Genomic DNA, 46,724 nt, shown 5'->3' on the forward strand with positions numbered 1-46,724 from the left:
CTGGTTCTGTATCCACTAGAGTATCGGCATTCCCAGACTTTTGATTGCGGTATTGTTCGCTTAATCTCTCGATCTCGGCTTCTAGGCTATTGGTTTGAGCCTGAGGAATGGGTGTGGGTGCTTTTTCTGGTTCTGTAGCCACTAGGGTATCGGCATTTCCAGACTTTTGATTGCGGTATCTTTGCCTTAATCTCTCGATGTCCGCATGTAAGCCACGGAGACCTTGATGATCTGTTGTGCTGGCCCCTTCCTCAGAGGACTTTTGAGCCTGCTGCGTTTGCTCGGAGATGGTTGGTATAGGTATATCGCCACCTAATCCCTCGGCATTAATACTAGTAAATTCCGTATCTGTATATACTTTTTGCTGCTGATTGGCAATTACTGGTATGGGTATACTCACACTGTCGTTATTGGTATATACTGGTAACTGTGATGAAGCAACAGGTAGACTAGGGTAGATACTGGGGGTGGTGACAGGGGAGTTGGCTGGCTGGGGCGCAGTACTAGAATAGGTCTTATTGGAGTTAAGTACAGTTGGTACCTGAATGGCTCTAAAGCTCTTAATCTCAGAGGCGGGAATAGTCAGCCTTTGGCTAATTTTGAGATCGTGTGGATTGATCAGATTATTTGCCTGGACTAGTTCTGAAATGGAAATATTGTACCTAGTGGCGATCGCTGCTAATGTATCTCCAGGTTTAACTTCGTAATTTCTATCACCCGACAAGGCTGGAATTTGCCGGGGTTTTGTTAACCCTTGCGAGTTCGACTTATTTGTTTCTGGTCTTTGTGTAAACTCGGATAATAAATCTTTGTTATTGTCATTATTGACAGTGGATAACTCTTCTACGTTTGCTATCCCTTTCGGCTGTGTGGAACCTCTGTCAGTTTTTGATAAATTTTTTGTCTCCTCAGACCGCAACTCCGCCAGACTCTTTCTTAAACGGTTCGATTTTTCTTGTAAGCGATTTAGGGCAAATTCTTGCTGCGCCTTGAGTTGATCATTATTTTCATCACTGGTATCTGTGTTTTCCAGTACTTGTAGTTGTGGTTCCCCTGTGAGGTTCGCTGTCTCCGTTGATAATTCCTGTGCTGCTGGGGATTGTGACTTCCAGGATGTAGAAACAGGAACCGGATCAGACATTTCGCTCTCGGTAACTTGCAATCTAGCTTCCAGTTCAGGTAACTGTGAAATCGCTGTTGGTTCGAGGATGATAGAATTTTTGGGGATTCTTGCTGAGACGACTGTTTGGGTCTCCGGCTTTATGGAAGCAAATTTGACCGTGGTGTCAGACGCAGCAGGAATTGTTGAAGTTACTTTTTGGCTACCTACAGAAGCTGCTGCGTGGGCTTCATCGCTTTGTCGAGTCACCAAAAGGCTGGTTGCTCCCATTGAGATGGCCAAACCAATCATGGCCGCTTGTTTACCTACCCGGCGGTTAACCTTGGGATGAACTAAAGTATTTAGGTTTTCTATGTTTTCCACTGGGGTATCATCACTGCTGGGGGTATTTTTCAGCACAGCCTCTTCTCTTTTTTTCAATGCTCGTTTCAAAGACGACCTCCTATGATCACTAGTGCTTAACTGATCTCGATTTTTCAGTCGGATACTAGTCAATGGTTTAGATCACATCGAAATGATAGATCAAGATCAACCTCACCAGAGATACTTACGCAAGATTAACTTGCTTCTCTGATTTAGACAAGTTCACACATGGAACCGAAAACTTTAAAGTTGCTGTGCTCACTTGTCCAGTTTTTTTCTACACACCATAGAACTTTTGCTTTTGACCGTTGTCTTTACTGCTTGTGTGACCCTTGCTAGGAGTTAGTGAAGAATATTTATTATATGTTCACCCTGCCAATTGTGGACTTGAGCAATATAGAGGCTCGGACTTTTGGAAAAGCTATGCCCTATGTTCTAGATATATTCAAGGTTTTTCTACTCGATCCGCCTTATCAATAGGAGACTTTACGTTAATTTGTCCCTAAAAATCAACCGTACACACTTCTAACTACTTTTCTAATCCTCGCAATTACTTATCCCACATAAATGTCTCAAATCAATAAACATAAAGGGTTTGAGCTTCTTTGAGATCCTCCTCATGCTGCCTGTGTCTTCATCAAAATCTATAATATAAGTTCCGTAGACTCGCGAATTCAATATACAAATTTCTTATATAACTATGTTAATTTTGGTGAGTATTTATTACTAAGACTATCCTGAAGAGATTTTTGTATAAAATTTAACTATATTTTTATCTTCCCAGAGTGTGTTTGGCGGGGATAAATTACACTCTGAGATCAAGATTTGCGATCGCATCAGGATTGTCAGAGTAAATAGCCCAACTGACGATGAGCTTCAAACAAACTGACTGCGACACTGACGGAAAGATTCAGGCTGCGAACATGAGGCTCTGACATTGGAATATACAGTTTCGCATCGCAATCTGACAGCACTGTGGATGGTAACCCTGTGGTTTCGCTACCAAAAAGCAACCAATCATCGGCTTGAAATTGAAAGCTGGCATAATTAAAATTACCTCGCACAGTGAAGCCTAAGCATCTGCCTCCACGTTGTCGATGTGTGGATTGAAAGGCTGCTAGGGATTCGTGATAGTGTAGTTTGACATAAGGCCAATAGTCTAAACCAGCTCTTTTGAGGTAGCGATCGCTAATTTCAAACCCTAAAGGAGCCACTAAATGTAATTCCGTACCCGTGGCGGCACAAGTACGGGCAATGTTACCTGTATTTGGTGGTATTTGCGGATAAACTAAAACTATCTGGGGCATTGTCTGTAAACTATTTTTTGTATACCTCTATACTGAAATCCTTATAAGTCTATCATTAGATAGAGTCGATTCATAGGTTTTTCTAATAAATCTTCAGTAACACCTCGATATGAATTTTTTTAAACAAAAAACAAATTCCCTAAAACCCCAGACACCAAGAATCTTGGGGAGAGAAAATAATTCTGGGGTTTCTCTGTCCAAATCTACCTTCAGGATGAAGACGGAACCATTAAGCTACCAGGGGCGAACATAATTTGTTTTCTAATTCAACTTCCCGTTCTTCAGTGGCGACAATAGCTTGAGTCAGGACACGCTGAGAGTCAAAACCCACTGCGTGCAGTTGTAACCATTGTTGGGCTTCGTTCCCGGCGCGGAGAATTTTCTGCACAGGAGATAAGAAACAGCTAAAACCATGTTCTTTAGCCATCCCCCAAACTTCTTGATATAATTGGTTAATCCAGTCTCTGGCAAGGATAGGTCTACCGTCTTGCCAATGGTGTAATTGAGCATCAAGACTAGCACTAGCTGCAGCTGCTTCGTTGCTGGCGGTGATAGTCAGCAATTCTTCGGGGGAAAAACTACTTTGGGTTAACGGGTCGAGTTCGGGGTTTGCCATTAACTGTAACAAACGCGCTTCCAGCAAAGCACTAATGGCTAGCAAAGCAATGGGGTCGGTAACTAAGTCACAAATACGTAATTCCAAACGATTCAAGTCATAAGGACGATCATCGCCATTTGGTCTAACTGATGTCCACAAATGCCGGACATTTTGCATAGTTCCCGCAGCTATTTGTGCTTCCATCCATTCAATATGATGGACATGACTAGTAAATAAGGGCACATGGGCGGGAGTTTGAGGAAACACAGCCCAACGGGTGGAATGATAACCCGTAGCCTTGCCATCCAGGAAGGGGGACGAGGCGCTTAAAGCCAGGAATAAAGGGGCTTCTAAACGAATGAGCCGACAAGCCCGCATTAATACATCAGGGTCACTGATGCCGATATTAATATGAACGCTGGCAGTAACTACTTTTGTCCCGTAGGTATTTTCAATGTATTCATGATATGGGTTATTGGGGTTGGAACGAAAAAAGCGATCGCTGCCGCCCAAGGATAAAGTGCTACCAGGAATTAGAGTATAATTACCCAACTTATGCAGGTAGCGGCGCAAATTGCGGCGGGGGCACAGCAAAGCACACAACAATTTCTCATAATCACTCAATGGCTGGGTGGTGTATTCCACATTACGGCTATCCGGTTCCCGCACAAATCCATCCAAAGAGTCTACAATTTTGTCGGAGAGACCGACTATTTCACCTTGAGGCGTACCAGTATACATCTCAATCTCAAAGCCTTTTAATAAGACCACTTTGTTCTCCTCGCCTCTCCTAATGTAAGAATTGTATCGAATTAGACGAATTTTTGCATCTACATTTAAGTTAACTTATAATTTACAAATATTTAATAATAATCTCAGGAAGCACAAAGACAGCGATTATAAACAATGCAGAGGCTGTTTAATGCCTATTTTCGGGAATTTTTCGACTTAACCCCAGGGCGTGAGACTGATTGTTTCTTCTGATGCGGTAAATTTTGTGGTATAATGAACCTGTCGGGTGAGTCATCCTCCTGAGCAATATTCAGGCGGATAAAATCAGTCCATACTTGATTACTGAGTAAGTTTAAAGCGGTTTCCGGTTGATAATATGCTATGGTCTTGATGGTTTTACACCATCCCTGCTGTAAGGATTCCATAAAGGTTTCCTCCCCAGAAAGCTGATTCAACAGGGAAAGCGCCGAAGCTATAGAATCATTTAGTAAATTCTTTGAATTTAAATCTGTAATTACAATATTTAACCACTCTGGCAGAAGTTCCAACCAGTTGCTTTTTTTTATCTCCCTGAGTGCGATATTTTGCATACCTAGGAAACCCCACACAGACAAAGACTCTACAGCTAATTGCAAATCACGGTTTTCTAAAGCTATACCCCATTGAGTTTGTGCATGATTTTGGCAACGAGCAACCAGAAACTGATATGCTTCCTCAACTTGCTGGGGAGCAGTGACTTTATAAACAGACTCACCCTGTGGTAAATATTCCCCACCACAAGAAACCCAGTCATAAAATCCACAAAAATAAGTTTCTTGATCAACTATAACCTCTTTGACATGGGAATCAGCCAGACAGAAAAGTTTTACAGATGATAAACAGTGAGGTGTTTTGAGAGAGCGTAATTTTTCTAGAACATCTGCTGGTGAAATTCCATATGCGATTAAAACCCGTACTCCATCATTAGTCAACTTTTGCAACAGCGTTACAAATTCGTTATTGATAATATCTTGACTCAAACAAGGAGAATAGATGATAATTTGCCGTTTAGCAGAATTTAAAATTTCCCGAAAAGTGGGAGTAATTTCCCCATCGCCTAAGTTTAAAGCTGTTGGGGTAAGTTTTTCTAATCGAGATTCTATTTGAGTATTTTTATAATTAAGAGTAGCTTCACGCTCCTTAACGGCTTCATCGGATAATTGACATAAAGCAAGATACGGTATTTTACCTTTACCTTGCAATACTTCCATGCGTTGTGATGCTGATGCCGAAATTTGCTTACCGCTTCTAATTTCGATACTGAGTTTTTGTGTGACAGCATCGCAAATTACAAACAGTGATATACTTTTCCAGATAATTTGCGCTGGGGCTAAAACTTTACAGTGAGTAACAATTTTACCTAATTCTGGGACATGAAAATCTAAACCTGATAACTGAATACATTTCTGGATTTTTTCAATGCTTAAAGCAGGTATATCATTAATTTTACGGGCAATTTTGATAAAATCTGCTAAATCAGGTAAATTTAACGAGACATCATCCCAGGGTTCAGTAGAAAATATCAGCTTTCCTTCCAAAGCATCGGAAACAGCATATATTTCTACAGGATATGCAGGTTGTGGTACAGAACCTTGGGAGTAAAAAGTTCGTCCTTGATTTGTAACTGTAATGGGGGATGTTGCGGATAAGGTTTCCAACCTTTGCAAATTGGCTGCGGTACTGCGGACAAATATAGGGTCAAGTCCTAATATGGATGCTAATTCATCTTCTGTGGGTGGAGGTGAAAACTCAATTCCAGCACGGATAATAAATTCTTCGAGTACATTAAATTCCCGGGGTTCCTGGATAGATATTTCTACAGGAGTTTGATGTAAACTATAGCGAAATTCATGGGCTGCTAAAACTGATAAGTGAGGATTTTGGGCGGTAATTTCCTCTACTAAATTTATGAGTTTTTTGTCAATAGGTTTAGCCGCAGCACCTAGAAACATCAACGAAACCTCCTTGACGATTTACAGTACGGGAAATATCTAAATACATATCTCCAACTTTTCCACCTTGACGGGTAAATAAATCATGACAACCTACAATTACTAGTAGTTCTTGGGCGCGAGAAAAAGCTACGTTTACCCGTTCTGGTTTATTCGCAAAACCAACATCACCTTGATGATTATTCCGAACCATACTCACAATGACCACAGGGCGTTCCATTCCCTGAAATCTATCCACTGTCCCTGTGCGAATTTCCAAAGAAGGAAATAGTTCCGGTTGTAAACGTTGCTCAATTTTTTTCAGTTGTGCGCCATAGAATGTAATGACTGCAATTTCCTTCTTGGGTGCACCATTGGCGATTTTAGCAGCCCAAGTATGCTCGAATTGCTGACACAGGCGTTCAATTATATCTACTTCGCGAGGATTAAAATAGGAAGTATTTTCCCGTTCTTCTTGGAATTCCAGATCCCTGGGAATGTTTACCCAGATAAGATGGTGATTTTGGTCGATAATTTCCCCTGTCAAATTATGGGCGCGTTGGCTGTCAGGTGCTAAAAGCCCACATTCTAATTTACCCTGATAAAATTGATTGATGGCTGCCATAATGGAGGGGTGCATTCTATATTGGGTAGTCAACATTTGTTTAATGCTTTTGTCAGCAGCTTCAAACTGAATTTTAAATAATGATTCTTCTAAAAATTGCAGTTCTGATTTTGTGCTCCCCAGTGACTGAGCAACTTCTGCTACTGTGCTAGTATCAAGCATGGGTGGTAATTGGCGATGGTCACCTACCAAGACTAACTTTTTGCCTTTTAAAGCTGGAATGAGTAACTCTGGTGGGGTACATTTACTGACTTCATCGATGATGACCACATCAAAGGCTTTAAATTCTTGGGTAAAGTTGTAATTTGCAGCTTGGACACAAGTGATACCGACGACGTTAGCGTTATCTAAGTAAATGCGTTTTAAGTCGTTGCGATCGCGCTCTGAGGGATTTTTGACTTTAGCAATCCAATCTTGGGTAAAATCTTGGTAGCGGTTGAGATAAGTTTCTTCTTGACTCAGTTGGTTTTGCCAAGCATCAAACTGGGCTGTGATAGTCTGTAAAAATTCCCGATCAAATAAGCCTAAATCAAGATTTTTTGGCTTAAATTTATCAGGTATGGTTTCCCAGAACTGTTTCCACCAATTTCTGGATAAAATTAAATCTTCTGTGGGTTGTATTTCGGGTTGTTGATTTAATTTTTCCAGTTGGCTTTGGGTTTCTTGCAGTTTGTGTTGAGCCTGTGTGTTTTGTTGTTGTATAATTAGCACTTTGTCATCTAAAGATTTTTTAATTACCTCCAAGACTGCAACAGGTTGAATGGAACTGATGACAGTTTCTAAATTGAGGAGATGACCCAACCCAGTATTGACATGAGTAGCAAATTCTTGAGGATGTTGCCAAATTTTTGATGGTGTTGTCAGATATTCTGTCACCAAACCGCGTAATTTATCAGGGACATTTTGCTGTTGGTTGAGTAACTGCAAAATCTTGATCACCTGTTCTACTTTTATTTGAGATGAAGTAGCGGATATTTGCTCTTGGGTGGTTCTCTCCAGTTGAGTTAGTTGCTGTTGGAGATACTCCAGGTGTTTTTCAGTTTCAGTTTTAACTCGTGCGACACATTGACGCGCATTGGTGAGAATATCCGCGAGTAATTCTTCACTAACCCGCTTCAGGGTAGAGTCGAGGTGATTTAATTCCCAAACTGTACCATAGACTGACTGCATTCTCAGCAAAAACAACTGGGTGTTTTCCACCAGTAATTGGCGCTGATGTAGGTTCAGGAGTTGATAGTTACTAAACTCTTCGTATATTTTACGCCATTGAGTGCGATCGCTCCCAGATAGGATGATGGGAATTTGACTAAAACTTTGCTCTACAAAGTAACTAAAACTGTGCCGTTTACCGATTCTATCAACAAAGCCCCCATCCGTTTCATAAATAAAGGCTTTTGCTAAAGCTGACAAATCTGGCAAATTCACCTGATATTTATGAGGTAATATAGGTAACTTTAACTGCTGGGCGAACAGCAACAAACCCAGTGGTAACTGTAGCAATTCCGGCGTTAATATTTGTCCCGACTGCTGGCATTCTTTAATTATTTGATATAATACAATAGGTGCTGTAAACTTCCATTCTTTAACAGCTGCAATTACATAATCAATCTCGCGTTTGCGGTTTTGCCAACCTTGAATTGTCTGCTGTAAATTTTGCTGTTTAGCTAGAAATTCCTGCTCATTAATGGCTGTTGAAGAATATTGGGAAATCGGAGATACTTCTGTGACAACCTCCGACATTGCCACAATTATATCTTGGGCGTAATGGAATGCTGTTTTAAAATCAGCTAATTGAGTAGCTACATTTTCACACAACCAAAATGCTAAACCAAATGCACCATGAGCAGGACGGACTAAACCCAGTTTATCAGTCCACTTGATAGCTTGACCCACATTGGTCAAAAAATCAGCGACCGAACTATTATTTTCTGTATATAAATGAAGCTGTGGTAAATAATTTTTAACTTCTGGTGCTTCCCAATTAATATTTGGCGCATTTTTGAGTACATAATCTAAGCCTAATCCAATGGATTGTAGCTGATTTTTTTCAGATAAACTTTCCTGATAAATGTCTGCTATATTTCTACAGCTTGCTGCTAAAATTTGCTTTTGCTGATTTAATTGATTTTGTTGCTGATTTAGTTCCTCTTCTAACTGTAAATAATCTGTAAATTGTGGTAATGCTAACAACAACTCAGCCAATATTTTCACATTTTCCCGACGTTTAACCAGACTATTTTCACAGTCATTCGCCGTATTTTCCAGCCATGTACCAATAACTTGATCTTCTAAAAATGGCTGTCCTTCTTCCCCCACTTTGTGGGCGCGTCCTTTGCGCACCGCGCGGATAACTGGGTTGTGAACTAATCGACTCAGAGCATTATCCACCGCTAAATTAGCTTGAGAAGCGATAAGAGTACGTCCACCCCGCCGGGCTATTTGATAACAAATTTCTGCAATTACAGTAGTTTTACCAGTACCGGGGGGACCTTGGATGAGAACTAAATCTTCAGCTGCTAAGACCTTCTCTACAGCTGCTTTTTGTCCAGCATTAGCAGAAGATAATAATAAATCATCCCCTTGCAGTCCTACGGTTTTCTTAATACACCTGGACTGGGAAGCATCGAATAAAAAGTTACCCAAGTAAGGATTTTGAGTGTGTCCCTGCTTTAATTGTTCTAAAGCTTCCTTCTTGCGCCTAACTTGTTGAATATCACCAGCAGCATCAAAAAATAAAAATCCCTTCACTGGTATTTGATAACGTTGTGTAGCGATATATTCCGCTACTTCCCGTTCTAATTTGACTTTGATTAAACAATTTTTCACATCAACTTGATCAATTGTACCTAGTTGAGGAATTTTGTAAGTTAGTTTCCCTATAGGAACAGTTTCCGCAAGTTTAACTTCTTGGTTTTTGGAACGTTTTACCCGTTCCCAGAAACTGGAGACATTTAAATAATTTTCTTCAGCACCATCGAGAGTAGCCGAGGTAACATCTACTTCAAAGGTAATATCTCTGCTGTTACGCCCATAATTATTACTGACAAATGCCACACAAAACTGACGGGATTTAGCAATATTTTCCTCAACTTGTAAAAATGCTTTCCAGGCTTGTAACTGTTCTTCTGTGGGTATATGCTCACCGCAAATAGGCATTTTTTCCATGCGTGCTAATGCAAGTTTAGGAATACCTAAACGATGTTGAGCATGAGACAGCAAACGTAAGGTAAAAGCAACAGAGTAACCATCAGCCCGTCCCCGGGAAAGTGGCAAAAACCGAATTGATAAAATTTTTAAACCGCCTATTCCATCCTGGGAAATAGCTGCAATTAAACTTAATGTTTTACCTTGCTTTTCCATCTGTTTAGGTAAGGGAAAATCATCTCTATCAGTGGCAATTGTTAACTGCCAAATTTCCTCATCTTGATGTTTTCCTGCACCTTGACGACGCACATAAAACAGACAAACTTCCTCACCCAGTAAATCAATTATCTCATTTTGAGCCACTGAATTAACACATTTATAGCTCCAGGTTTGGTAATTTTGCTTGTGGGAAAAAGTGGGCATAGATACAGTGGAATTTACTGATGTGTGAGATAATATAGTTTAGCACCTGGGAAAAAACAAAGAACCACTGCGCCAAGGTGGGGAACTAATTTATAGCCTATACTGATGATAAACCTGAGTAGCAGCACGATGTAACAAAGAGTGTCGCCAAACCAGAGACCTCATATCATCGGCGTAACCCCCTCCAATAACACAAGCTACAGGATAACCAGCACCCACGCAGGTACTTAAAACCTGCATTTCCCGGCGGAAAATTCCCGTATCACTCAGGGCTAATTTTCCTAAGCGATCGCCGATATGAATATCTACCCCTGCATCGTATAATACTAAATCAGGGCGAATGTTGGACAGCAAATCTGGTAAATAATTCGCCAAAGTTTGTAAATATTCATCATCTTCCATTCCCACCCTCAGGGGAACATCCAAATCACTGGTTTGTTTAGTACCAGGAAAATTAACTTCACAGTGCATGGAGAAAGTAAACACACTCTCATCTGTTTGGAAAATGACAGCTGTACCATCCCCTTGATGCACATCTAAATCCACAATCAGAACTTTTTGCACAAGTCCGAGTTTTTGTAACACTCGACAAGCGATCGCTAAATCGTTGAAAATACAAAAACCAGAACCATAACTAGGAAAAGCATGATGAGTACCACCAGCTGTATTACAAGCTAAACCCTGACTCAGTGCCATCTGGGCAGTAAGTATTGTACCACCAACCGCGACGCAAGTACGATTTACCAGTGCTGGACTCCAAGGTAACCCAATACGACGCTGTGCTTTCGGTTCTAGTGTTCCCTCGCAGTAAGCTTGAACATATTCTGGAGTATGAACCAACTTAATTAACTCGCGGGGTGGGGGTAATGGTGTGTGAAATTGTGCTGTTTGCGCTACACCGTCAGCTAACAGCAATTCATACAGTTGTCGGAACTTGGACATCGGGAAGCGATGCCCTGGTGGTAATGATGTAATATAATCTGGATGGTAAATAATTGGCAGTTCCATAATCTAAAATTACCAGTAAATCAGGCAAATAGACAAGCTAGAATTTAGCAAAAATATAAAACTCTAAATTAATTATGCAGCAATGGATTGTACCAATAGTATTTATTCTCCTTGGCTGGATGGCTGGGTTGATTGGTGAAAAAGTTTTTTTTAAAAAACTCAGAGAATTTGTTCTTGAAAAGCAGATACCAGGCGGTGAAATCATATTTACAGCTTTACACCGCATGACATTTTTTTGGTTTTTGCTAGCAGGTTTCTCAGGGGCTTTTTTGTATTCTTCCCTGAATATCAACAATGATATTAAAATTATCCTGCAAAAAATAATTACCATTTTATTACTTTACTCAGTCACCTTAGTCTTAGCTAGATTGACTGCTGGTTTTGTAAATTTATTCATACAGAGAACAGCAGGAGTACCTGCATCTTTAATTTCTAATTTAGCTAAGATTGGTGTTTTCATCTTGGGAATACTCATCCTCCTGCAAACTATAGGTGTGCAAATTACACCCATAGTTACAACTTTAGGAGTTGGTGGTTTAGCCGTTGGTTTGGCGCTCCAAGATACATTGGCTAATTTATTTTCTGGTTTTTATCTGATTATCTCTAAGCAAGTGAGAACTGGAGATTATCTGAAATTAGATGATGGATATGAAGGTTATGTTACAGATATCAATTGGCGGAATACAACTATTAAAGAGATTAAAAATAATATTATTGTTGTTCCTAATTCTCGCCTAGCATCAGCGATTTTTACTAACTATCACCTACCAGCTAAGGCAATTACTTTAATCATGGATATCGGTGTCGGTTACGAAAGTGATTTAGAAAAAGTAGAAATAGTGACTGTAGAAGTAGCCAAAGAAGTGATGGCAGAAATTGCCCCAGAGTTAATAGAAAATGAACCTATTATTAGATTTCATACCTTTAATGATTTTAGTATAGATTTTAAATTATCTATGCGGGTAAATGAATATTTTGACCAGCGCATTGCGAGACACTTACTAATTAAGAAATTACATAAACGTTATCAACAAGAAGGAATCCAAATCCCCTTTCCTGTCAGAGAGGTTTATTTCCATAATCAGGGATCTGAAAATTCAAATCTTGATGTAAACTAATTCACCGCCATCAAAAATAATACTTTTTTCGTTGTCGAAAATTAGCTACCGACTGCACTAAACCCAAAGCAATGAAATTCGTCAACATAGCCGAACGTCCGTAACTCATCCAAGGTAGGGGAATTCCTGCTACAGGGGCTAAACCAACAGTCATCCCTATGTTAACAATTAGCTGAAATAATATCATTGACAAAACCCCAATAGCTAACAATGAACCAAAGTTATCTTTAGCAGTTTCAGCTATACGTAATAGGCGAAAGCAGATCAAACAGAAGACGAAAAGCACCACTAAACAACCCACAAAACCCAGTTCTTCCCCCACGGCGGAGAAAATAAAGTCTGTATGTTGTTCGGGAACAAAATTTAGTTGTGTCATCGGACCTTTAAACAAACCCCATCCCCAAACTTCACCAGCACCTATAGCGATGCGAGACTGGTGTTGATGATAGCCAACTCCAAAAATATCGTGTCCAGGTCTGAGAAATACAGTTAGGCGGTTTTTCTGATAATCCCTCAATATATGCTCCCAGACAAAAACTCCCAATTCACCACCTAACAAGTTGAGGGCTGAGGCCCCAATAGCATTGAGGGCAGATTTCCGCCAGGGGAGAGTATACCACCCTACAATACCCATAGCCACTACCCAAACTAACCCTAAAACTCCGAAAGATAATATGTTAAATACATTTACTGGCTCTGACAAAGGCCAATTTATACTAAACAGAATAGCAGAAATTATCGGCGAAATCATCAGCACCAGCCAGCCAGGATGAGCATTTGCCCAGTACAGCATTCCTAAGACGATGGCACCAAACACCAAAGATGTGGCCAAATCTGGCTGTAAAAATACTAATCCCCAAGGAATAGCAGTAATTGCCAAAGTCCGAAATACACTTTCCAGGGTGGAAGCTGTGCGCTTGTGTAATACAGCCGCTAAGGTGATAATCAGCCCGATTTTGGCAAATTCCGAAGGCTGGACGTTAAACCCACCAATGCTAATCCATCGCTGCGCTCCTTTCGCGCTGGTACCAATGATCATGACCGCGATCAGACTGAGATTTGTGAGTGCGTATGTTACCCAATGCCACTGAATCAGATTTTCATAACGGCTACGAGCTAAAAACAAGGCTATCACAACGCCAATGCCTGCTACCAACCAGTGCCAGAACCAGTCGGTCACTGGTTGCGTTAGTTCCGTACTCAATATCATTAAGCCACCAAATGTACTCATGCCAATAGTTAGCCAAAATAGCATCCAATCGATTTGCTGCCAGGAATTCAGCCAATGTTGCCGGCGAATTTGGGGGATAAAACGTTTGAAGATCATGTGTAAATTTATAATATTTAATATTGAATCTGCATTCCTGGGCTATTACCCAGGAATCAAAAAAGAACTACTTGATTATGTCAGAGCGGCAACTGATATTTTACCGGCGATATTTAGAGCGATCGCTTTTAATGCTTGTGCTGAGGCTGAATCTGGATCTGCTATAACTATTGGTACACCACTATCACCACCGACTCTGGTGGAAATCTCCAGAGGAATGCACCCCAGTAAAGGTACTCCCAACTCAGATGCTGTCTTGGAACCCCCACCGGAACCAAAGATGTCATAGTGCTTATCTGGCATATCTGGGGGAATAAAGTAGCTCATATTTTCTACGATTCCTAACACAGGGACATTCATTTGCTGGAACATTCGCAAACCTTTACGTGAGTCTAACAGGGCGACATTTTGCGGTGTAGTAACAATTACAGCCCCTGACATCGGCACTGCCTGGGTTAAAGTTAATTGAGCGTCACCGGTTCCCGGTGGCATATCGACGATTAAATAATCCAGTTGTCCCCATTCCACTTGATAGAGAAACTGGCGAATCACACCATTAAGCATGGGACCGCGCCAAATCACTGGCTGGTCTGGGTCAATCAAAAAGCCCATTGAGACTAATTTGACACCGTGATTAAAAGCAGGTTCGAGAATGTCACCTTTATCTGTGGAACGCACAACAATTTCAGCATCAGCTAGCCCCAGCATAGTTGGGTCATTGGGTCCGTAAATATCGGCATCTAGCAATCCCACTTTTGCCCCTGTTTGTGCTAAAGCTACAGCTACATTCACCGCTACTGTGCTTTTACCAACACCGCCTTTACCGCTGGAAACAGCCAGAATATTTTTCACCCCAGTAATCCCAGTCCTATCTGGTAAGCTTTTTTGTTGGGGTGTTTCTGCAGTAACATCTACACTTACCTCTGTAACACTAGGTAGCTGTTTAATCGCTTTTTTGCAATCTTCAACGATAAATTCACGTAGGGGACAAGCTGGTGTGGTTAACACCAAAGTAAAGCTAACCTTGCCATCCTCAATTTTGACGTTGCGAATCATATTCAGTTCCACCAAACTCTTGCGGAGTTCTGGGTCTTCTACCGGTCGCAAAACTGCTAAAACTGACTCGGAATCAAGAACATCGTACATACTCTTGTAACAAAATTTAAGAAAATTTTATGATCATCTAATATGATCTTAACTTTGTTTGGGAAGTGGTCTGGATTCCCTAAAAATCAAAACAACTATCATGGAGTGATTTTTTCTTCCCTGAGACTGTTGCTAATCCAGCCTTTTCTACGTATTCCACTAAGGAACGTGCTACACGATCTGCATAAGGGCGTGATAATGACCAAATTAGGGGGGACAACCAACCCCGGAGAGTGACTGAATAAGATAAACAAGTACCACAAACTGTAGACTCTACTCGGTAAGTAACTCGTTCTTCGATACCTGGAATCGCCATGACTCGGATACTTAACATTTCATGAGGTTTAACACCCTCGACAAAAATCCGGATGGGAATAGGCGAAAAGCGGGTGATGGCTTGGTAAATTAATCCCGGTTTGGGTACTAATCCATAGGGTACGTTAGTACTTTTGAGCAGGGGATGCCAGGAAACATCTGTTAAATCTACTACTTTTAGCCAGAGATCATCTACGGATGCAGAACTAATCTCTCGATACGTTCGCACCAGAGAAGCGCAAAACTGACGACGTTTGCGGTGGATGCATTTGGATAACCAACTTCGCATTTGCCTCATCCTCCTTCCTATGCAGCTGCTGATGACTCTGGTATGGTGAATCAGATTACCTCAAAGTAGAGATCGCTCATAGGGTCATTCACCAGAGTCTGGTGTTGATACCAGAATGTTTACATCAAGAAGTACAAAAAAAACTCAGTTAATATACAAGCCTATACGCATTTGAGGGAAAATAACTCTAGTCATGCCCATCAATCTTGTAAATGCTGACAAGTAAGACAAAAGCAGATTAGGCAAATTAAGCCGATAAATTGGCTGGATTTGTCCACAAATTTGAGAATTAACAAGTTTGTGGCTTTTTAGAAAATGTAATTTAAGTCTCGGAATCTATGTTGACTAATTCGCAAACGCCAACTGTAGACGCAACACCATCCCAGTCTTTACCTCCAACTGATTCTCAGTCGAGGGTAAGTCAGTTTATGAAACAGTTACAAGATGAAATTACCCAAAAACTGGCAGCAGTAGATGGTGTAGGTAAGTTTCATGAGGATAGTTGGGAACGTCCGGAAGGAGGTGGCGGGCGATCGCGTGTGCTGCGTGATGGTGCAGTATTTGAACAAGCTGGTGTAAATTTCTCTGAAGTTTGGGGTTCTCATCTACCCCCATCAATTTTAGCCCAACGCCCAGAAGCCTCAGGACAGGGTTTTTATGCTACAGGTACTTCACTGGTACTACACCCCCGCAATCCTTATGTGCCCACAGTTCACCTGAATTACCGCTATTTTGAAGCCGGACCAGTGTGGTGGTTCGGTGGCGGTGCTGATTTAACTCCTTATTACCCCTTTGCTGAAGATGCTGCGCATTTTCATAACACACTTAAGCAAGCTTGTGACCAACATCACCCAGACTATTACCCAGTGTTTAAGCGCTGGTGTGATGAATATTTTTACTTGAAACATCGGAACGAAAACCGTGGTGTCGGTGGGATATTTTTGGATTACCAAGATGGCCAGGGTATGTTATATCGCGGTCCTGACCCCAATGGCCAAGCGGCTATTTATAGCCAACAAGTGGGGGCACCATCAACCCGCAATTGGGAAGATTTATTTGCTTTGGTGCAAGATTGTGGCCGGGCATTTTTGCCGGCATACACGCCCATTGTAGAACGGCGACGGGAAATGGAATATGGCGATCGCGAACGGAATTTCCAACTCTATCGTCGCGGTAGGTATGTAGAATTTAACTTGGTTTATGACCGAGGCACTATTTTTGGACTCCAAACCAACGGACGTACAGAATCTATTCTCATGTCTTTACCTCCTTTGGTCCGTTGGGAATACGGTTACCAGCCAGAACCCAATACTCCAGAAGCCGAGTTGTATGAAATTTTCCTCAAACCGCAAGATTGGGTCAACTGGACAACTAAAACTCAATAAAACCACCGCTAATTCCCCATCTAGACTCATGTCAGATGGGGATCAACGTCCAGGGATGGCGAGCAGAGTGTCAAATCAATCCCCCTGTGGTTTTCCTGTATCCGTTTCAAAATCTCAAATCTTTGTAGGATTGTCAAAATATTAGCTGGCTCGCCAAACAAGGGCTAAAGATGTCCATAGACAAACCAAACTCAATACTTACCCAAGGCAATTAAATTTGGACAAAAACTTATAAATGATACGGATCGGAAACCTGAACTTGGCAAAGTCACCTTTAAGCGACAAAATGTAATAACGTCGCTCTTAACATTCTTAACATTTTATTCGTGAATAACGTCCGTACTGTCTCAGATACAAAACGAACTTTTTACTCGCTGCACACCCGACCGATTAACACCATTTATCGTCGGGTAGTTGAAGAGTTGATGGTGGAAATGCATCTGCTATCAGTCAATAGTGGTTTTACCTACAATCCAATTTATGCCTTGGGTGTAGTCACCAGCTTTGACCGCTTTATGCAAGGCTACCAACCAGAACGAGATCAGGAATCGATTTTTAATGCCTTATGTCAGGCTGTGGAACAAGAACCGCAACGTTACCGAGAGGATGCCCAACGGCTGCAAGCTTTAGCCCAAGACCTACTAGTACAGAATTTAATTGCTTGGTTAAGCCAAGCCACTCATTTAGATCGAGATCCTGATTTACAAGGACAACTCCAAGCGATCGCTAACAATTCCCAGTTTAAATACAGCCGCTTATTTGCGGTTGGTTTATTCACATTATTAGAACAGTCGGCTCCTGAGTTAGTCAAGGACGAAAAACAACGAACCGAAGCATTAAAAACCATTGCGGCTGGTTTACATCTATCTGATGAAAAACTTACTAAGGATTTGGAACTATACAGTTCTAATCTAGAAAAGATGGCTCAAGCCCTGGTAGTTATGGCAGATATGGTATCTGCTGATCGCAAGAAACGCGAACAGCGTCAACAACAAACTACGACCCCAGTTGCTCCCCCATCTGTAACCGAATAGCCACTATAATTCGTAATTCGTAGTTCTTGCTCAGGAACAAATTTGATTGTTTCCATTCATAAGTTGAGGATTTGCTACCTCAATTAATTAGGAATTACGAACTACGAATTAATCCTTTTTTCCTAAACACCTAATAATTTGTAAATCAGGCTGTTGATGATACTCAAGGCAAAAGCTCCTAGTACAGCACTCCAGATGCCAAAACGTAAGCGGAACCCCTCTACTAACCAAGCCGCAATACTAAAACACACAACGGCAATCATAAAGGTGAAAATGCCGGATAATAAGTTGAAGGTGAGTAAATCGGGGACTGTAAATATGAGGCTTAAAATAGGTCTCACTACTGCTGTGACAATACCCAGAACTGCGGCGGAAAAAAATGCCTTTTGTGGAGAGTCAATTTCCACTCCCAAAGGGAGCTTACTAATAATCAATAAGCTGATAGATGTTACCAACCAAACAATTAAAAGCGTCACAATATTCATGCCACAACCCTTGAAACGTGAACGGTGATCGGCGCTAAATTACTAAGTCTGACCAGGGATAAATTTTTGAAGCTTAACCAATTATTTATAAATTAACAGATATTTTTATCTAAACATACTTTATTCCAGATATCTTTAGGTTTAACCCCTTCGAGTTGGGCGGAAAATACACCCATCTCCTAAGAGGATGTTTGTCAAGTCATGATTAGTGTATCAAATATTGTTTGACCCCTCCCTAACCCTCCCCTTGTAAGGGGAGGGGACTGGATTTTATTGTTTTTTGTGTGGTCGGTGTGTTCCCCAATCCTTCCCAATCCTTCGGTGTTCGGTGTGTTCGGTGTGTTCGGTGTTAAGCAAGAAGAGGAGTTAGGGGTGAGGTTCCATACTTAATTAAAACCTCACGTTCAGGGGAATTGTATTACCTTTGAGGTGTGGGAGGAGTTTCAGGTGCTATAGGGACTTGGGGCGCTAGTTCATTGGGTAACACTGGGGACTGGACATCAGGATTTACCCCCGGAACTGGTGCCATGGGAAAATTAGGTAGATTAAATGAGTCACTGGTTAATGGGGCAGGTCCTGGTATAATTCCCAAGGAAACGCGATCGCCACCTACTTGCCGCATCAAGTCTAAGATTGAAATTACATCATTATAGGTTGCTGTACGAGATGCATTTAACACCAAAGTTCCACTAGGGTTAGCGGCGAGATATTGCCTTAAGTTTTGTACTAACTGATCTCGTTGTACAGGCTGCTTTTCTATGTAAAGATTACCTATAGCATCAAGAGTGATAATGCGAGTGGCATTCTCTGAGATGAGACCAGTGGCTGTACTTGTACTAGCTTTAGGTAAATCAATATTAATCGCCTGTTGTCGAGTAAATTGCAAAGCCGCCAACAGAAAAAACGTCAGGATGCAAAAAACGACATCAATTAAGGGGAGGATTTGAATTTGTGTTTCTTCAACTGGGCTCTGTAAATTAATTTTCATACCTGGGTTGGGTGTAGAATTTTTAACTATTGCTCAGAATCTAACTACTCAGTTGCATTGGGGGGTTGAGGAGCTTCACCAAAAGGGTTTTTATCTTTCCTGCGGGGAGGAGTATTACTGTCTTGTAAAGACTCGGCAACCATGAGAGAATTAATTTTTTCATAGTCAGGGGGAGACTGGCGATATAACAATTCCATGTCATTACCCGCTTTACGAAAAATTTTCACCTGGTCAACTACAAAACTTTGAAATAGGCGATAAAAGACCAAACTGATAATGGCCACTATTAAGCCAGTAGCGGTACTAATTAAAGATTCACCAATACCAGTAGTGACACCAGCCGTAGATTCGGTTCCTAAATCACCAATGCGAATTGAACGCAAAGATTGGATCAAACCCAAAACCGTACCCAGCAATCCCAACAGAGGAGACAGGGCGATGATAACTTCTAAGAGTTTTTCACCCCGGCGCATCCCGGCTAATTCATCTTCGGCGGTGGACTCCAATGCTAATCGAAAGGTTTCCGGATCACTTTTGTGTAAGCTTAAGGGGGCATAAAGAAAGCGTCCAATGGGTTGATGGCGGGACTTTCTAGCAATATCCGCCGCTACTTCCCAACTATCTTTGGCAGTATTTAATACACGATCCACAATTTGGTTTTCTTGGGTCATAATTCTTAGCCAGAACCACAGACGCTCAAAAATCACAGTTATAGATATAATCGACAGCGCCAGCAAAGGCCACATAGCCGGGCCGCCCTTTTCAAACAAATCTAAAATATCCACTGTTAGGGTTCCCCTTTCGATTTCAACAGCAACTATCCTAAAGCACTTTAATTCTCAAGATTAATGCATAATTACATATTCCTCTACAAAATCTTCCGGCAAATATTTAGCCCAGGAAAATTACTAGCGTCTTCCATACTACCTGGGACGGTTATTCCTACCGGTAATTTATCTGAGAGTTTGTCAAAATTAATTAATAATAACTGGAGGGTAAATACATGAAATTTCCAATCCAATTACTATACGATTGGTATCGTAATTTGCTACGTAATCCTATTTATCGGTGGTGGGTGATTTTAGGGACACTGGTTTATATTCTTAGCCCTATAGATATCTCTCCCGACTTCATACCCATTCTCGGACAAATTGATGACTTTTTACTTCTGTCTATAGTTTTTTCCGAGGTGTCTGGGTTAGTGCTCTCAGGTTGGAAGGCGCGTCAGGGTTCTGAACAACCTAGTACTGAAACTGTTGATGTTGATGCGGTGTCTGTGGATTGAAAAATTTCCACGCCAAGGTACGCAAAGACGGATATTTCTCTGCGACTCCTTGGTGTCAATCTGGATTTAAATATCTTTGACAAATTCTGTTAAGAATCTTAAGGCTTTCAATATATAACTTACACAATCTTGAGGAGAGGTATTATAAAAGCATTGCCAGGCTGAAGCTTTATCTTCATCATAGCGATCGCCTCGTTCGGGATGCTGTTCTAACCATGCTAATCGCACCGCATGGCCAATTAATACATCTAAAACTATATACTCCTCAATTTGTAAGCTGGGATTATTGGCGACAATTGTGGCTAATTCCATCAAGGCTTCAACATTGACTTGGCGGTATTCTGGAGCCTCAATTTTATTGAGTAAATGCTCAACTCTCAGGGCAAAGTTCTTTTCCCCGGCTGTCATTTCTGATAAAATTAACTCACTATCTAAACGATTGCGACGCTCTAGTTTATCGCCAATCACAATTCCTTTACAATGTTTCATTAATCGCCAAACCTGCTGGAAGAAGTCTTTAGGGACTCGGTTTAATGCTCCTTCGCCTTGGCGAAATCTCCGCCAACCACCCGGGGGGACTGTGCTTTGTTCTTTTTCGGTTGTCGGTAGCACTACCCAAGCAATATCGCTTTCTTTTTGCTTGATGTGCAGTGATTCCTGTTGGCGTAATAATTTACTAATACCTGTATAACCTCTTAATACTTGATGCAAGCGCATTTTCACTTCAAAGGGTGACAGTTCCATCAATTGTTCATAGGCTTCATCTTGAGTGACACCCAACTCTTGTGCTAATTCACTGGTAATTAATAAGATCAGATAGCCGACTCTCAGAGTTAGCAAACCTTTAAACAGTTGAGGTTCCGATCGCATTAACACCCCAAGATAGATAATAATTTCTTGTGTGAGGACGCGATCGCGGATATCTTCCCGACAGAAATGATTTATTTTCTCGGTAATTTCTCGGTGGGACATAGGCACTATCATCAGTGATGACTGACTGTAAGCTCTACCCACGGCAATTTGTTTACCTCTGACCAAAATACTCGTGACTGTATCTGATAAGCCAATATCAACCATTTGTCTTAATCCAGCAGCGCGACGTACCACCGCCCAAATACCTAAATTACCGGCTTTGGTGTAGACTTCATCTAGTAAATCACCCACGGTGACATTATGCTGTGGACCCCCAAGACCTGTATCAAAAGTTAATCCCTCCAAGCGAGTTAAAGTTTGTAATAATTCGATTTGTTCATAGATATTTGACGAAGAGCGCAAGGAAGCCAGCAAAAATCCCAAGTTAGTCTCGCACTCCATCTGAAATTCTTGGGTATTTCCTAACCGTCCCCCAGGATGATAAGCCAGATAATAGCAAGGGGGGGCAGCATTTTGCATTGGCAATTGGGAGAAATCTGCATCTGGGAGAAAATCAATCCTTTGCATCCCCGCTGTTAGCATCAGTTGATTGAGTCGTCCCAATTTTACCTTTACACCATTACACACACCATCTTTAAGTTCCTGCATCAGTTCTAATAAAGCCTCAGAACCGATTTCTAACATGCTATGGGTTAACATTAAAGTTAGAGTAGGACGACCTAAATCAATCCAATAATCTCGAATATAAGCGAGTTCACTTCTGATTTGATCCAGTAAAAAATGATAATCAAGGGTTAAATAAAACTGTTGGGAATCTAAAAACGAAGGTAAAAATACAATTGTCTCTCCGTGAATCCGAAAAAATCGAGATGTGTTCAAACTCCGTAACCGCCGCACAGGACGACCTGTTAAACCCAGTTTATCATTACGTCCAATTTGAGTATAAATAGCCGAAAGTTCCTCGGCTTTTCTGACTTGAATTGGTTCTACTTGCTTAGGTGTTTGAGTTTCAATTCCATGGACTTCTAGTTTAGCTTGTAATTCTTCATCCTCAGCTAGTAAGGCGATTTGTACTAAAGCCTCGCGTTTTTTACCTATACATAAATGTCTTCCTAATGGGTCAATATCCCCCACCGCGATTAATCCTTCATCTAATAGTTGACCGAGAAAATATAAACTTTGCGCCCAGACTAAGGGGATGTTTTCATTAGGTAAGCGAGTTTGACTGTGGGGGGTTAATTTTTCCTCTTCTACATTTTCCGCTGGCACATAATACAATTCTGGTAATAAACCCACGCCATCACGTTGAATGAGTAATGACTGCAAACGTTCCTGGTACTCTTTAACTTGCTGACTGTCTCCACGGAACAAACCATCGAGAAATAAGTAAGTAAAAAATAACGGCCACTCGCATTCAATATGCTCAAATTGCTTCAGTTCCCAAGGTTCATAGTGTAAGCGTTGATTATCTTCTAAAACGGTTTGGTGTCCATCCCGTAAGAAGCGTTTGCAGCCATATTTTCCTTGCAGTTTACGAATAATATCATTCAATGTGCGATCGCGTAATTGCACATTTTCTACTGCAAAAGCAGGATAACTAATAATACTTAACAGTGCGCCATCAATTTCTTTAGAAGCTGATTCTCTAGGTAATAAAGATTCTAAGGTAATTCGGGCGCGAGCAATTTCATCTGGTAGGACATGAATAACTGATGCTTCACCACCACGCACACCAAACAAATTTAGACCATTGATAGCTTCTAAAGCAGCCTTAGCCATACCGACAGAACTAGCATTGAGTTCAGCACTACCATGATTAATTTTATTACCTCTTTCCCAAATGCCATAATCTGGTGTGCGGTAAGCGCGCCCAATGTAGTAAACCAGGTTTTGGATAAAATTTACTTCATCAATGGTGTAAATAATTTGCAATCCTGAAGCGGTCATTTGTGCCAGCATCAGTAAAAATATAGATGTAGCATCAAGTTGTAAATGTCCCCATTCATCATCTCCAACCACAATGTCAGCTGTAGCTGTGTTGTATTTGGCGTGTAAGCCATCTAGGAGTGACTGAGTATGTTTAAATTTCTCGACTTTATGGGATTGACGCAACATCGCAAATAGTAGGCCTCGCATCAATTTGGTGACGCTATGCTCTAGTTCATAAGTCCGTCCCTTGTCTTCGTCAGTCTTGCGATATGCCAGTGCTAAACCCCAAACTGCTAAAATGCTGTAAACATTATCTCTTACCCAAGCATCTGTATAATCACCGTGGGCGGTGATGGCTGTACTCGCAGGAAGTAACCCGGTAATTGGATTCTGACGTGCGAGGATGATTGTCTTGATTTGCTGGTAGTAATGTTCGAGTCTTGTTTGCAGTTCGGTGACTGTTTGCATAATCTTAATTTTAGGAAACTCAGGCGTAAGAATATGTGGGGTAAATTGTATGGATCACAGGAGAGCAATTAACCATAGATTGGTCTGTCATGATTGACAGATTTTGGATATAAACCCTCTGGGTTATTGAGGGTATTGGTGAGAAACAAAGGGTACTTTTACTACTTCACCTTCTGTTTCTCCTATCTGGACTTTTAAGCCAATACCACCAGCTTTGCTGCGAATATAACCTAGTCCAAAGTGACCATTGACGGTTGCAGTGTAACTAGTAAGTTTACCGACTTTTTCATCGCCAATGGCGATCGCACTCCCCACTGATGCAGGTGCATTCAGACGTATGCCCCATAGGTGCTGTTTTACACCTTTATATGTATTGAGCCTAGCGATGGTTTCTTGACCGATGTAGCAACCTTTGTTAAAAGAAATTGTTTGCCATAAGCCAACTTCTAGGGGGTTATAATCATCTGTTAGTTCTGCATCGGGGGCTGGTCTTCCTTGTAAAATCCGTAATGTTTCCCAGGCACTATTCGTCAATTCTACCGCCCCTAGTGCTACAATCTGTTGCCATATTTTCTCTTTCTGTGCAGCTGGCATAATAATTGTATATCCCGGTGTAGCCAAGCCACTACCCACGGCAATCATGAGTCCGTTAACTAGTTGATGATTACCATAGGCTTGACCAATAATTGCACCAGCACCCAGCTTTTCTACAATAGTATGACTCTGGGCACCCATGAGGCTCAATGTCGATGTTTCATCTGTGACATCTGTCAATTGCACTTGATCAGCAAAAAAGATATACCGGTCTAACCATTGCATCAGCAACTCCCGACGGCTAGGGGAGGTAAGTAACAGCACTGCATCCTCTAAAATGTATGCAGTTACCAGGTCAATGGTGCGAGCTGTGGATGATACCATCACAGTATCACAGCCCTGGCCTGGCTTGAGGCTGTGAAAATCGTTAGTACTTTGATTGTGTAAAAACCGGATACGGTCATCATCAGAAACTCGTATACGCCCCCAGTAGGAGCGATCGCATACAGCAACCCCTTCTGTTGCGGCTTGAATGGCTGCTGTGTTTTGAGCGTCAGTTACAGATGTTGACATGGTGATGAAGAGTTGCTCTGTTTTACAGTTATGAGGCTTACATTTAATTAGGTTACTACAATTTTTCTCACAAATGCAGCCCTATATACGGGTTCACCTTTGTTTTGAGTCCCTATTTCCCTTTCTGTGGGTACTGGTAAAGGGTTTTGTGTTAACCATTCTTCTGTACCTAGTCGTTCAAAGGCGGGATTTTCAGCAAACAGGTCGCGCATTTGACTGGCGACGAATTCAACATCTGACTGCAAAAACACAACCCCCCCAACGGTCAGATAATCAGCTAATTCAGCCACTAATTCCGGTTGTACTACCCGGCGTTTAGCATGGCGGCTTTTAAACCAAGGGTCGGGAAATTGAATAGTTACACGCTGTAAAGTTCCCGGAGTCAACGAGGATAACAGCGATCGCAATGAGTTATTTACATTGCAAAATAAATAATGGAGATTAGTTAAACCCAACTCACATAGTAACTGGTTCGCCTCCACTACCAAAGGTTCTCGAATTTCCAAACCCAGAAAATTCCAGTTGGTTTCTATCTGCGCCATTTTCAACAAAAATCTGCCCCTAGCGCAGCCAATATCTAGATGTAGTGGTTGGTTTGGCTGTGTATAAACCTTTTCCCATTCTATAGCATTTGCCGGCGTTTGATACTTTCTTGCCAGTGGGTTAACGTGTTGTCGCACTCTGACTACTGCCAAAATTAATACTCCTTTTATTACTTACCAACTTGATTTTAATATTATAAATCTTCTAAATTTGGCATTCTATAGCCTGTCCTTCCCCCCTTACTTTTCACATTATGGGCTTTCCAACTATTAGATAAATCGATAATTATCAGTTTATATTTTAATAATTTGAGCTATTTTAAGGGGTTTCACGAATTACTAAAAATCTTTAATTCTTATTGTTTTATTCAGCTATAGTAAATAATTAATTAACCACAGCTATGATTGTGAACAGATAGGAAAACGTTACAAAAGATCACTTATAACAGGTTTTACCAGCAAGGGTTATACTTTTTATAAAAGAGTTTTTCTATCTAGTTTTTAACATTATCCTCCAAATCAATGGCTTTAAATTTTCGCTTTGCCGTAGTTAGCGACCTACATATTACCCTTCCTCATACTATCTGGGATCATCCTAGCCGATTTCATCTGGTGGAGGTGAGTATCCCTGCTTTTGAAAGCGCAATAGAACACTTAACACAACTTAATATAGATTTCCTCTTGCTTCCCGGAGATTTAACTCAGCACAGTGAACCAGAAAATCATATCTGGTTGCAAGAAAGATTAGAGAAGCTACCTTTTCCCACCTATGTTGTTCCTGGTAATCATGATGTTCCTGTGGTGATGGCCAATGGCCAATCAATTGGGTTTGCTGATTTTCCCCAATATTACCGCAAGTTTGGCTACGAAAATTCCGACCAACTTTACTATACACAGCAACTGTTGCCAGGAGTACGACTAGTTGGACTCAATTCTAACTTTTTTAATGACCAGGGTGAGCAAGTAGGGCGTTTGGATACTCAACAACTGACATGGTTAGAAGAGATACTCACAGCAGCAGGTAATGAATTGGTGCTGGTAATGGTACATCATAATGTGATTGAGCATCTACCGGAACAATCGCGCCATCCTATAGGTAAGCGCTATATGTTGGAAAATTCTGCGCAATTATTGCAAATTCTGCGTAATTATGGCGTTAAATTAGTATTTACAGGACATTTACACATTCAGGATGTTGCTTACTCCCAAGGGGTTTATGATATTACTACTGGTTCCTTAGTGAGTTATCCTCATCCGTACCGGGTTTTCCAGTTTCAACAGGATAACTACGGTAGAGAGTGGTTACAAATTCAATCACACCGGGTAGAAACAGTACCTGATTTCCCCCATCTGCAAAATTTATCACGTCAGTGGATGGGCGATCGCTCTTTCCCCTTCCTGGTGAAGTTATTAACTCAACACCCCTTAAACCTCCCATTGACAGTAGCAGAAAAAATAGCTCCTGATCTGCGGGACTTTTGGGCCAATGTTGCCGATGGAGACGCTTTATTAGACTATCCACAATTTCCCATAGAATTACGTCGCCATCTTCAGACCTATGGTGCAATGACTAGTGGTATTCCGACTCTAATTGATAACCACAGCACTCTCTTGTTAGGGTAGGTTAACTAATCATGGGGCGACAAATTGCAAAAACTGAGGTATAACCATGTACAAATGTATTCCCCCCAACAGGCCCTATTTCCCCATTACAGAAAAAGCCACCTATCGGTATATGATGAATGTAGCGCCTAAATAACTCCGAATCAAAGTTGGATTGGCCATAAAGACCTTGACCACGACCCAGACAGGAGAACATGAAAGCCGCCGCCGGTGGAAAAATTTGTTGCTTTTGATACCCTTCTAAGAGTAATTCTAAGTCTTCAGCGGAGGCTTGGGCATCACGCAGTTGGAATTGTAGGCGTTGACCAGGACGGATGACATCGCCAATGGCGATCGCTCCAGCAGAGGGATCTACCCCCAAGATGCTACGAATTAAAAAATCTCCCTGTTGTAAAGATAGCTTAAACTGGTCCATCACTAGACCCACAAATAGAGAACGCTGTGCCAATATCCGCTCTTCTTCACTCAGGCTAGCAATCAAATCTCGTAAAACCATCAGCGGCACTTTTTGATCTAGTTCCAGAATGATATTACGTTCAGCCTTTGTGACTTGCATCGGCTGGCCGATGGGTCGGCATCCTTGAGCTACAATAGTTTCTAAAACAATATTGCCACTCAAAGCCAAGCCTACCGTTCCCTCACGATACAGGCGTTGATGTATCCCCTCGGCATCATGGCTACAAAATAGAGATATTTGACTACTTCCACCCCCAGAGCTAGCCTGTCCCCCGACTATTACCGAGCCAGGGTAGGCAAAATCTAACCCCTGCAATAAATCATTGATTCTTGAAGAAAAGGCACTAGACAGTAAAATAAAATGGGGGGTAGGTGATGGTTGCACACCAATTAAATCTATCCAAGCATCTGGTGAACTATCCATGTCAGGTAATTCTTCTCCGAGCACATGAAAAACTTCCACATTCACACCTGGTAGATATCCCAAGGTAAGACTAATAGCAGGTTCTCCCTCTAATTCTTGAGGTTCGCCTGTAGCTGTAGTCCCAATTACCCCCAGACCACTACACCCAATCATTACAGGTACGGAAAGTTTTTCAGCCAACAGGGGTAAAACTCGGGAATACTCACTCGCAAAAGCAGACGAAATGAATATCACCCCCAAATCCGCAGGTACTGTTAATGACGACACAGCCTGTTCTACTACATCTGTAATAGCTGCTTCTAAAGAAGGACGGGTTGATAGGGCATTTGCCCACTGCATTTGCTCTGCCATGAATTTTAGGCTGTTTTTTGTTACTATAGTTAGTAGTATTAGTAGTATGTGATTTTTCCCCTACTACATATGTTCAAGTACCATACATTGACACCGGATGATCAGATATTGGTACTTAGGAAACTTATTATACAATATAACAGCGGGATTAATTCTACTCTTGGCTGATATTTACCCGCTGCCATCAGGACTCTTAAAAATGCCTGTCTTTAGTTTACCTTGTTGTTGTTCTTTTAATTTTGTATTGATCATGGATGATTAAGCTAAAATACTTAACGTAACAGGTTAAGTAGTTAGAATGGTGGACGAGCTAACCACAAGACTCCATTCTGCAAGTTTTTATATACTAGGACAAAAACCACACAAAGAGATTTAACTATGAGCGACACCCAAGAAAAAATCCAAGAAAAAATCGAAGTTGAAATACAACAAGCTCGTGCTGTCTGTGATATTTCCGGTGGTAACTCTGCTGAGTGTGCCGCTGCTTGGGATGCAGTGGAAGAACTGCAAGCTGAAGCCTCCCACCAGCGGAACAAGAAGCCAAAAAATTCACTAGAACAGTACTGTGATGATAACCCAGACGCTCTTGAGTGCCGGGTTTACGACGACTAAAAAGTAAAGTTTTATCCGAATAAGCAAGCAACTATATCTACTTACTGTTATCTTGCACCTTGAAGCTAACCCTAGATTAAATAGAAATTAAATAGAAATCCATCTCTTTTAATCATCTGAGGTTTGGGTCAGTATACTATTTATACTAGATTCATATGATACCGAAGGTTAAGATTGGGTTTTCCTGGGGTTGCTAGTTCATAAATCCGGCGCAAGTTCCTTAACTGTGCCGATGATGCTTTGGGCTGATGCAAGATATTAAACTTTAACTTCTCCCAGTTGCTTGTTTTTTTTAACTAGAAATTAAACGTATCCGGTGAATAATTGATTGAAATTTATTATTGCTAACCTCAGAAAAAATTATGAATGAAGTTTGGTTTCGCCAGTATGTCTGGGTTGACTATCGACTGGCATTATTATTTTTAGTATTTATTCCTGTAATTCTACTAATTTGGGCATTTGTACAAAAAGCCGAAGCAATACAGCACCTCTTGACCATTTACTGGCGGGTATCCAGTCTATTAGCCATCACCGTCTATTTAATGATTGGTCAGTACCCAATCAGCTTTATATCTGGGTTCATCGGGCGGATTCTCATTCCTATTTCTCTGTGGTTTTGGCTAGACCTCAATGATGAAATTGATTACCAGCAAAGTAGCCCTTTAAAACTGATTTTTACCTCTTGGCGCTGGGGTGTGACTATTTATTCTATTTTGGGTGCAATTGCTCTTGTGCCTTTTTTAGGGTGTGCTGTCTCGGAAACTGCTATCAAAACTCCCTATTGTCAAGTTTGGTTGGAAGCGCCCTTACTGTTTAAACAATATTTCCATGAGAATAGCACACCTGTGTTTCTAGGTTTTTTGGCTATACTGAGTTTAGTAATCTATGTAGTGTACTTAACCTACTTTGTACTTGTGAAGCTAGGAAAACAAGGACGTTCAGCAGTACAACACTAGTTGAGATGAATAATTGCATTGGTAAACGCTTGGAACAATACACCACCAAACGCCCCCAAGAAGTTCTGCTGGTAACATTGGAAATCGCCAATTATCAAGATCAAGTTGCTATTTTTAAAGGTTTCTCTAGTTCCTTGATGCGCCCAACTGCATTTGACCCGGATGTACAAGTTATCCCGGAGGATGCGGTAATTTTGAATATTGACCGCATCCAAAGCCCTTACAATCCTGAAGCTCCCAATTATATCCAAAAAGGACTTTCTGGGGAAGCTATGGAAGATCTACTGTCAGCAGTTGGTGTGTAATAATCATTTAATCATCATGTCTGTTTCTGGATACACTCTCCCGGTTTTTGCCTGTGCTTCTGCTATGGCGGCTTTACACTGGTTACGCCATGACCAAGCTGTAACATCTGTGTCGGTGGACTTGATTTCACCCGCAGAAATGGCAGAAATACCCATTGAACAGGTAGCAGGTCTATCTGATCATATGGCTTTGGCAATTACCCGCAGCGAACCAGGTGATAATCTGGATTTAACCAGAAATACACCAATTTGGGCCCTGGTGCAATGGCGTGTGGGCGATGGGGAGCCTGTAATTATTCAAGGTGGGGAAGGAATTGGTAAACAGCTAAATGCGGACTATCAGCCGGCGATTTATGCTTATGCTCACAGGTTGCTACAAGAAAATCTCCGGCGGATGCTAGCAGCTGATGAGAAAATCACTGTCAATATTATTCTACCATTCGGGCGATCGCTGGCTGTGCGCACTTCTAATCCTGCTTTTGGTGTGGTGGAAGGTCTTTCGCTGTTGGGGACAACTGGTATTTCTCAACCTTTAAGCACACCAGAGCAATTAACAGCTTTCCGCACTGAGTTAGAACATAAAGCCAGTCGGTTTGAAAATTTGGTATTTTGCATCGGCGAAAATGGTCTAGATTTGGCGCGTCAACTGGGAATCAATCCTGAACAAATGGTAAAAACTGCTAACTGGTTGGGGCCAATGTTAGTAGCAGCAGATGTACTGGGTGTGAAGGAAATCTTGTTATTTGGTTATCACGGAAAACTGATGAAATTGGCTGGGGGGATTTTTCATACTCATCACCAGTTGGCTGATGGCCGTCGGGAAATTTTAGCCGCCCATTGTGCCTTGGTGGGTTTAAATTCCCACGATATACAGTCTGTTTTTGAAAGTCCTACGGCTGAGGCTGCATTAAAATACTTAAGAACCTTGGATACTGTGACGGGTAGTGATTGGGTTAATCAAGTTTATACTGCGATCGCTCAAGCTATTGATACTCGTTCCCAAGCATACATTCAAAGTCATAGTACCAGAGGCGCAGCACCAACACTGTGCGGCTCGGTTCTGTTTGATCGCGATCGGCAAATTCTCATCAAGAGCAAAATCGGTTGCATGTTAATGGAAAAATTGTGTTAGTTTAATATGAATAATCATAAATAATCCCCATAAATATTTTTTTCAGTATCCATCCTTGGATCAGTTATTCTTTTAAAACTATGCCATCAACATTGTCTAGCAAGCGCATTTAACCTTGCGTTTGTTGGGGATCAACTCAACCATTTACCAGCATCAGCAGGGAATGAATGGTTTTCACTTAGGCTATAGAGCGACTGTTTACCTTACATTTACAACTCCCCATGAATACATCGGTGACTCTACCAACCGAACCAGCACCTCAAATAGACAATTTGGGGGGGCTAGATCGTCAAATGATTGTAATTCTCGACTTCGGCTCCCAATATTCTGAACTGATTGCGCGCAGAATCCGCGAGACTCAAGTATACTCGGAAGTTCTATCTTATCGCACAACATCCGAACAATTACGCAAATTAAATCCCAAGGGGATCATTCTCTCTGGTGGACCGGGATCAGTTTATGTGGAACACGCCCCCCATTGCGACCAAGAAATCTGGAATTTAGGTATTCCTGTCCTGGGTGTCTGCTATGGTATGCAGTTGATGGTTAACCAACTCCATGGGGAAGTGGCTAAAGCAGAGCGAGGAGAGTATGGTAAAGCATCATTATATATAGATGACCCCACAGACTTACTGACTAATGTGGAAGATGGTACCACCATGTGGATGAGTCACGGAGATTCAGTGACAAAAATGCCACCAGGGTTTGAAGTGTTGGCACACACAGATAATACACCCTGCGCCGCCATTGCTGACCACGAAAGAAAACTTTATGGTGTCCAGTTCCATCCTGAAGTAGTACATTCTCTGGGGGGACTGGCCTTAATTCGTAACTTTGTCTATCATATCTGCGATTGCGAACCCACATGGACTACAGAGGCTTTTGTAGAAGAAGCAATTCGGGAAATTCGCGCCAGAGTAGGTGATAAGCGGGTACTGTTAGCCTTGTCTGGGGGTGTGGATTCTTCTACCCTGGCCTTTTTGTTGTATAAAGCTATTGGGGAACAATTGACCTGTGTGTTTATTGACCAAGGCTTTATGCGTAAGTTGGAGCCGGAACGGTTACTCAAACTATTTAAAGAACAGTTTCATATTCCTGTAGAATATGTTAGTGCTCGCGAGCGCTTTTTGTCGATGATTGCCGGGGTAACAGACCCAGAAGAAAAGCGCCGGCGTATTGGACATGAATTTATCCAGGTATTTGAAGAAACATCTAAACGCCTGGGACATTTTGACTATTTAGCCCAGGGTACTCTGTATCCAGATGTGATCGAGTCCGCTGATACTAACGTAGACCCCCAAACAGGGGAACGAGTAGCAGTAAAAATTAAGAGTCATCACAACGTTGGTGGTTTACCCAAAGACCTGCGGTTTAAACTGGTGGAACCATTGCGGAAACTGTTTAAAGATGAAGTCCGTAAAGTTGGGCGTTCGATTGGCTTACCAGAAGAAATTGTACAACGCCAACCTTTCCCCGGTCCTGGTTTAGCAATTCGCATTTTAGGGGAAGTCACCCCCGAACGGTTGAATATTCTCCGTGATGCTGATTTGGTTGTGCGTCAAGAAATTAACAAGCGTGGTTTATACCATGATGTTTGGCAAGCATTTGCTGTGTTACTACCAATTCGCAGTGTAGGCGTAATGGGGGATAAACGCACTTATGCTTATCCTATTGTTCTGCGTATTGTCACGAGTGAAGATGGTATGACGGCTGACTGGGCGCGGATACCTTACGATGTCTTGGAAGAAATTTCTAATCGCATTGTTAATGAGGTGAAGGGGGTTAACCGTGTGGTTTATGATATTACTTCTAAGCCCCCTGGAACTATAGAGTGGGAATGATGTCGGGTTAATTTCCACCAGAGATGGACACAGATCAACACACATAGGTCTGTGTCCTCATCTGGTTTTCAATTTCCTGTAGCATCAGCCACCATGCTCCAGGGGGTCTATAGTCATAACATCCTGGTCGGAATTCCGTCAACCACCAACTGACTAAGATTGAAATTTAGCCTGTTTAATTGTGCATTTAAAAAAGTCAAAGTAACGTTCTGTACCAAACCACCAACCGACATTGACCTGAGAAGGAATGGTAAAACCACCAAAAGTTTGATCTGCGTGACATTTACCGCCAAAGGGAATATAGCGCCATTTGCGATTGTTTGTATGATTTCCCCAACGGGGTGAAGAAATTTCTAAAACTTTGCCATCAGTATCAATGACTAGGGTGAGGGTGACGGGTTCATCATTTATCTTCAGTCTGGCTTCAATGGTGTCATCAGAAATTTCTCGCCACTCTACGCCCTGCTGGGGTAACAAGGCGGATGGTAACCAGACAAATTCCTGTACTAAGCGCCCAATGCTAGAACGAAGAGTATTGTGATCATGTACGTTGATAATTGGGATTAATCCCCAGAGTCCAAATTGCACTCGCCCTAAACCATTAATCATGTAATAATCAGCACCATCAAGCTTTAATAATTTACCACCGATGATGGCTTTCCACACAAATCCTTGTGAGGTGATAAGTTCTTGACAACGCATGGAAAGCCAAGATTTATCCCGTCCCAATCTCAAGCGCCCCTGCATCTTTAATTGATTAGCATGAGCTAAGGGTGTCCCTGGAGCAATAGCGTGTAGAAAGTAACGCTGTACAGTGGGTGGCAATCCAGTAATCATGTCTTCACTGAAGTATTCCTGTGTCGGGGAGGCTTGTGAAGAACACAGGGAACACAATCGCCACATTTGATTGACCTGGCGATTAGTTCTGATTTTGAGGATGATCAGACTCAAAAATGCGATCGCCAACAGTATAACAATGCCAATGAGAATCTTGATAGACATAAAAACACACCTGATAAATATAAATTAAATAACATATAAATGTGTGTTTTGACACCACTCACCTTTGACATTTGCCAAAAACCTGACCTTTGGTTAGTAAGGTGTGACGTTATTTTAGGCACCCATACCAGAATAACGTTTTAGTCCCCCAAGCCACAGCAGGCGATTTACCGCGAAAAATATGAATATCCAGGCTAAAATGGCTAAAAATCCCCCGGCAACATCAACAGGTAACCCCACCAAAAGACTGACTGGGAAATGAATCAAATAAGGGAAAGGCGTAAACATAACCACCGTGCGCACCGTTTCGGGAAAAACATCCAAAGGTGCAATTAAGCCCGACAAAAATAAATAAAATAGAAACCAGAAGTTTTCCAAAGCACTAGCGCGTTCTGTCCAAAATGCGAACATAGCAAAAGTATACTGAATCACAAACCGTAAAATAAAACTGAGTATACATGCAATAAAAAAGAGTAATAATTGCCACCAACTAGGTAACCAAACAGCTTGAGGATAGAGGGTAAAAAACAAAAAAACTAGTAGTAGTGCAAAAGGTAGACGAGCCACCCTTTCGGAAAGATGAGCAGCGACATGGCGCCAGACTGGATCTAGGGGTTGCAATAAGCGGGATGATAGCTTACCCTCCACTATCTCCTTTTCAAACTCCCAAATTACCCAGACAACAGTAACTTGTCGCACAAAAAAAACCGTGATAAAGTAGCGGGCAAAATCTGCAGGTGTCAGAGCAAACTCCCCACCTTGGGCCGCCTGTATCCAGACACCCATCAAGATAATAGGTAAAGCGCCAGCCAAAACCCATAAAATCAATTCCGCCCGATACTCCACCATATAGGCGTAGTAAACAGACAGCAAAGTCAAGATTTTCCTAAGAATTTTTTTCACTGAAATTACACCACTCCCGCCTGAAAAACTCTACCAATCACCTCTTCTATTGGCGGCTCAGTCACTGTTAAATCAATGACTTCTAAATCTGCCAGAATTTGAGATACTGTACTGGTCAGGGTTTCTCGTGGTACGATAAAGCTCACAGCACGCCCCTCTAGGGACTGGACATCACCGTAGAACATGAGTTTTTCTCTAGGTAGCGGCTCGGTTAACTCAATATGGATTTCGCGGTAAGGTGCGAAATTTGCCACCAATCCATCTAAACTACCGTCATACATCAGCTTTCCTTGGTGAATCAATAGTACCCGCTGACATAAAGCAGTAATATCAGCCATGTAATGACTAGTTAATAACACAGTAGCTTGATAACGGCGATTATACTCCCGTAAAAAATCCCGTACCGCCACCTGAGCATTTACATCTAGTCCCAGTGTCGGTTCATCGAGAAACAATACATGAGGATGATGCAACAGTGCTGCTAACAGTTCGGCTTTCATCCGTTCACCTAAAGATAATTTCCGCACTGGTTGGGTCAGCTTTCCTTCTAGATTCAACATCTGTGTGAATTCCCCGACCCGTCTGTGAAATTCTTGATTTGAGATGTTGTAAACAGCAGCGTTGATTTTTAAAGAATCTAGGGCTGGTAAGTCCCAGAGTAACTGCTGTTTTTGACCCATGACCAAGGTAATTTTTTGCAGAAATCGTTCTTGGCGCAAAAATGGCACGTATCCCGCCACTCTAACTGTACCCCCAGAAGGATGAATCAGCCCTGTGAGCATTTTCAGGGTCGTAGTTTTACCAGCACCATTGGGTCCCAAAAAACCCACCACCTCACCGGGGGAAATTTCAAAGGAAACATCCTCTACTGCTTTAATAGAGCGGTAAGTGCGCCGGAAAAAGTGGGTGAGCGTGCCTTTTATGCCCGGCTGCTTAACCGCCACTGGGTAAAATTTACAGAGATTTTCAACAGTAATAATTGACATATAGCATTTTCCTGTAGCGGTGAGATCCCAAATTATCCCTTATATAGCCTTTTTCAGGCTCATGAAGTACACACCAATTCCCTATTCCCTATTCCCTATTCCCTGTTCCAGTGTTCCAGTGTTCCGGTGTTCCCTCAAACTAAAAAAAATTGTACCTCACGAGCATGGGAAATGCTATAAATACAAGAAATATGACCCATTTTGACATCAGTAGATTTTAGGAGGTTTTTTTCAACAGTTACTTTAAACGCCCAGAGCGTAAAATACTAATAACTAGCCACAAACCTAATAAACTAGCAGCAGCAAACAGAACACTACTTAAAAATGACAGTTGAGTAGTTTGGGCTTTGGTGGAAATAATAGCGGCTCCCATAATCAGAGAACCTACTAAAATACTAAAAGATAATCTGTTAGCTGCGTCATCCAGAGTGCGCCGCATACCATCTAAACCACGCAGTGAGAGATTCCACTGTAAGGTTTCCGAAGTAACTCGCTCTAATAATAGTTCAATTTGCCGGGGAGATTGTAATGATAGACTCTTAATATCTAGGACAGTTCTTAAGAGTGATGGTAGTGGATTACTCCCTAGTAGTTGTCGTCGAAACAAGTCTGTAATTAATGGCTGGATCTCGTCAAATAAATTCACCTGTGGGTTGAATCCACGAGCTACCCCTTCTAAGTTAGCCAGGGTTTTGGCATATAAGCCCATATTGCTGGGTAAGCGAATTTTATTTTGACGGGCCAGTTGCAGAATTTCATAAATTATGTGACTGAAATTCATATCACTCAAGCTGACATGATGATACTTCCGCAACATGCGATCATAATCATTTTCTAACCGGGACAAAATCACCGGACCAGAAGAATCTGCTAAGTGTAAAGTTAACTGGGCGCATCGACCCGCATCTAAATCAATGATGGCTAAAAGCATTTCTGTGAGGATCTGCTGGGTGCGGGGATCAAGTCTGCCCACCATTCCACAGTCTAAAAGCGCAATGCGACCATCTGCGAGATAAAATAAGTTTCCAGGATGGGGGTCAGCATGGAAGAAGCCATCAATGTATATTTGCTGGAAAAAAGCCCGAAATAGCAGGGTAGTAATGTCCCGGCGTTGTGTGTGAGCATCGTTACCATTTTCCGGGAACCGATTTAAATTCGCGGAAAGTAAAGGTACACCATCGAGCCATTCCATGACCAATAACTTCTGGGTAGTCAATTCCCAGAAGATTTCCGCAACTACCAGTTGTGTGGGATCAAACCAGCGACTACGGGCTAAATTACCTCGCAGCTGGTCTGTAAAACCTGCTTCCAGTGTAAAATCTAACTCGTCTTCTAAAGCTTTGGTAAATTCAGCAGCGATCGCTTTGATTTCGTAAGTTTGCCCAAACTCTGTGCGCGCTACTAAATCAGCAATACCTTGAATTAAAACGATATCTTGAGCTACAGTGAGATCGATTCCCGGACGTTGTACCTTGAGAGCAACTTCTCGACCATCTACTAATGTAGCTCGATGAGTCTGAGCGATTGATCCGGCCGCTACAGGGACATGATTAACTATGCTGAATGTTTCTTCCAGTGGGTGTTTTAGCTGCTGACGAATTAATACTTCTATGTCTGACCAAGGAACTGGGGGTACTTCGTCTTGGAGAGTGGAAAGCTCTTCAATGTAGGCGGCGCTGAGTAAGTCTGGACGGGTCGAAAGTAGCTGACCCAGTTTAACATAAACTGGACCCAAATCCACCAGGATATTCTTTAAAACTGCCGGTGTGGGTAGTTGAGGTTCATCAGCTTTACCACCGGTGAGTACTCTTCGCATATAGTCCCAACCATTGCGGAGGACTACCTCGATAATTTCTCTTTGACGGGGAACAGTTTGAGTGAGGAACATTGTGGGGAAATAGGGGGATGAGGGGAAACAGGGGGAGCAGGGAGTAATCTGGTAGAGCAGCGGTGTAACTAGGCAGAAAATCAAACTCTCGTGACCGGGGCGGTACTATTCCCTGCTCCCTAAGTCCTGCCAACACACATATCAGTTATAATGAATGCAACCAATCCTCAGCCTCTGATCGGGGTTTTAACTCTCAGACTCTAGGATTTATAGCAGTTCAGTAAATCGGGGATCATCTGCAAGGGTTTTGAGAATCTGTTTAATTTCTTGAGTGCGGTCTTTATTGACTACAAGAGTTACATTGCGATCGCGCACAATCACAACATCCTCTAGACCAATAGTAACAATTACATCCTCTGAATTGGTAGCATAAACAATAGCACCATGGGTATCCAATCCCACATGGGTAGCTAGTTCTACATTCGGATTCTCAGGTTTTTTCAGTAGGCGATCGAGTGCATTCCAATCTCCCAAGTCATCCCAACCAAATTCAACTGGTAAGACATATGCTAAATTTGTTTTTTCCATCAGAGCATAGTCTATACTCTGTTTAAGCAACTGAGGATATACATCAGGGCCTTGTTGTTCTAATGGTTCGATAATTTCTGGCGCATGGGTATAAAGTTCCTTGAGAACCACCCCAGCCCGAAATACGAACATTCCGCTATTCCAGCTAAAACGCCCCGTAGATAGAAAAGTTTCTGCTGTTTCACGGTTAGGCTTTTCAGTAAAGCGGCTGACGTGATAGGCTGGCAAATCATTAAATCTACCAATATTTTCGCCTTGTTCAATATAGCCGTAACCAGTTGATGGGAAAGTAGGCTTGATCCCCAGAGTGACAATGGCCTCTGTGCTGGCCGCTAGCTCGGTACCAGCCATTAAGGTATGTACAAATGCTTCTTGGTCAGCTATCCAGTGGTCAGAGGGAAAAAAGCCTATGATAGCATCTTCTCCGTAACGCTGCTTAATTTCTAAACTTGCCCAGGCAACTGCAGCGGCTGTATCTCGTCCCTCGGACTCAATGAGTAAATTTTCAGATGGCAGTAGGGGTAGTTGTTGTCTGACACCTGCGGCTATCTGACTAGAAGTAATGACCCAGAGGTCATTCCAACCATTGGTGAAGGCTAATAACCTATCGGCGGTTGCTTGTAACAGACTTCTAGAGCTACCATCAAGGCTTAAAAATTGCTTAGGTCGGTTTTGGCGACTGAGGGGCCAAAAACGCTCACCTTTGCCACCGGCCAGAATTACAGGGAAGAGTGAATTACTCATGTTGTCTACACACTCAGGTCAGATCATTATCAGTGTACAGTGAGCTTTTGGCCTGACAGGATTTGTGGATGCGATTAACAGACCTTAAGGTAGTGGTTGATTGGGGAGATAATGTGTGATTAAACAATTTCAATGGTTAGAAAATCAGGTGACCTTTCAAGAATTACCAGAGTTTGAAGTACAGGAAAGAACTCAACAGGTATCATGGGGAGAAAATGATCTGGGAATTCAACAGATATCACCATCCGAACTGGAAATAGTGCCCCATGAACCAGGAACTATTTCCCCGAGTGTTGTTGAGTCTGTGGGTCTAATTCCCAAGGATATTTACCAGAGGTTAGGCTTGAGTGTACCTCGATGGCTACTGTGGACATTGACCACAGTGGTGGGGATCGTTTTTTCAGGTCTGTTAGTATCGACTTTGGCGCTGTGGACTCCATTATGGAGTAATCTTGACCGAACAGATGAAGAATTGGGATTTTCTGGTGAAGATGATCAGAGAATACCCTTACCTGGGGAATTATGGGGCAAAATTTCCCAGTATAAGCTGTCACGACCGATGAATATTTTGATTATGGGAGTTGATCCGGTGCCAGGTAGTATTGATGGCTCTCCGGAAAGTTTTACAGGAACCAGTGATACCATGTTGCTGGTTAGACTCAACCCTAGTAATAAAACTATGCGGGTGTTGTCAATTCCCAGGGATACCATGATTGCTATCCCAGAAAGAGGTTTAACTAAGGTGTCTGAAGCTAATGCTCAAGGGGGTCCTGTTTTAGCAGCACGGGTAGTTAGCCGGACTTTAAATAATGCTCCTATACATAGGTATATCCGTATTTCAACTAGTGGACTGAGGCAGTTAGTTGATCAATTGGGTGGGGTTGATGTTTTTGTACCTCAAGGTATGCAATATCAAGATTCTAGTCATCAATCCATTAATTTACCCAGTGGTTGGCAAACCCTCAACGGTGAACAAGCAGAAAAATTTGCTCGATACCGCGAACCAGGATTAGGGGACTTACCTAGAGTACAACGACAGCAAGTGCTAATTAAAGCCTTACTGCAACAGGTCAATAGTCCGACTGTGTTACCGAGATTACCTCATTTAACCCGTCTGATGCGGAAATATTTTGACACCAATCTCAAAATAGAAGAAATGATGGCCTTGGTAAATTATTCGGTGAACCTGGAAGATGATAATTTACAAATGACCATTCTACCCGGTAATTTCAGCCGCTTTAGTCAAGACCCCAATAGTTATTGGCTGAATCTTAATAAACAGCAGACTCTATTGAGTAATTATGTGGGGGTAGATGTACCTGATGTTGACGCTGATGTACGTCCAGTCCAAGACCTGAGAATTGCTATTCAAAATTCTTCCAATCAACCTCAGATGACTGAAAAGGTTATTGACTATCTCAAACAAAAAGGTTTTACAAATGTTCATGCTGTGTCGGATTGGCCTGACCCCCACAGACAGACTCAGATTATTGTTCACAGAGGAAACCGAACCACGGGAGTTGAGCTTTATGACATTATTGGCTTGGGTAAGATTAATGTTTCGGCAATTGGGGATTTAGAATCGGATATTACAATTCGTATTGGTCAAGATTGGAAATAGTCACTGGTCATTAGTCATTAGTCATGATTTGATTTTGGGTTCCCTCTGGGGATCATAGTCTACTAAACTATTGGCTAATGATCATCAACAAAGTTTTTAGAGTTATGCAAAAGTTTTTACTTAAATTATTTAGTTGGCTGGTAATTGTGGTTTTGACTTGGTTATGGGTGCTAATTAATCCTCAACCAGTTTTGGCTCAAATTAGCACAATCAACTATAGTAATGCTAGTCTCCAAGATAGTGATTTTTCTAACATTGATTTATCTGGGGTGACTTTTGTGGCGGCGGAAATGCGGGGCGCAAATTTCCAAGGGGCTAATTTAAGCAATGCGATTCTGACTAAGGGGGTGTTGTTAAATGCTAATTTGGAGGGTGCAAATCTCACAGGGGCTTTAGTTGACCGGGTGACTATGGATGGGGCAAATTTAAAGAATGCTATTTTTACAGAAGCAACTATGACCCGGAGTCGGTTTTTTGATGCGGACATCACTGGTGCTGATTTTACAGATGCTTTGATAGACCGGTATCAAGTTTCTTTAATGTGCGATCGCGCTCAGGGTATCAATCCCGTTACAGGGGTGGCGACACGGGATAGTTTAGGATGTCGGTAATAGTTGTCAGGTATAGTAAGTGACTCAAGAAGACCAGAAACCCCCTCGTTCCTTGGCGGGAATTGCGGGGATAGTAGCGGCGGCTACATTAATTAGTAAAGTCTTTGGTTTAGTGCGACAGCAGGCGATCGCCGCGGCTTTTGGTGTTGGGGCTGCGGCTACTGCTTATAGTTACGCTTATATTATTCCGGGTTTTCTCTTAATCTTACTGGGTGGGGTGAATGGACCATTACACAGTGCGGTTGTCAGTGTTCTAGCCAAGCGCTCACGCTCGGAAAGCGCCCCCCTGGTAGAAACGGTAACAACTCTGGTAGGTGGATTACTCCTACTGGTGACCTTGGCTCAGATTTTCTTTGCTGATACCATCATTGATATTGTTGGTTATGGCTTAGAATCGACTACCAGGGCGATCGCCATTCAACAGATCCGCATTATGGCACCCATGGCCTTATTTGCGGGTTTAATAGGTATTGGTTTTGGTACCCTCAACGCCGCTAATCAATATTGGTTACTTTCCATCAGTCCCCTTTTATCTAGTGTAACTGTGATTGCCGGCATTGCCATCTTAACCGGGCAACTAGGTGAAGATATTATTAAACCAGAATACGCCTTCATCGGTGGTATGGTCTTAGCTTGGGGAACCCTAGGGGGCGCAATTCTCCAATGGTTAGCCCAGTTAATTGTCCAGTGGCGCTTAGGACTAGGTACATTGCGCCTGCGGTTTGATTTTAAATCCCCTGGAGTGCAAGAGGTGATCAAAATTATGACACCAGCTACAATTTCCTCCGGGATGATGCCGATTAACGTCGCCACAGACCTTTACTTTGCTAGTCCCATACCCGGTGCGGCGGCTGGGTTTAACTATGCCAATCTCCTAGTGCAAACTCCCCTGGGTATTATCTCTAATATTATTTTGTTACCTTTATTACCAATGTTTGCTAAGTTAGCGGCTCCCGAACATTGGCCAGACCTAAAGTTACGCATTCGCCAAGGAATTTTACTCACCGCCGTCACGATGTTACCATTAGGAGCGTTAATGGTGGTGTTATCTGTCCCCATCGTAGAGATAATTTATCAACGGGGTGCTTTCCAACAACAAGCCACACAGCTGGTTTCATCCCTGCTGATTGCCTATGGTGTGGGGATGTTTGTATATTTAGGGCGGGATGTATTGGTACGGGTATTTTATGCTCTCGGAGATGGACAGACACCTTTTAGGATTAGTACTTTTAACATCTTCCTTAACGCTGTACTTGATGGGATTTTGGTTAAACCTTTTGGGGCGACTGGGATTGTTTTAGCAACCGTAGGTGTAAACTTTAGTTCTGTAGTAATGCTATTATGGTTACTTGACCGTAAACTCAATGGTTTACCTTGGCGTGAGTGGAGTATCCCAATTTTGGGTTTAACTGCGGGTAGTGTTGCGGCTGGTGTTGCTAGTTTTGGTACTTTAGTGAGTTTACAGCAGTTGTTGGGTACACAGGGGTTAATTATTCAACTGTTACAGTTATGTGTATCGGGTTTAGTGGGTATCTTGGTTTTTGCTATCATTGCCTCATGTTTGAAAATACCAGAGGTGAATAGTTTTGCTGTGGGGATGCGTCAAAGATTGCTGAAGAGATAGTAATAATTAAAGCTTATGTTCTCAGTAAAAAAGTTGATAAAGAAATGCTGAGACTAGACTTTTTAATTCCTTCCATAAGCAGTAAACTTAGGTTGTCATTGTCTTCCGCTAATTGGGTGACTTGATCATCATCTAAGCGGGCTTTACTACCCTCTGTATAATTTATCAGCAGTTTTTGTACACTCTGGAAGGGAGAGGAAAATAAATACCCCACCCCCTGACCCCCTCCCATCTGGAAGGGAGGGGGAATTTTAGCATCTCTCCTTAACCCTTTCCCCTCTGGAAGGGAGGGGTTGTGGTCCCGGTTGAGGTTTAAACTAAAACTGGTTCAGATTTTACCGCGTTGACAGTATTTGTATCTGACTGTGTGCAGTAAATTTCACAGGAGTTATTGGGACTTTCAGTTAGTTTGATTTTGTGCAGTCGAGCACCTAGTTCTTCAACGGGCGATCGCAGTAAGTTAGTGATATGTAGGGCGATATTTTCAGCGGTGGGGACAACTTCGGCAAAATAAGGAACGTCCTTATTTAAGAAACCATGATCAAATGGTTCTAAGACATAATCAGCAATGACCCGGTTTAAAGCACCTAAATCAACTACCATACCTGTGCGGGGGTCAATTTCTCCTTTCAGGGTAACTTCTAAATGATAATTATGTCCGTGTCCATTTACCCTACCGCATTTACCGTAAATTTCTAGGTTTTTCTCTAAACTTAAATTAGGATGGGCCAATCTGTGGGCTGCACTAAAATGAGTGGCAACAGTCAAGGAGGTTTCTGTTTCACCTATATTATAATCTACCCACAACTCATGACTTTCAAATAATTTAACTCGAGACAGATTAACTCCCAAGTCATGAATAGGAGACCTGAGCAGATTACTAATGTAAAGTGCAATATTCTCTGTAGTGGGAACTATTTCCGATTCCGCAAAATAGGGAATATCTTCATTTAAGCAAGAGTGATCTAACAACTCAAGTACATAATCTTCTACTACTCTATTAACAGCAGCTAAATCTACAATCATCCCAGTGCGTGGGTCTATTTCGCCTTCTACTGTAACTTCTAGATGATAGTTGTGTCCGTGGGTACGGGTACACTTACCATATTTCTCGGCACTGAGGTTAGGTGCTAAACGATGGGCCGCGCTAAAATGACTCCTGACAGTCAAGGCCACTTTTTTTCCCTCTCCTGTATAATCTGCCCAAAGTTGCGAATGTTCAAGCAACTGGACACGGACTAAGGGTAAATGGGGTGCTAAACGTTGCCAAATCACGTGAGCAATATTTTCGGTAGTGGGGAGAGTTTGCTGAAATTCTGGCCACACCTCATTAAGGTAAGAAAAATCTAGCTGTCCAGTAGCTTCTCTTTTGATGATGTGTTTGACATCAGATAAGTTCAATACCATACCATACTCATCCAGTTCACCGGACATGGAGATAAAAACCACATAGTTATGTCCTTGACCGGGGAATTTGGCGGAGAGACCGAACTTTGCCATATTCTCGGCTTCGCTCAGTTCCGGTAACCAATACCGATGACTAGCTAAAAACTGAGCGCGACGATTAACAATACATTGCATGATTATTCTGTAAACCTATCTCAATATTTCTTAAAGTTTCACTATTTACAGCATAAACTAATTGGGCTCCTGGATGACCTAAGTTGTGGTTCTTCTGGTAGTAACCACCGCGCAAATTCTTGCGGATGTTTTTGATGCTAGTAATTTACAAAGGTTGTCAAAACTCACAGGGGGTTTATTTGGGGTGTATATTTATGTTTACATCCTCTCCATTTGGGAGAGGGAAGTCAACATCTACAAATCAGCACCTGACTTGAGCTATAATTGTGCGGTGACGCGGGGTGTTGCTGGTGATAGTGGGAACATGAAAACCAGCATCAACTAAAGCTTGCTCAATATCCAAAGCAAAATATTGATCTAAATAAGGTTCAGTACTTTTGAGCAGGGTCAAAATGTAGGGGGGCATTTTCTTGTATATTTCTGATTGGGGATTCATATCCATAATCCCTAAATGACCACCAGGACGCAGCACCCGGCGCATTTCTGCCAAAATATTTCGGGTTGCTGACTGGGGCAATTCGTGGCACATTAAGAAAATAGAAACTAAGTCAAAAGATGCATCTGGTAACCCAGTAGATTCTGCGGGAGCATGGAGCCAATTGATGTGAGCTTGAGATTGTTGGGCGTGGTAGTCAGCAACGGCTAAAAAGTAAGGCGATAGGTCTAAACCTGTAATCTGAGACTGGGGATAAACTGCTTGTAGAGCCAAGGTACTTAGTCCTACACTACATCCCACATCTAAAATATCTTGGGGAGCATGGGGAAGGGAAGCTGTGAGAATATCGTGGTAACTTTGACGTAGTTTAGCATCACCTTGGGTATCTGCATCCTGCCAGATTTTAGCATGAACAGCATGGGCAGCGGGTTTGACTTCAAAGGCAGCTTGCCAACTGAGATTACCACTGTCGTAAGCATGAAATGAGGTGAGATAGTAGTCTGGGTAAGCAAGCTGGGGATTGTGAACTTTTGTGAGTTCTGGTGTCCAATCACGGGACTGTAAGCTTTTGACTTCTTGTGTCCAGGGAACGCCGATTTTTTCAGCGCGTTTAATCATCATTTGTCTAGCTTGATGCTTGGCTACACTGGCTAAAGGTTTGATAGCCAGGATACCATTTACCAAACGGGAGGCTAAACCAATAGAAGTTGTTGTCGCAGCAGTCATATTGTTTTGGGTTTGGTTTGGGTTTAACAGCCTTGTTTACCTATGATACAATTGTGTAGGTTTAGTCTAGTCATACATTCCATTGTAGCTAACCTAAATGTAGTAACTGAGTGTGTCTTTGTCTCACAGATGGTCGAGACGCTTAATGAGGTTAAGAATCGCCATGCTAAAGGTTATGGGATGATGTCAGTTCCAGCCAGTCTAGTTTTTATCCTAAAAATTGAGGTTTTTATATTATGTCTAATGGCCCCTTGAGTGAAGCACCTCGTAACCAACGAGCCACGGTAATTCGTACTAGTAATGAGTTTGTTTTACTAGAATGGTTGAAGTCAAATGGTCGACTCATAGAGCGTGAACCTCAAGAATATCGGGGACTGAATTCAGTAGAAGAAATTTCTGACATGATTGAGCTTGATGATATTCACTACGATCATGATGAAGATGATGCCAGCATGGACTTAGAAGATTAGCAGATTTTTCACCGAACTGAATAATCACCCAACTCGGTTTAGACTTATCTGTGCGCGGTTGGAACTACGGCTAAGTCAGTTGTGAGACGTGTAAATAATTGTAAATTATTTGCTTAAACCGAGTAAATCATACTAACTCACCCTATACTAAAAGTAGTTGATTTAATGAAGTCTTGATGCAACATGTCACTCCCAAGGAAGCAGCTAAAATCCTTGGTGTCCATGTCTCCAGTCTCAGGAGATGGGAAAACGAAGGCAAGCTTAAAGCAATCCGTACACCAGGCGGTCAAAGGCGGTTCATCCTCGAAGAAGTCGAAAAAATC

The 46,724-nt window shown here is 42.0% G+C and carries 38 protein-coding genes and 1 pseudogene; 15 read left to right on the plus strand and 24 right to left on the minus strand.

Going from position 1 to position 46,724, the window contains the following annotated elements; genetic code table 11:
* From NWP22_RS07410 to NWP22_RS07435, 6 genes are all read right to left on the minus strand, one after another.
* Nucleotides 1–1,552, minus strand: a 1,552-nt coding sequence (locus tag NWP22_RS07410) for a LysM peptidoglycan-binding domain-containing protein (RefSeq protein WP_280801690.1), incomplete at its 3' end; no start/stop codon positions are given.
* A 776-nt stretch (nt 1,553–2,328) separates the two neighbouring features.
* The gene (locus NWP22_RS07415; protein WP_271732713.1) at nt 2,329–2,790 is read right to left on the minus strand and encodes a tRNA (cytidine(34)-2'-O)-methyltransferase; all 462 of its coding nucleotides are present in this window, start codon (nt 2,788–2,790) and stop codon (nt 2,329–2,331) included.
* A 229-nt stretch (nt 2,791–3,019) separates the two neighbouring features.
* Nucleotides 3,020–4,159: a glutamate--cysteine ligase gene (gene gshA / locus NWP22_RS07420; protein WP_271732714.1), complete on the minus strand. Its 1,140-nt coding sequence runs from the start codon at nt 4,157–4,159 to the stop codon at nt 3,020–3,022.
* Between the two features lie 155 nt (nt 4,160–4,314).
* Entirely contained in the window at nt 4,315–6,111 is a 1,797-nt protein-coding gene (locus tag NWP22_RS07425) for a phospholipase D-like domain-containing protein (RefSeq protein WP_271732715.1), read from the minus strand.
* Complete coding sequence (locus tag NWP22_RS07430; protein WP_271732716.1) at nt 6,089–10,282, minus strand: DEAD/DEAH box helicase; 4,194 nt, start codon at nt 10,280–10,282, stop codon at nt 6,089–6,091. Before NWP22_RS07430 ends, NWP22_RS07425 begins: the two co-directional genes overlap by 23 nt.
* Before the next feature lie 90 nt (nt 10,283–10,372).
* Nucleotides 10,373–11,290, minus strand: coding sequence for a histone deacetylase family protein (locus NWP22_RS07435; RefSeq protein WP_271732717.1), 918 nt, complete (start codon nt 11,288–11,290; stop codon nt 10,373–10,375).
* A 74-nt stretch (nt 11,291–11,364) separates the two neighbouring features.
* Between NWP22_RS07435 and NWP22_RS07440 the strand changes: the two genes are divergently transcribed.
* Nucleotides 11,365–12,408, plus strand: a complete 1,044-nt coding sequence (locus tag NWP22_RS07440) for a mechanosensitive ion channel family protein (RefSeq protein WP_271732719.1) — start codon at nt 11,365–11,367, stop codon at nt 12,406–12,408.
* Nucleotides 12,409–12,418: 10 nt separating this feature from the next.
* Here the strand turns inward: NWP22_RS07440 and rodA are convergent, their stop codons facing one another.
* The 3 genes from rodA to NWP22_RS07455 all read right to left on the minus strand — a co-directional run bounded on the left by rodA (nt 12,419) and on the right by NWP22_RS07455 (nt 15,485).
* Nucleotides 12,419–13,735 carry a rod shape-determining protein RodA gene (rodA, locus tag NWP22_RS07445; RefSeq protein WP_271732721.1) on the minus strand — a complete coding sequence of 439 codons (1,317 nt, stop codon included), beginning with the start codon at nt 13,733–13,735 and terminating at the stop codon, nt 12,419–12,421.
* A gap of 75 nt (nt 13,736–13,810) precedes the next feature.
* Nucleotides 13,811–14,881, minus strand: a complete 1,071-nt coding sequence (locus NWP22_RS07450) for an Mrp/NBP35 family ATP-binding protein (RefSeq protein WP_271732723.1) — start codon at nt 14,879–14,881, stop codon at nt 13,811–13,813.
* 79 nt (nt 14,882–14,960) lie between these two features.
* Nucleotides 14,961–15,485 carry an SRPBCC family protein gene (locus tag NWP22_RS07455; protein WP_271732725.1) on the minus strand — a complete coding sequence of 175 codons (525 nt, stop codon included), beginning with the start codon at nt 15,483–15,485 and terminating at the stop codon, nt 14,961–14,963.
* A 338-nt stretch (nt 15,486–15,823) separates the two neighbouring features.
* On the opposite strand from NWP22_RS07455, the gene hemF reads away from it, so the two are divergent.
* Nucleotides 15,824–16,870, plus strand: a complete 1,047-nt coding sequence (gene hemF, locus NWP22_RS07460) for an oxygen-dependent coproporphyrinogen oxidase (protein WP_271732726.1) — start codon at nt 15,824–15,826, stop codon at nt 16,868–16,870.
* 326 nt (nt 16,871–17,196) lie between these two features.
* On the plus strand, nt 17,197–17,904 hold the full coding sequence (gene psb29 / locus NWP22_RS07465) for a photosystem II biogenesis protein Psp29 (RefSeq protein ID WP_271732728.1): 708 nt from the start codon (nt 17,197–17,199) through the stop codon (nt 17,902–17,904).
* Nucleotides 17,905–18,026: 122 nt separating this feature from the next.
* On the opposite strand, the gene NWP22_RS07470 is transcribed toward psb29, so the two are convergent.
* From NWP22_RS07470 to NWP22_RS07480, 3 genes are all read right to left on the minus strand, one after another.
* A complete protein-coding gene (locus tag NWP22_RS07470) occupies nt 18,027–18,389 on the minus strand; it encodes a phage holin family protein (RefSeq protein ID WP_271732730.1) in 363 nt (120 codons plus the stop codon).
* Between the two features lie 418 nt (nt 18,390–18,807).
* Nucleotides 18,808–19,377, minus strand: a complete 570-nt coding sequence (locus tag NWP22_RS07475) for an ExbD/TolR family protein (RefSeq protein WP_271732731.1) — start codon at nt 19,375–19,377, stop codon at nt 18,808–18,810.
* A 44-nt stretch (nt 19,378–19,421) separates the two neighbouring features.
* Nucleotides 19,422–20,162, minus strand: a complete 741-nt coding sequence (locus tag NWP22_RS07480) for a MotA/TolQ/ExbB proton channel family protein (RefSeq protein ID WP_271732732.1) — start codon at nt 20,160–20,162, stop codon at nt 19,422–19,424.
* A gap of 218 nt (nt 20,163–20,380) precedes the next feature.
* Between NWP22_RS07480 and NWP22_RS07485 the strand changes: the two genes are divergently transcribed.
* Nucleotides 20,381–20,662, plus strand: a complete 282-nt coding sequence (locus NWP22_RS07485) for a YkvA family protein (RefSeq protein WP_271732734.1) — start codon at nt 20,381–20,383, stop codon at nt 20,660–20,662.
* Nucleotides 20,663–20,728: 66 nt separating this feature from the next.
* Here NWP22_RS07485 and NWP22_RS07490 read toward each other — a convergent pair whose 3' ends face one another.
* From NWP22_RS07490 to trmB, 3 genes are all read right to left on the minus strand, one after another.
* A complete protein-coding gene (locus NWP22_RS07490; protein WP_271732735.1) occupies nt 20,729–23,932 on the minus strand; it encodes a glycoside hydrolase family 15 protein in 3,204 nt (1,067 codons plus the stop codon).
* 123 nt (nt 23,933–24,055) lie between these two features.
* The gene (ygfZ, locus tag NWP22_RS07495; protein ID WP_271732737.1) at nt 24,056–25,039 is read right to left on the minus strand and encodes a CAF17-like 4Fe-4S cluster assembly/insertion protein YgfZ; all 984 of its coding nucleotides are present in this window, start codon (nt 25,037–25,039) and stop codon (nt 24,056–24,058) included.
* Nucleotides 25,040–25,086: 47 nt separating this feature from the next.
* Nucleotides 25,087–25,734, minus strand: coding sequence for a tRNA (guanosine(46)-N7)-methyltransferase TrmB (trmB, locus tag NWP22_RS07500; protein ID WP_271732739.1), 648 nt, complete (start codon nt 25,732–25,734; stop codon nt 25,087–25,089).
* 369 nt (nt 25,735–26,103) lie between these two features.
* On the opposite strand from trmB, the gene NWP22_RS07505 reads away from it, so the two are divergent.
* Nucleotides 26,104–27,204, plus strand: a complete 1,101-nt coding sequence (locus NWP22_RS07505) for a metallophosphoesterase family protein (protein ID WP_271732740.1) — start codon at nt 26,104–26,106, stop codon at nt 27,202–27,204.
* A 1-nt stretch (nt 27,205) separates the two neighbouring features.
* On the opposite strand, the gene NWP22_RS07510 is transcribed toward NWP22_RS07505, so the two are convergent.
* Nucleotides 27,206–28,435 (minus strand): FIST signal transduction protein, encoded by a 1,230-nt coding sequence (locus tag NWP22_RS07510; RefSeq protein ID WP_271732742.1) that lies wholly within the window; start codon nt 28,433–28,435, stop codon nt 27,206–27,208.
* 378 nt (nt 28,436–28,813) lie between these two features.
* Between NWP22_RS07510 and NWP22_RS07515 the strand changes: the two genes are divergently transcribed.
* The 5 genes from NWP22_RS07515 to guaA all read left to right on the plus strand — a co-directional run bounded on the left by NWP22_RS07515 (nt 28,814) and on the right by guaA (nt 33,281).
* Nucleotides 28,814–29,047: a Calvin cycle protein CP12 gene (locus NWP22_RS07515; RefSeq protein WP_271732744.1), complete on the plus strand. Its 234-nt coding sequence runs from the start codon at nt 28,814–28,816 to the stop codon at nt 29,045–29,047.
* A 362-nt stretch (nt 29,048–29,409) separates the two neighbouring features.
* Nucleotides 29,410–30,003 (plus strand): DUF3177 family protein, encoded by a 594-nt coding sequence (locus NWP22_RS07520; protein WP_271732745.1) that lies wholly within the window; start codon nt 29,410–29,412, stop codon nt 30,001–30,003.
* A 5-nt stretch (nt 30,004–30,008) separates the two neighbouring features.
* On the plus strand, nt 30,009–30,308 hold the full coding sequence (locus NWP22_RS07525; RefSeq protein ID WP_271732746.1) for a DUF7734 family protein: 300 nt from the start codon (nt 30,009–30,011) through the stop codon (nt 30,306–30,308).
* A 16-nt stretch (nt 30,309–30,324) separates the two neighbouring features.
* Nucleotides 30,325–31,440, plus strand: a complete 1,116-nt coding sequence (cbiD, locus tag NWP22_RS07530) for a cobalt-precorrin-5B (C(1))-methyltransferase CbiD (RefSeq protein WP_271732747.1) — start codon at nt 30,325–30,327, stop codon at nt 31,438–31,440.
* A 221-nt stretch (nt 31,441–31,661) separates the two neighbouring features.
* Nucleotides 31,662–33,281: a glutamine-hydrolyzing GMP synthase gene (guaA, locus tag NWP22_RS07535; RefSeq protein ID WP_271732749.1), complete on the plus strand. Its 1,620-nt coding sequence runs from the start codon at nt 31,662–31,664 to the stop codon at nt 33,279–33,281.
* Nucleotides 33,282–33,434: 153 nt separating this feature from the next.
* Here guaA and NWP22_RS07540 read toward each other — a convergent pair whose 3' ends face one another.
* From NWP22_RS07540 to NWP22_RS07560, 5 genes are all read right to left on the minus strand, one after another.
* The gene (locus NWP22_RS07540; RefSeq protein WP_271732751.1) at nt 33,435–34,283 is read right to left on the minus strand and encodes a DUF6920 family protein; all 849 of its coding nucleotides are present in this window, start codon (nt 34,281–34,283) and stop codon (nt 33,435–33,437) included.
* Nucleotides 34,284–34,397: 114 nt separating this feature from the next.
* Nucleotides 34,398–35,186 carry an ABC transporter permease gene (locus NWP22_RS07545; RefSeq protein WP_271732753.1) on the minus strand — a complete coding sequence of 263 codons (789 nt, stop codon included), beginning with the start codon at nt 35,184–35,186 and terminating at the stop codon, nt 34,398–34,400.
* Nucleotides 35,187–35,191: 5 nt separating this feature from the next.
* Nucleotides 35,192–36,172, minus strand: coding sequence for an ABC transporter ATP-binding protein (locus NWP22_RS07550; protein ID WP_271732755.1), 981 nt, complete (start codon nt 36,170–36,172; stop codon nt 35,192–35,194).
* 238 nt (nt 36,173–36,410) lie between these two features.
* Nucleotides 36,411–38,060, minus strand: a complete 1,650-nt coding sequence (locus NWP22_RS07555) for an ABC1 kinase family protein (RefSeq protein WP_271732757.1) — start codon at nt 38,058–38,060, stop codon at nt 36,411–36,413.
* 207 nt (nt 38,061–38,267) lie between these two features.
* Nucleotides 38,268–39,332, minus strand: coding sequence for a mannose-1-phosphate guanylyltransferase (locus NWP22_RS07560; protein WP_271732759.1), 1,065 nt, complete (start codon nt 39,330–39,332; stop codon nt 38,268–38,270).
* Between the two features lie 115 nt (nt 39,333–39,447).
* On the opposite strand from NWP22_RS07560, the gene NWP22_RS07565 reads away from it, so the two are divergent.
* From NWP22_RS07565 to murJ, 3 genes are all read left to right on the plus strand, one after another.
* Entirely contained in the window at nt 39,448–40,953 is a 1,506-nt protein-coding gene (locus NWP22_RS07565) for an LCP family protein (protein ID WP_271732761.1), read from the plus strand.
* 104 nt (nt 40,954–41,057) lie between these two features.
* A complete protein-coding gene (locus tag NWP22_RS07570; protein WP_271732762.1) occupies nt 41,058–41,564 on the plus strand; it encodes a pentapeptide repeat-containing protein in 507 nt (168 codons plus the stop codon).
* Nucleotides 41,565–41,583: 19 nt separating this feature from the next.
* Complete coding sequence (murJ, locus tag NWP22_RS07575; protein WP_271732764.1) at nt 41,584–43,188, plus strand: murein biosynthesis integral membrane protein MurJ; 1,605 nt, start codon at nt 41,584–41,586, stop codon at nt 43,186–43,188.
* 312 nt (nt 43,189–43,500) lie between these two features.
* Here murJ and NWP22_RS18345 read toward each other — a convergent pair whose 3' ends face one another.
* From NWP22_RS18345 to NWP22_RS07585, 3 genes and pseudogenes are all read right to left on the minus strand, one after another.
* A complete protein-coding gene (locus NWP22_RS18345) occupies nt 43,501–43,956 on the minus strand; it encodes a 6-carboxytetrahydropterin synthase (protein ID WP_425332608.1) in 456 nt (151 codons plus the stop codon).
* Nucleotides 43,957–44,769 (minus strand): annotated as a pseudogene (locus NWP22_RS18350) (6-pyruvoyl trahydropterin synthase family protein); the annotation flags it as partial.
* 241 nt (nt 44,770–45,010) lie between these two features.
* Nucleotides 45,011–45,931 carry a class I SAM-dependent methyltransferase gene (locus NWP22_RS07585; protein WP_271732767.1) on the minus strand — a complete coding sequence of 307 codons (921 nt, stop codon included), beginning with the start codon at nt 45,929–45,931 and terminating at the stop codon, nt 45,011–45,013.
* Between the two features lie 236 nt (nt 45,932–46,167).
* On the opposite strand from NWP22_RS07585, the gene NWP22_RS07590 reads away from it, so the two are divergent.
* Together NWP22_RS07590 and NWP22_RS07595 are read left to right on the plus strand one after the other, a co-directional pair.
* A complete protein-coding gene (locus NWP22_RS07590) occupies nt 46,168–46,401 on the plus strand; it encodes a DUF3134 domain-containing protein (RefSeq protein ID WP_271732768.1) in 234 nt (77 codons plus the stop codon).
* 176 nt (nt 46,402–46,577) lie between these two features.
* Nucleotides 46,578–46,724: MerR family DNA-binding transcriptional regulator (locus NWP22_RS07595; protein ID WP_280801691.1), on the plus strand; the 147-nt coding region annotated here is incomplete at its 3' end.

This window comes from Anabaenopsis tanganyikae CS-531 (assembly GCF_029891675.1).
GTDB classification, from domain to species: Bacteria; Cyanobacteriota; Cyanobacteriia; order Cyanobacteriales; family Nostocaceae; genus Anabaenopsis; species Anabaenopsis arnoldii.

Bases quoted from the DNA above. Each gene is read 5' to 3' on its own strand.
- NWP22_RS07440 (WP_271732719.1), top strand. From the start codon at position 11,365: ATGCAGCAATGGATTGTACCAATAGTATTTATTCTCCTTGGCTGGATG.
- NWP22_RS07490 (WP_271732735.1), bottom strand. From the start codon at position 23,932: ATGCAAACAGTCACCGAACTGCAAACAAGACTCGAACATTACTACCAG.
- guaA (WP_271732749.1), top strand. From the start codon at position 31,662: ATGAATACATCGGTGACTCTACCAACCGAACCAGCACCTCAAATAGAC.
- hemF (WP_271732726.1), top strand. From the start codon at position 15,824: ATGTTGACTAATTCGCAAACGCCAACTGTAGACGCAACACCATCCCAG.
- NWP22_RS07455 (WP_271732725.1), bottom strand. From the start codon at position 15,485: ATGCGAAGTTGGTTATCCAAATGCATCCACCGCAAACGTCGTCAGTTT.
- NWP22_RS07570 (WP_271732762.1), top strand. From the start codon at position 41,058: ATGCAAAAGTTTTTACTTAAATTATTTAGTTGGCTGGTAATTGTGGTT.
- cbiD (WP_271732747.1), top strand. From the start codon at position 30,325: ATGTCTGTTTCTGGATACACTCTCCCGGTTTTTGCCTGTGCTTCTGCT.
- NWP22_RS07485 (WP_271732734.1), top strand. From the start codon at position 20,381: ATGAAATTTCCAATCCAATTACTATACGATTGGTATCGTAATTTGCTA.
- NWP22_RS07450 (WP_271732723.1), bottom strand. From the start codon at position 14,881: ATGTACGATGTTCTTGATTCCGAGTCAGTTTTAGCAGTTTTGCGACCG.
- NWP22_RS07510 (WP_271732742.1), bottom strand. From the start codon at position 28,435: ATGGCAGAGCAAATGCAGTGGGCAAATGCCCTATCAACCCGTCCTTCT.
- rodA (WP_271732721.1), bottom strand. From the start codon at position 13,735: ATGATCTTCAAACGTTTTATCCCCCAAATTCGCCGGCAACATTGGCTG.
- NWP22_RS07590 (WP_271732768.1), top strand. From the start codon at position 46,168: ATGTCTAATGGCCCCTTGAGTGAAGCACCTCGTAACCAACGAGCCACG.
- NWP22_RS07520 (WP_271732745.1), top strand. From the start codon at position 29,410: ATGAATGAAGTTTGGTTTCGCCAGTATGTCTGGGTTGACTATCGACTG.
- NWP22_RS07505 (WP_271732740.1), top strand. From the start codon at position 26,104: ATGGCTTTAAATTTTCGCTTTGCCGTAGTTAGCGACCTACATATTACC.
- NWP22_RS07430 (WP_271732716.1), bottom strand. From the start codon at position 10,282: ATGCCCACTTTTTCCCACAAGCAAAATTACCAAACCTGGAGCTATAAA.
- NWP22_RS07550 (WP_271732755.1), bottom strand. From the start codon at position 36,172: ATGTCAATTATTACTGTTGAAAATCTCTGTAAATTTTACCCAGTGGCG.
- NWP22_RS07525 (WP_271732746.1), top strand. From the start codon at position 30,009: ATGAATAATTGCATTGGTAAACGCTTGGAACAATACACCACCAAACGC.
- NWP22_RS07470 (WP_271732730.1), bottom strand. From the start codon at position 18,389: ATGAATATTGTGACGCTTTTAATTGTTTGGTTGGTAACATCTATCAGC.
- NWP22_RS07475 (WP_271732731.1), bottom strand. From the start codon at position 19,377: ATGAAAATTAATTTACAGAGCCCAGTTGAAGAAACACAAATTCAAATC.
- ygfZ (WP_271732737.1), bottom strand. From the start codon at position 25,039: ATGTCAACATCTGTAACTGACGCTCAAAACACAGCAGCCATTCAAGCC.
- NWP22_RS07515 (WP_271732744.1), top strand. From the start codon at position 28,814: ATGAGCGACACCCAAGAAAAAATCCAAGAAAAAATCGAAGTTGAAATA.
- NWP22_RS07435 (WP_271732717.1), bottom strand. From the start codon at position 11,290: ATGGAACTGCCAATTATTTACCATCCAGATTATATTACATCATTACCA.
- NWP22_RS07415 (WP_271732713.1), bottom strand. From the start codon at position 2,790: ATGCCCCAGATAGTTTTAGTTTATCCGCAAATACCACCAAATACAGGT.
- NWP22_RS07425 (WP_271732715.1), bottom strand. From the start codon at position 6,111: ATGTTTCTAGGTGCTGCGGCTAAACCTATTGACAAAAAACTCATAAAT.
- NWP22_RS07540 (WP_271732751.1), bottom strand. From the start codon at position 34,283: ATGTCTATCAAGATTCTCATTGGCATTGTTATACTGTTGGCGATCGCA.
- NWP22_RS07560 (WP_271732759.1), bottom strand. From the start codon at position 39,332: ATGAGTAATTCACTCTTCCCTGTAATTCTGGCCGGTGGCAAAGGTGAG.
- NWP22_RS07585 (WP_271732767.1), bottom strand. From the start codon at position 45,931: ATGACTGCTGCGACAACAACTTCTATTGGTTTAGCCTCCCGTTTGGTA.
- NWP22_RS07555 (WP_271732757.1), bottom strand. From the start codon at position 38,060: ATGTTCCTCACTCAAACTGTTCCCCGTCAAAGAGAAATTATCGAGGTA.